Origin of the sequence: Micromonospora hortensis (genome assembly GCF_022230935.1) — a bacterium.
GTDB lineage: Bacteria > Actinomycetota > Actinomycetes > Mycobacteriales > Micromonosporaceae > Micromonospora > Micromonospora hortensis.
The window spans coordinates 1-45001 of record NZ_JAKKFE010000031.1 but is presented as its reverse complement, the minus strand read 5'-3'; the positions used below and the strand labels follow the sequence as shown (position 1 = coordinate 45001).

The window sequence follows — 45001 nt, the reverse complement described above, 5'->3', positions numbered from 1 at the left end:
GCCGCCCGGACGCGCCGGCGAGCCCGTCGGCGTGGCCCGCGCCGCCGCCGCGGTGCCCGCCGGGTCCGGCCCGGTGGACCGGCCGGAAACGGAGCCCTCCGACGGGCCGGCGCTGCGCTCGGCCGGTCAGGACGCGCCGGACGACGACGCCGCACCGGGTGCCCGTTCCGAGGAACGCCGGCAGACCCGTGAACGACGCCGTCTGCGCGCGGCGGTGTTGGTGCTGGTCAGCGTCGTGCTGCTCGGCGCGGTGCCGCTCTTCTTCGGCATCCGGACGCTGAGCCGTGACCCGGTCTTCGACAACCTGGACCAGCTCGGCGTGCCCGCCTGGGCGGCCGCGAAGACTGTCGACGACGTCAGCGGCAGCCGCTGGTGCCTGCTCGACTGCCGGCTGCGCGAGCGCACCGTCACCTCGGAGAAGGCGCCCACGGAGACGGCGCAGGTCTACGAGGACGCGCTGCGCCGCGACGGGTGGCAGCCGTGGAAGGTGAGCCGCTGCCCGGAGCAGCAGACGAAGGGCAGCTACACCTGCTGGCGTCGCGACGAGTTGACCCTCGACCTGTGGGTACGCGACCCGACCTGTGTGCCGCCGCCGGTGGACGGCGAGCCGGCGGTCGTGCCGTCCGGCGACCCGTCGGCCGCTGCGACCGAGTGCACCGGCTCGTTGGTGTCGGTGAAGGTGCGCAATGCGATCGACGACGAGCGGACCAGGCCGCAGCCGACCACCGACCCGTCACTGACCGGTGAGGATCCGTTCCCGACGGTCAGTGCCGATCCGCTGGGCGAGCAGACACCCTCACCGTCCTGAGCCGGTCTCCATCACGGACGGTAGGGTCTGGGGCTGGCGGGCACGCCCGCTACCGGTGACCGCCGACGGCACGGCGGCCGGTACGGGTGGCATGGTTGTGCGTTCCGGGGACGTCGGGTCCTGCGGAACTCTGCTTGAGGAGGACAGGCGTGGGCGACATTGGAGCGATCGCGGCGCTGATCGCGGCATCCGCGTTCGCGGTGCTGGTGCTCATCCTGACGCTGCCCATCCTGCGGCTGCGGCACACGGTTGACGCCACCACCCGCATGATCAACGACCTGAACGATCGGACCGCGCCGCTGCTCGGTGACGTGAACACCACTGTGAAGAACGTCAACACCGCGCTGGAGCAGGTGCAGACCTCGCTCGACGGTGTGAACCTCCAGCTGGCGAAGGTCGACACCATGACCAGCCACGCGCAGAACGTCACCGCCAACGTCGCCAACCTGGCCACCGTCGTCTCCGCCGCGGCCGCAAACCCCCTGGTCAAGGTGGCCGCGTTCGGTTACGGCGTGCGTAAGGCCGCCGCCGGCCGCCGGCACGCCGAGACCGAGCGCGAGGTGCGCGACACCATCAAGCAGCAGCGACGGGCCGCGCGACGCGGCAACAGCTGACCGACCCGGCGCACCAGGAGGTAGCGGGACATGAGGCGCTTGTTCTGGCTCGGCATCGGGGTGGCCGTCGGTGTGATCGTGGTCCGCAAGGCGACCCGGACCGCGCAGGCGTACACGCCGGCGGGCATCGCCAGCTCGCTGACGGAATCCGCTGGCGGGCTCGTCGAGTCGCTGCGTAGTTTCGTGGAGGACGTCCGGGTCGGGATGGCCGAACGCGAGCAGGAGATCCACCACGCGTTCGCCCAGGGCGAGGCGTTCGACGACAAGTTCGCCGACCTGCGGGAAGACCCGCGAATCGGCGATCGAGAAATCTTTCCGGAGGAACACCAGCGATGAAGACGGCGGAGATCAAGCGGCGGTACCTCGCCCACTTCGAGGCGAATGGCCACACCGTGGTGCCGTCCGCTCCGCTGCCCGCCATCAGCGACCCGAACCTGCTGTTCGTCAACGCCGGCATGGTGCAGTTCGTCCCGTACTTCCTGGGTCAGCAGACGCCCGCGTACCAGCGGGCGGTCAGCGTGCAGAAGTGCATCCGTACCCCGGACATCGACGAGGTCGGTAAGACCAGCCGGCACGGCACGTTCTTCCAGATGAACGGCAACTTCTCCTTCGGGGACTACTTCAAGGCCGGCGCGATCCCGCTGGCCTGGGAGCTGTCCACGAAGCCGATCGCCGAGGGTGGTTACGGGCTGGATCCGGAGCGGATCTGGCCGACGGTCTACCTCGACGACGACGAGGCGTACGAGATCTGGCGATCGGTTGGCGTGCCGGCCGAGCGGATCGTGCGCCGGGGCAAGGCGGACAACTTCTGGTCGATGGGCATTCCCGGGCCGTGCGGTCCGTCGTCGGAGCTGTTCTACGACCGGGGCCCGGAGTACGGCCGCGAGGGCGGCCCGGCGGTCGACGAGGACCGGTACATGGAGTACTGGAACCTCGTCTTCATGCAGTTCGAGCGGGGTCCGGGCACCACCAAGGAGGACTACCCGATCCTGGGCGACCTGCCGGCGAAGAACATCGACACCGGCATGGGCCTGGAGCGGATGGCCTCGATCCTGCAGGGTGTCGACAACCTGTACGAGATCGACGAGGTTCGGCCGATCCTGGCCCGGGCGGCCGAGCTGACCGGTAAGCGCTACGGCGCGCACTCCGGGCATGTGGCCAGCGAGTCGCACCCGGACGACGTTCGGCTGCGGGTGATCGCGGATCACGTGCGCACCGCGCTGATGCTGATCGGCGACGGCGTGACCCCGTCCAACGAGGGTCGCGGGTACGTGCTGCGCCGGATCATGCGCCGGGCGATCCGGTCGATCCGGCTGTTGGGCTGGCAGGACCGGGCGCTGCCCGAGCTGCTGCCGGTGGCCCGGGACTGCATGGCGCCGTCGTACCCGGAGCTGGCGACCGACTTCGACCGGATCGCGGATTACGCGTACGCGGAGGAGGAGGCGTTCCTGTCCACTCTGCGGGCCGGCACCACGATCCTGGACACCGCGATCGCGGAGACCCGTACGGCGGGCGGCTCGGCGCTGTCCGGGGCGAAGGCGTTCCAGCTGCACGACACCTACGGTTTCCCGATCGATCTGACCCTGGAGATCGCCGCGGAGCAGGGCCTCACTGTCGACGACGAGGGGTTCCGGCGGCTGATGGCCGACCAGCGGACCCGGGCGAAGGCGGACGCGCAGGCCCGCAAGACGGGGCACGTCGACCTGTCGGCGTACCGGTCGGTGCTCGACGCGGGTGGTCCGGTGACGTTCACCGGGTACAGCGAGGTGTCCCGCGAGTCGACGGTGCGGGCGCTGCTCGGCGTCGACGGCCCGCGTCAGGCGGCGACCGAGGGCGACACCATCGAGCTGGTGCTGGACACCACCCCGTTCTATGCCGAGGGCGGTGGGCAGCAGCCCGACCAGGGCATGATCACTGTTGGTGGCGGGCAGGTCGAGGTCCTCGACGTGCAGCAGCCGGTGCCCGGTCTGATCGTGCACCGCGCCCGGGTCATCCGGGGCGAGGTACGCGCCGGTGAGGCCGGCTTCGCCGAGATCGACACGACCCGGCGTCGGGCGATCTCCCGGTCGCACACCGCCACGCACCTGGTGCACCAGACCATGCGCAACTTCCTTGGTGAGTCGGCCACGCAGGCGGGGTCGCTGAACGCCCCCGGTCGGCTCCGGTTCGACTTCAACACCCCGACCGGGGTGTCGCCGAGCGTTCTGCGCGACGTGGAGCAGCAGGTCAACGAGGTGCTCCTGGCCGACCTGGAGGTGCACGCCTTCATCACCTCGTTGGAGGAGGCGCGGCGCATCGGCGCGATGGCGCTCTTCGGCGAGAAGTACGGCGAGGAGGTGCGGGTCGTCGAGGTGGGTGACTACGCCCGGGAGCTGTGCGGCGGCACGCACGTGGCTCGCTCGGCCCAGCTCGGCCTCGTGAAGATCCTCTCCGAGTCGTCGATCGGCTCCGGTGTCCGCCGGGTCGAGGCGCTGGTCGGCATGGACGCCTTCGGCTTCCTGGCCAAGGAGCACCTGTTGGTCTCCCGGCTGGCCGAGCTGTACCGGGTGCCGAACGATCAGGTCGCCGACCGGGTGGAGCAGACAGTCACCCAGCTTCGCGACGCCGAGAAGGAGCTGGAGAAGCTGCGGGCCCAGCTGGTGCTGGGTGGTGCGGCGGCGCTCGCGGCGCAGGCCAAGGACGTGCGCGGGGTCGCGTACGTGGGCACCGAGGCGCCGGAGGGCGCGGCCGGCAACGACGTGCGCACCCTGGCCCAGGAGATCCGCGGCAAGATCGACCCGGCGCGGCCGGCGGTCGTCGCGGTGGCGGCTCGGTCGAACGGCAAGGCGTCACTGGTGGTGGCGGTCAACGCGGCGGCGCGCAGCCGGGGCCTGGCCGCGTCGGATCTGGTGAAGGCGGCGTTCTCCGGGCGCGGAGGAGGCAGCCCCGATCTGGCCCAGGGCGGCGGTCTGCCCGCGGCCGAGGCGCCGAATCTGCTGCTCACCGTCGAGAAGGCGATCACTGAAGCGTGATAGATCATCACTGTGAGTCAGGGCGGGCCAATTGGTCCGCCCTGGTTCGTACCCGGCCGGTGGTGACCGTCGGTGGCTGAACTGACGCGCGGTGTGCGGATCGGCGTGGATGTCGGTCAGGTGCGGGTGGGTGTCTCCCGCTCGGACCCCGACGGGATCTTGGCAACGCCGCTGGTCACCCTGGCCCGCGATCTCACGGCGGCGCCGGACGCGGTGCCGAGCGACCTCGCCGAGCTGGCCGCGTTGGTGGCCGAGCACGAGGCCGTCGGGGTTGTCGTCGGTCTTCCGGTCAATCTCGCCGGCAAGCATGGTCCTGCGGCCGTCCATGTGAAGGCGTACGCTGACCGACTGGTCGATGTGATAGCGCCTGTCCCGGTAACGCTCACTGACGAGAGGATGTCGACGGTGGTCGCTTCTCGTAGGCTTGCCGAGCGTGGCGTCAGAGGTAAACGTCAACGTGCGGTTGTCGATCAGGCGGCCGCGGTGGAGATCCTGCAGAGCTGGCTGGACGCGCAGCGGAGGCGGACGTAATGATCGACGATCTGGATCTTGGGTTCGACGAGCCGGAGCGGGGGGAGAAGGGTCGGCACCGGCGCGGCTTCCGCAAGGGCAAGGGCAAGGGCGGGTCCGGCGGCGGCCGGGGCAAGACATTCCTGGCTCTGCTGATGGCCCTGCTCCTGTTGGGCGGCATCGGCGGCGGCGCGTTCTACGGCTTCGACCGCATCCAGAACTACTTCGTCACCCCCGACTACGACGGCAGCGGGACCGGTGAGATCACCGTCGAGATCAAGAACGGCGCGCTGCTCGCCGACATGGCCGACGCCCTGGTGGCGGCCGACGTGGTGAAGAGCCAGAAGGCGTTCATCGAGGCGGCCGACGCCAACTCGCGCAGCAAGAACATCCAGCCGGGCACGTACAAGCTGCGCAAGCAGATGAGCGGCGCGAACGCCGTGACAGCGATGCTCGACCTGAAGAACAAGATCGTCAACGGGCTGACCATCCCCGAGGGCCGCACGAGCTTCAACATCTACAAGCTGCTCTCCGAGAAGACCAAGATCCCGGTCAAGGACTTCCAGGCCGCCGCGAAGGACCCGGAGGGGCTCGGCGTCCCGGACTGGTGGTTCAAGCGCGGCGACGGCAAGAAGAGCGTCAAGTCCGTCGAGGGCTTCCTCTTCCCGGACACCTACGAGATCCCGCCGAAGTCCACCGCCGAGAGCATCCTCAAGCTGATGGTGAACCGCTTCCTGTCGGTGACCGGGGAGATGAAGTTCGCCGACCGGGTGCAGGAGGAACGCAAGGTCAGCCCGTACGAGGCGCTGATCGTGGCCTCGCTGGCCCAGGCCGAGGCGGGCAACAAGGACGACCTCGGCAAGGTCGCGCGGGTGGCCTACAACCGCGCGTACGGCGAGTTCGACTGCAACTGCCTGGAGATGGACGTCACTGTCAACTACTACCTGGAGTCGATCGGTAAGCCGACCAAGTCGTCCAAGCAGATGACGGCGGCCGAGCTGGACGACCAGAAGAACCCGTACAACCGCAAGCTGCGGGGCATGATCCCCACCCCGATCAACAACCCGGGTAAGCAGGCCCTGGAAGGGGCGATGGACACGCCGACCGGCAAGTGGCTCTACTTCGTGGCCATCGACGACAAGGGTCACTCCGCCTTCGCTGAAACGTACGAGCAGCACCAGCGCAACGAGGCCAAGGCTCGCGAGGCGGGCATCATCTGATCGGCCGGGTCACGCCGTAAAAGGCTCCCTTCCCATTTCGACCGCAATTATGGTCGCTGTCGGAAAGGGAGCCTTTACGGTTCAGCGTTGACGCGCAATTACCGCGTCATTGTCAGTGACTGGTGCCGGTCCAGGTGCCGGTGCGCGGGTTGAGGAACGTCCACACGCCGTTGCTGTTCTGCTTGCGCAGACCGAACGTGCGGTTGTAGCCGTAGTAGAAGTACCCGGTCTGGGTGCTCGTGTCGAAGCCGGTGTTGCGGTTGACAGCGCCGTACGCCTTACCCCAGGTCTGCGGCCCGACCGACCCGTCGATGCCGACGTTCATCACGTCCTGCCAGGTCCTGGTCTTGGCAGCGGTGTTGGAGCCGAACTCGCCGTCGATGAAGCTCGTGCCGACGTTGCCGCTCAGGTCGTCGGCCCAGACGATGGCCTGCCAGAGCCGCACGATGTTGCCGCTCCGGACGCAGGAGCTGGACTGGCACAGCTGGTGGTTGTCGGACCAGCTGTTAGCTGCGGCGTCCGCCCGCGCGGGTGCGGCGGTCATCAGCGAAAGACTGAAAACCGCAGCAATCGCGATAAGGGCACGGAGAATGCTTTTGTTCAAGGTTTCCCCTTTTTCGATCGGCGCTTCCGTCCCCGGAATGCTTTCACCAACGTCGATGCGGGTCAAGCGATAGCCCGCTCGCCCGGGGTGGCCGCGGAGACGGTTCCTGGTGCCCGGGCCGGGGTGCTGGGTACTGTCGATTCCGACGTGCGCGGGAGGGCGGGGAAGTGATGTCGACAGTGATCGGGCCACCGGCCGCGACCGGCGGTGACCGTGTCGACCCGTAGGGCGGCGGTGCTGGGCAAGCCGATCGCGCACTCCCTCTCCCCGGTGATCCACACCGCCGGTTACGTCGCCGCTGGGCTGACCGGGTGGTCGTACACCCGCATCGAGTGCGCGGCGGCGGAGCTGCCGGATCTGGTCGCCGGCCTGGGCCCGGAGTGGGCCGGGTTGTCGGTGACCATGCCGGGCAAGGAGGCGGCGCTCGCCGTGGCCGACGCCGCGTCGCCGGTCGCCGCCGCCGTCGGCGCGGCCAACACGTTGGTACGCCGTCCGGACGGCTCCTGGTACGCGGACAACACCGACGTCGCCGGCATGGTGCGGGTGCTTACCGACGCCGGTGTGACCGCCGGTGCCGCCGTGACGGTGCTCGGCGCCGGCGGGACGGCCCGCGCCGCGCTCGCCGCCGCCGCGCAGCTCGCCTGCTCGGCGGTGACGGTGGTGGCCCGCCGACCCGAGGCGGTCGACGAGTTGCGCCCGGTGGCCGACGCGGTGGGTGTCGCCCTGACGCCCGCGCCGTGGGCCGACGCGCCCCGGCAGCTCGCCACCGCCGACGTGGTCGTCTCCACGGTGCCGAAGGGGGTCGCCGACCCGTTGGCCGGCGCGGTGGCCTGGCGGTCAGGCGCGGTGTTCTTCGACGCGCTCTACGACCCGTGGCCGACCCCGCTGGCGACGGCCGCCGACGCGGCCGGTTGCCGGATCGTCTCCGGCCTGGACCTGCTGCTGGCCCAGGCCGTCGGGCAGTTCGAGCAGTTCACCGGCGTCACCGCGCCGAGGGCGGCGATGGCCGCCGCGCTGACTGCCGCTCGCGCCGGCTGACGGACCGGTCAGGCGGTCCGGCCGGGGTCACCGATGGTCGCCACCCGTTCCGGAAGCGCTTGCGACGCGCCCGTTGACTCCGCGCGTGCTGCCCGGGCAAGGTGTGTGGCGGGCTTCGGTCGTGTCTGCGGCCAGAGGCCCTGTTTTCCCGGAGGCGGTTCCTTAGCTGATGGTTAAGACGCGCTTACGGAAAACTGTCCTACCTGCCACATGTCCTGGTCATCGATACGCTGCTCACCGTTACGGACGCAGACACAGGGAGTTTCCTTGACCAGGCACGGACTGCACCGCATCACCCGGTTCCGTTCTGGACCCCGGCGCAAGGCGATTGCCATCGGCGTGGTCGGCGGTTCGGTGGTGGCCGGCATCGTGGCGACCATGATGCCGCTGCTGGCCAGCGACGACCTGTCGATCCGGGCGGCGGCCGACACCACCGCCACCGCGGTGTCGCAGGACGGTGACAACGCGGCCAAGTCGACACTGGCCACCTGCGCGACGCGCTGCGACGGCAACCCGCGCGGTGGCCGCGAGGCGGTCATCGAGTTCGCGGTGACCACGGTGCCGTCCACAGCGGTCAACATCCGGGCGACGCTGCGGGTGCACGCCTGGCAGCAGTTCGCCGCCACGGTGACGGCGCACGCCTCGCCGCTGAGCGCCCGTGAGTCGCGGCCGCCGCTGACGTCGACCGGTGCCGCACTGGACAGCGTGACCAGCGTGTCCAAGGGCGTCAACGAGTGGGACGTCTCCAAGCTGGTCACCGGCAACGGCACCTGGACGGTCTCGTTGGCGCAGAGCGGCCTGGAGAGCCGGGTCTACTGGGCGTCGGTCGAGAACCGCAACCCGGACCTTCGACCCAGCCTGCTGATCAGCTACGACCTCGGGGCCCGGCCTTCGCCGGTGACGCCCACCCGGCCGGCGCCGCCGCCGTCTCCGAGCGCGTCGCCGACCACCGCCGCGCCGAAGCCGTCGCCGACCATCGCTCCGACCCGGACGGCGACCCCGAGCGCCAGCGGCACCCTCCCGTCCGGCAAGTGTGGCTCCGTCTCGGACAAGCTCGTCCCGTCCTGTGGCGCCTGGTGGGGCATGTACTCGCCCGCCGGGGCGGCCGGCGGCTGGGACCACGGCAAGGCCGTCACCGACGTGGAGACGCAGGTCGGGCGCAAGTTCGACATCGTGCACCGCTACCACGACTTCTCCAACGCCGGCAGCAACGGTGCCTTCCCCGACGTGTACGAGTCGCAGCAGATGCGCGAAGGCCGGTTGATGTTCTTCGCCTGGGAGTCGCGTGACTTCTCCGCCGGCACCACCCTCAAGTGGTCGGACGTCTACGGCGGCAAGCAGGACGACACCATCGACGCGGTAGCGGGCCGGATCCGCGCCGCCGGCGTGCCGGTCTTCATCGGCTTCGACCACGAGCCGGAGGACGAGCCGGCCAAGGGCAGCGACGCCGACTTCGTCCGGGCCTGGCGCTACGTCCACGAGCGGTTCGCCAACGCCGGCGCGACAAACGCGGTCTGGGTCTGGACGATGATGGGTTGGTCCGGGCACTACTCCCGGTACGCCGGCCTGTACCCCGGTGACCAGTACGTCGACTGGGTGGCCTACGACCCGTACAACTTCCACGTCTGCAACGGCAGCACCGTGTGGAAGAGCCCGAGCACGACGGTCGGTGGCTTCTACCGGTGGCTGGACGACAACGGGATCGGCGCGGGCAAGCCCCGGATGCTCGCCGAGTTCGGCACCAACTTCAACTCCGCCGACCTGGGTGCCAAGCAGCGCTGGTTCCAGGAGTTCCCGGCGGCGCTGAAGGCGCACCCGAAGATCAAGGCGGCGATCTACTTCAACTCGGCCGGTATGACCAGCCGCACGTCGACCTGCGACATGACGATGAACCACGACGCGTCGGCGGTGGCCGGCTTCGCACAGGCCGGACAGGACCCCTACCTGCGGCAACCCACCGGAGGTAAGCGCTGACGTTCGAAACGGGCTGACCGGACGGCGTTCGTCGGGGGGTCGGACATCCGATCCTCCGGCGTTCTGTCGGCTTGCGGATTCATGCACCGCCCAATCGGCGGATTTTGTTAACCAGGCTGGACGAGGCACGCTACCTCGGGTTCTCATCCAATCTGGAGGCGCAGCGTGCCCAAACTCTCGCACTTGTGGCGTTTTGCAGGACGACGTCGTACTCGGGCGGGGATGGTCGCGTTGGCGATCATCGCCGCAGCTCTGGGCGTGCCCACGACCGCGTCGGCCGCAGTGGTACCGGCCCCGGCCACGGCGACCCTGGTGTCGGCGAACCCCGCCGACGCGACCCCGCACGCCCGAGACGGTGAGACCCGTGCCTTCGCGCAGGTGGGCAACACGGTCTTCGTCGGCGGCAGCTTCACCCAGCTTCGGCAGACCGCCAGTTCCGCGTGGGTCACGCAGCGCTACCTCTTCGCGTACGACCGGACTACCGGCACCATGTCGACCACGTTCCTGCCGGTGCTCGACGGCGCGGTCAACACGCTTCTCGCCGGCCCCGGCGGCACGCTGATCGTCGGCGGCACCTTCAAGAACGTCAACGGCGTCTCCCGGAAGAACCTGGTGGCGCTCAACCCGTCGACCGGCGCGATCATCGACAGCTGGGTCGGGCGTTCCGACGGCGGCACGGTCCGTGACCTGGCGCTGCACGGCAACTGGCTGTACGTGGCCGGTGCGTTCAACTGGCTCAACGGCACCGCGCACGCCGGTCTGGGCCGGCTCAACGCGACCACCGGCGCGATCGACCCGAGCTTCAGCATCGACGCCACGGTGGGACGGCACGGCACCACGTCGTACGTCTGGACCATCGACGTCGCGCCGGACGGCGGCACCCTGGTCGTCGGCGGCAACTTCACGCTCGTCAACGACCTGCCGCGCAACCAGATGGCGTTGGTGGACGTCTCCGGGACTCCCACGCTGCTCGACTGGAGCACCGAAAAGTTCGTCGCGCCGTGCGCCTCGCCGACGACCTTCGTGCACTACGTGCAGGACGTGAAGTTCGGTGGCGACGGCAGCTGGTTCGTGGTCGGCACCAACGGCGGCGCCGGCTGGCCGGCCGCGTACTGCGACGCCCTGGTGCGCTTCGAGACCGCCGCGCGGGGCTCTGGCCTGCTCGCCACCTGGGTCGACTACACCGGTAACGACACCATCACCTCGGTGGAGGTGGCGGACAACGTCATCTACCTGGGCGGGCACTTCCGGTGGGTCAACAACCCGAACGCCAGCGACAACGCCGGCCCGGGCGCTGTCGACCGGCTCGGCATCGCCGCCGTCACTCCGGCGACCGGCATGCCGGTGAACTGGAACCCGCGCCGTAGCGGCAGCGCCTCGATGCCGTCGGGCACCAGCAACTGGGGTTCGTCGGTGCCGGTGCTCTGGCGCGGCTCGGACGGCCTCTACTTCGGGCACAACTCCGATGGCATGGGCGAGGAGTACCACGGCCGGCTGGGCATGTTCCCGCTCGCCGGTGGACGCACCTTCACCCCGAAGAACCCGCCGTCGGCCACCACCGGCAACCTCTACCTCGGCACCGCCTCGGGCACCGTGGCGAAGGTGCCGTTCGACGGCACCGCGCTGGGCACCGCGACCAGTGTCAGCCAGCCCGCGTACACGGCGGCCGGCGCGACCTGGCGGGTGGACGACCGGATCTACTGGTCGCACTCGGTGGCCGGCACGCCCACCGGCAGTCGGATCGACATCTCGCTCTTCAACGGCGGCGCGATCGGCTCGCCGTGGGAGGCGTCCGGCTACAACGACTGGTACAACCCGGCGTTGCTGACCGGCGCCTTCTTCCTCGACGGCCGGCTCTACTACACCCGTACCGGGGCGAACGGCCTCTACTACCGCTACTTCGAGATCGACGGCAACTACCTGGGCGCCACCGAGTTCGCCCTGCCGACGACGGGAGTGACCTGGTCGACGGTGCGGGGCATGGCCTGGGTGGGCGGCCGGATCGTCTACGGCGCCACCGACGGCGCGCTGCGGAGTGTGCCGTTCGACCCGACTGCCGCGCCGAGCGCGGCGGTCGACGGCACCACGGCGACGGTCATCAGCAGCGCAACGCCCGAGTTGTCCTGGTCTACCCCATCGACGTTCTTCTCCGTACAGTAAGGGTCAACCGTTCGTAACGGAGCATCGGTAGATTGTTCACGTTGGGCCGGTGGCGGTACCCACCGCCGCCGGCCCGCGACGGTGGGGGAGGATCGTTGCTCGGCGCCGCTGGCATCCGAACGAGACGCGTGGTGCGTCTGGTCTTCGCGGTCAAACGCGGCTGGTATCAGCTCCGTTACCGACAGTTGACGCTCGGTCGGGACGTGGAGATCCGTGGCCGAATCCGGTTGCGGCGCGGTGTGCGGGTGACCATCGGTGACCGCACCCGCCTGAACAAACTCGTCCGCTTCGCCGGCCCCGGCGAGGTGCGCGTCGGCGCGGACTGTCTGCTCAACGCCACCTGGATCGGCACCTGGACGTCGGTCACCGTGGGGGACCGGTGCCTCCTGTCGGACTGCGAGTTGCTCGACAACGACTTCCACAACCTGCCCCCCGAGCAGCGGCACGCACCGCCCGGCCCGCTCACCCGTGCCCCGATCGTTCTCGAGGACAACGTCTGGGTCGGTGCTCACGCCCTGGTCCTGAAGGGCGTGCGGGTCGGTCGGGACAGCGTCGTCGGCGCGGCGACGGTGGTCCGCACCGACGTACCACCCGGCGTCGTGGTCGTCGGTAATCCTCAACAGACGGTGAAGAAGTTCCATGACTGATGCAGCGCCCGCCCCCTGGCCCACGGACGGCCCGTCCTCCGGCACCTCGCGTGCCGTGACACTGACCGACCTGCTGCGGGTGCCGATGCACCGGTTGCGGTTGGTGGCGGCGGTCGCCATGGTCGGTCTGCTCGCCGCGCTCGGCTACGTGCTGCTGGTGCCGGCGGCGCTGTCGGCGAGCGCCGTGGTAGCGGTCCGGCCGGTGGTGACCGACGCCTTCACCCCCAGCGGCGCGGGCGCCGACCGCGCTGTCAACATGAACGTGGAGAGCGGCATCGCCACCGGCACCGAGGTGGTGCAGCGCCTCGCCGACTCGGCCGGCGGCGACCCCCGTGACATCCGTGACGCGCTCGAGGTCGAGGTGCCCACCGGTGGGCAGATCCTGCGCTTCACCTACCAGGCGCGCGAGTCACAGCGGGCCGTGCAGAGCGCCAACATGGCCGCCGAGGCCTACCTGAGCGTGCGCAGGGCCATGTACGAGCAGCAGCGCGCCGAGATGCTGCGCTCCTACGACGCCAGCATCACCAAGGTCGCCGCCCAGCAGACCGCGTTGCAGAAGCGGGCGAACACCGCCAAGGACACCGCCGCCGGTGACGCGCTGGTGGCCGAGCTGGCCGGCATCAACAACCAGCTCACCCAGCTCAACGCCGCCCGTACCGAGATCGCGGCTGTCGACGTCAACCCCGGCTGGGTCACCCAGACCGCCGAGAAGGCGCTGGTCACCTCCGCCGGGCACCGGCCGCTCTACCTGGTCGCCGGCCTGCTCGGTGGCGCGCTGATCGGCATCGTGCTCGCGTACCTCTGGGAGTCGACCGACCGGCGGGTCCGCTCGGTCGCCGACGGCCGGGAGGCCTCCGGCCTTCCACTGCTCGGCACCGTACGCCGGCCGGGGTTCCGGGGTAGCCCCCGGGCCGTCGACGCCGACGTCCGGTACGTGGCGATGGCGGTCGCCGAGCGGGTCCGGCAGCCGGCCCGGGTGGCGCTGGTCACCGCCCGGGAGGACGCCACAGTGCTCACCGCCGGGCTCGCCGTGGCGCTCGCCGTGGACGGCCGGGAGGTCTTCGTCGCCGACGACAGCGGACGGATCGAACGGCTACGGGCCATCGTTCTCGCCGACCGGGGACGGCTGCCCATCGACCCGTCCCGGCCGCTGGTGCCCAAGCCCCGGCCGGCAGGCAGCACACCGGCCACCGCTGCCACCACGGAGAGCACACCCGCCCGTCGGCCCTCCCCGCACCCGCCCGGCGCCCGCCCGTCGACCGACCCCGACGCCACCCTGACGCTGCCGAGGGTGTCGTCCGCCCGCCCGGAGAACAGTCGCGTCGTCACCCCCGACGAGGTTGTCGTGGGTGTGGGCACTGTCCGGTTCGGCACCTGGCGGCAGGGCGCGGACCACGGCCTGGTCCTGTTCAACGCCCCGCCGGCCGAGTCCGACGAGCGTGGCGTGGCAGTGGCCCGGCAGGGCAGCGCGGTGGTGGTCGTGGAGCGCGACCGCACCCGGCAGAGTGACCTGCGACGCCTGGTGGAGCGGCTGCGCGCCGCCGGCGTCACCCCGCTGGGCTTCGTGCTCACCCGAAACGGTCGGGCCTGAGCGTGTCGGTGACCCGCGCCCCGGCGACCGAACCACCACCCGGAGGCGCTCCGCAGGAGGTCGCTCCGGTGCCGCCGTCCGCGCCGCCGCAACTGCCGCTCTGGCCGCTGTCGATGATGTTCGGCCTGGTGCCGCTCTGGTGGCTGTTCGGTGCGTTCTACCTCGGCTGGCCGCTGCTGGGTGCGCTGCTGTTCGCGTTGCTGCTCACCCGGGGGCGCGTGCCACTGCCGCCGGCGGCCGGCATCTGGCTGCTCTTCCTCGCCATCGTGGTGGTCAGCGCCACCCAGTTGTCGTCGCCCGCCTCGCTGCTCACGTTCGCCCTGCGGCTGGCCTTCTACCTGACCGCGCTGGTGGTCGGTGTCTACGTCTACGCGGCCGCCCGGGAACGCGCCAGCCTGGTTGCGGTGCTCACCCCGCTCTGCGCGTTCTGGTTCGGGCTGGTGGCGCTGGGCTGGCTCGGGGTGCTGATGCCCCGGCTGGCCATGACGACCCCGATGGAGGTGCTGCTGCCGGGCGGGGTGGCCGGCACCCCGTTCATCCAGGACATGGTGCACCTCACCACCGCTGAGTACAGCGCCCGCTCGCTCAACCCGATCTATCGGCCGGCCGCGCCGTTCGCGTACACCAACAACTACGGCAGCGCGTACGCGATGACCCTGCCCTGCGTGGTGGCCTTCGCGATGCTGCGCCGGCAGGGGCTGCTGCGCTGGGCGCTGCTGGCGTCGCTGCCGCTGTCGCTGGCGCCGGCGTTCCTCACCCTCAACCGGGCGATGTTCCTCAGCCTCGGCGCCGGGCTGGCGGTGCTCGGGGTGCGGGCCAGCCTGCGCGGCAACGTCCGGGTGGCCGCGTCCATCGTCGGGGTGGTGGTGATCGGCGGGTTGGCCACGCTGTTCATCCCGATCACCGAGCTGATCAGCAGGCGGGTCGACTCCAGCGACACCAACACCGACCGCCTCTCGCTCTACACCGAGGTGATCCGCCGCGTGCAGGAGTCGCCCTGGTTGGGCTACGGCGCTCCGGTGAACGTCGACACCGTGTCGGCGGCCGCGCCGATCGGCACCCAGGGGCAGCTGTGGATGGTGCTGTTCAGCCACGGCGTACCCGCGCTCATCTGTTTCCTGGCGTGGTTCGTCGCCGCGGCGGTGATCTGCGCGCGGGCGACGTCGGCGGCCGGGCAGTGGCTGGCGGTGGTGCCGGTGGTCTGCCTCGTGCAGGTCCCGTTCTACGGCATGGCCAACCAGAATCTCGCTGTCGCGTTCTTCGCTGTCGCCTTCGCGATGGCGCTCACCGAACGCGAACGGCTGACCCGGTTGGCCGGGGCGTCGCCGACGCCCGCGCGGACCGCGCCGGTGCCCGCGTGACCGCCGCGACCCGACCGTCGGCCGGTGCCGACGAGGGCCGGCCCACGTCCACTCCTGCCGAGGATCAGGCCGCGCCGTCGGCCGCCGAGGACAGCGGCTCGGCCGAGACCCGCCGCAGCGCGCGCAGCGGCGTGGCCGGGCTGCTCGGCGCGGCCACCAGCGGTTTGTTCGGGTTCGTGCTGGCGGTCGTGATCACCCGAAGCTACGGTCCGGCCGGCGCTGGCGCGTTCTTCGCCGCGATCGGGGTCGTCACGGTGGCCACCGCGATCTGCACGCTCGGCGCGGAGACCGGTCTGATGTGGGCGTTGCCCCGCCGCCGCGCCGGTGTGCGCGGTGACGCCGCCCGGGTGCTCCCGGTGGCGCTGATCCCGCCGCTGGTGACCGGGCTGTTGGTCGCCGGTGCGGGCGTGCTGGCCGCCGACGCCCTCGCGCCCCGGCTGCTGGGCGGCTCCGGCGCGAGCGGGGACGCCCTGCTCACCGTCACGTTCGCCGCGGTGCCGGTGGTGGTCGCGATGACCCTGCTGCTGGCCACGCTGCGCTGCGTGCGGCCCATCCGGGCGTACGTCGGGGTGCAGTTCCTGCTCCTGCCTGTCGCCCGCCCGGTGCTGGTCGGCGCGGCCGCCCTGGCGGGTGGTGGTCTGCTCGCCGGGATGACCGGCTGGTTGGTGCCGGCGGCGTTGGCGCTGCTGGCCTGTCTCACCCTCGTCGCCGGCCCGCTCGGGCTGGGCCGGGGGGCGACGCTGCGTCCGCAGCGCGCCGACTGGTCCACGTTCTGGCGCTTCGCGCTGCCCCGGGCCGCCTCGGCGGCCATCGACGCCGGCAGCATGTGGGTGGGTGTGCTGCTCACCTCGGTGCTGGCCGGGCCGGCGGACGCCGGTGTGTTCGGCGCCGTCGGCCGGTACGTGCTGGCCGGTCAGTTGGCCATGCAGGGGCTGCGGGTGGCGGTGTCGCCGCAGCTGTCCCGGCTGCTCGGGCGCGGCGAGCGGGCCGCGGCGGCGGCCGTGCACCGACAGTTGACCACCTGGGGGCTGGTGCTGTCCTGGCCGGTGTACCTGCTGCTGGCGGTCTTCGCGCTGGCCTTCCTCCAACTGTTCGGACCGGAGTTCACCGCTGGTGTGCCGGCGATGACTGTGCTGGCGCTGGCGATGCTGGTCAACACCGGGGTGGGCAACGTGCAGAGCCTGCTCCTGATGGGCGGGCGCAGCGGTCTGCACCTGGTCGCCACAGTTGCCGGGTTGACGGTGACCGTCTCGCTGGGTCTCTGGCTGATCCCCCACTATGGCGCGACGGGAGCGGCGGTGGCCTGGGCGGCCGGCATCGCCACCGAGAACCTCACCGCCGCGGGGTTCGCCCGGTCGGTGGTTCGGGAGCCGCTGTTCGACGCCGCGATGGTGCGTGCCGCGGCGGCCACGATCGCCGGCGTGGGCCTGGCCGCCGGGGCCGGCGTGCTGGTGGGCGGTCGCGGCCTGCCCGGCCTCGCGGTGGCGCTTGCGGTGCTGCTGACCGGCTGCGTCGGCATGTTGACGTTGCCCCGGGTGCGCGCCGGCATCCGGGGGACCATGAGGCAGATCCGTGGAGGGGACAGCGCGGCCACGGCCGCCGAGCCCACCCCGGCATCGACGAGAGGTAGGTGAGGTTCGTCGTGGTGTCCATCCGTAACCGGGTCAAGCAGTTGGTTCCGACCCAGGTGACCACCCGGGTGAAGGAGTCGCTCGTCGACTACGGCGTTCGCACCAGCGACCGCCGGCCGCTGCCGGACTTCCTGATCATCGGGACCAAACGGGGTGGCACCACCTCCCTGTGGAACTACCTCATCCAGCACCCGTTGGTGCCCCGGCTCTTTCCCGCGTGGAACACCAAGTCGGCGCACTACTTCGAGGAGCACTGGGGCCGCGGCGAAGCCTGGTACCGGTCGCATTTCCCGACCGATCGGCAGCGCGAGGCCCTGGCCAAGCGGCACGGTGGGCCGGTCCGGGTCGGTGAGGCCGCCCCGCTGTACATGTTCCATCCGCTCGCCGCGCAGCGGGTCGCCACGCTGATGCCGTCGGTGAAGCTCATCGTGCTGCTGCGGGACCCGGTGGAGCGGGCGTACTCGCACTGGAAGGAACGCCGCACGCACGGCATCGAACCACTGGACTTCGCCGCCGCGCTGGCGGCCGAGCCGGAACGCACGGCGGGGGAGCGGGAGCGGTTGATCGCCGAGCCGGAGTCGTTCAGCGAGCCGTACGACTGGTACACGTACCGGGCCCGGGGGCGTTACCTGGAGCACCTGGAGCCGTGGTTGGAGCGCTTCGCCCGGGAGCAGATCCTCTTCCTGCCCAGCGAGGACCTGTACCGCGACTCGCGGGCGACCTACCGACGGACCTTGGACTTCCTCGGTCTGCCGGCGTACGACCTGCCCAACTTCAAGGTCTACAACGATCGGCGCTCGGCACCGCTGGAGCCGAGCGTGCGCGCTGAGCTGACCGACTACTACCGGCCGTACAACGACGCGTTGCGTCACCGGCTCGGGCTGGACCTCGACTGGGCGGACCGGGCCGCGTGACGACCCGGGTGGGCCCGGCCGCCGACCCGCGTTCACGGGTGGACGGCCTGGGTTGGGTGAGCCGCGCGGTCTTCCCGGACGACCGGGTCGGTCTGACAGTGGACGGCGCCCCGCCTGCCGGTCACCGGGCGGTGGCCCGGTACGCGGTGGTGCCGTCGGTCGCCCGGGCCCGGTTCCTGGTGCCGTTGGGCGCGCCCCGGGCCGGGGCGGCGTCCCTGTTGGCGTACAACGCCCTGCGGCCACCGAAGGTGCGCGCGCTGCGGGCGGTGCTCGGTGGGCTGGCCCGGTTCGGTCGGGTGGGGCTCGCGCCCTTTCCGACGCTGACCGTCTCGGTGCCGGCCGGGGTGCCGGCCGCGGAGTTGCTGCTGAGCGAGCGGCTCTCCGCCGACCTGGGTGACACGCCGCTGCTGGCCGCGTTCGGGGTCCGCCCGCCCGACCCGAACGGCAAGCCCACACTGCAACTCTTCAGTGCCGACGGGCGTCCGCGCGGCTACGCGAAGATCGGCTGGAACGACGCGACCCGTGCGCTGGTCAGCGCGGAGGCGGCGGCGCTGCGGGCGTTGCGCGAGGTGGTCGGCGTCGCCGACCACCCGACGCCGCCGCGGCTGCTCACCGAGACGTCGTGGGCCGGCCAGGTGGTCGCGGTGATCGAGCCGTTGCCCCCGGCGGTACGCGGTGTGCCGGTGGACGACCCGCCCCGGATCGCGGCGCTGCTCGCGGTCGCCCGGCGGGGCGGCCCGGCGGGCACACCTCGACCGCTGGTCGACTCGACCTTCCTGCGCCGGCTGGCCGATCAGGCCGGCCGGGCCGCCGCGACCGAGCCGGCCGGTGCGCGGGCGGTCGCCGCGGTTTCGGCGTTGGCCCGCCGGCATGGCGACACCAGCGTCGAGTTCGGTCACTGGCATGGTGACTGGGTGCCGTGGAACCTGGGCTGGCACGCCGGCCGGTTGGTCGCCTGGGACTGGGAGCACAGCGGGCCGGACGTGCCGGTCGGCTTCGACCTGGCGCACGACGCGTTCCAGCGGGCCCTCGTCCTGCGTGGGGAGCCGGCCGACGCCGCAGCCTCGGCAGTGGACGGATATCTGAGCCGGCACGGTGAGCGGCTCGGCCTCGACGCCGCGCAGCGCCGGCTCGTCGCCGACGCGTACCTGGTGGAGATGTGGTTGCGGACGTGGCGGCTGGCCGACGCGGGCGCGGGCTGGAACGGCGCCCTGCATCCCGCACTCTTGGACGTCATCGAGAAAAGACATAGCGGCTGATCTGGAGGAATCGCGGCGACGACGGTGCGCCGCAGAGTGACGACATAATCGCAGGTGGTGATGACGATCGATGGACCTCGGACGTTCGGTGTACCGCACCGCCCGCTGTGGAGATCGTCATCTCGGCCGGTCGCGCTATTCAACGACCGGGGATCGTGTGATCTGCTTCTGCCTGGCGTGAACTGAAATTCCAAGCGAACTTGTGGGGAGTCGCGTGGACACGAACAACGACGACAGCGGGGCGCCGGTGCTGCTGCTGGTCGGCTCCAGCGGCGGCCATCTGGCCCAACTACTGGCCCTGCGGCCCTGGTACGAACAGTGGCGGCGCTGCTGGGTCACCTTCGACACCCCGGAGGCGGTGTCACTGCTGGCCGGCGAGGACCTGGTACCGGCGCACCACCCGACCACCCGCAACGTGCCGAACCTGCTGCGCAACGCGCTGCTGGCCTGGCGGGTGCTGCGGGCGCGGCGGGTAGCCGCCGTGGTCACCACCGGTGCCGGTGTGGCGGTGCCGTTCGTGGTGCTGGCCCGGCTGCGGCGCATCCCAACCGTCTACATCGAGGTGTACGACCGGATCGACACCCCGACGTTGACCGCTCGGCTCTGCCGGCCTTTCCTGTCCGCGATGCTCGTGCAGTGGGACGAGCAGCGCCGGCAGTATCCCGAGGCGACAGTCGTCGGGACGCTGCTGTGACGGGGGAGACGGGCACCGCCCGGCGTCCGCAACCCCGGCCGGACACCGAGGCGGCCCGCCTGCCGCGCCAGCGCGACAGCTCGGCCGTCGCCCAGCTCCGGCTACTGGTCGCGGTGGGCACCGACAAGCACCCTTTCGACAGGCTCGTCGACTGGTTGGCGCAATGGCACGCGCATGCCTCCGGCCCGATCGGGCTGACCATGCAGCACGGGCATACCGCAGCGCCCCAGCTGAGCGGCGCGGTGCCGTTCCTCGGCCACGACGCGTTGCAACAGGCGATGATCGATGCGGACCTGGTGGTCTGCCACGGTGGCCCGGCGACCATCCTGGAGGCCCGCCGGCACGGCCACCTGCCCATCGTGGTGCCCCGCGATCCGGCTCGCGGTGAGCACGTCGACAACCACCAGCTCCTCTTCGCCCGTCGGCTCGGCGCCGCCGGGCTGGTGGCGCTCTGCGAGACCCGGGAGGCCCTGCACGACGCGTTGGCCGCCGGGGTGGCCGACCCGTCCCGGTACGCGGTGGCCGCCGACCCGGAGGCACACGAGGCACGACGGGCGGCGGTGGCCCGGGTCGGGCAGATCGTCGACGACCTGGTGGCCCGTTCGACCCCGCGCCCACCCCGGTGGCGGGCCTGGTCCCGGCCGCGCCCGGGTACGAAGGAGATTCGATGACCCAGCAGCCGACCGTCAGCGTCGTGGTGCCCACCCGGGACCGCCCCGAGCTGCTGCGGGCCGCGGTGCGCGCGATCCTGGCACAGGACTACCCGGCCCTGATCGAGGTCGTCGTGGTGTTCGACCAGTCCGCGCCGGACGAGTCGCTGACCGAGCTGGGGAGCGGCCCGGCCCGCGTGGTGCGGGTGATCCGCAACGCGCGTACCCCCGGGTTGGCCGGTGCGCGCAACAGCGGCACCCTCGCGGCGGAGGGCGAGCTGGTCGCGTTCTGCGACGACGACGACGAGTGGCTGCCCGGCAAGCTGGCCGCCCAGGTCGACGCGCTGGCCGGCGACCCGGCCGCCGAGTTCGTCTGCTGCGGCATCCGGGTCAACTACGACGGGCACACCGTCGACCGGGTGCTCGACAAGGACCGGATCACCCTGGACGACCTGCTTCGCGACCGGATGACGGAGCTGCACCCGTCGACCTTCCTGATCCGCGCCACCGCGTTGCGCAACGGGTTCGGGCTGGTCGACGAGGAGATCCCGGGCAGCTACGCGGAGGACTACGAGTTCCTGCTGCGGGCCGCGCGCAGCGCGCCGCTGATCAACCTGCGGACGCCGTCGGTGCTGGTCCGCTGGCACAAGCGCTCGTACTTCGCGCAGCGTTGGGACACCATCTCGGAGGCGTTGCAGTGGTTGCTGCGGCGCTACCCGGAGTTCGCCAGTCAACCGGCCGGCGAGGCCCGGGTGGCTGGGCAGATCGCGTTCGCCCAGGCCGCCTCCGGCGACCGCCGGGGCGCACTGCGCTGGGCCCGGCGCACCCTGCGGAGCAACCCCCGCGAGCCGCGCGCCTACCTGGCCCTCGCCGTCGCCGGTCGGGTGGTCCGGGCCGACGCGGTGCTGCGCACCCTGCACAAGCGCGGTCGGGGGATCTGAGCCGCCGCCCGCGTGAGCGGGCGGCGGCGTCCGCTGGGCGGGACGCGACGGGGAGCGCGCCGCGGCGGTGGCCCGCCGTGACAGACTGACCGCTGTGTTGCGCTGGCTGACTGCAGGTGAATCGCACGGTCCCGCCCTCGTCGCGATGTTGGAGGGGGTGCCGGCCGGCATCGAGGTGACCACCACCGAGATCGCCGACGAGCTGGCCCGTCGACGGCTGGGCTACGGGCGGGGTGCCCGGATGTCGTTCGAGCGCGACGAGGTCGAGCTGCTCGGCGGCCTGCGGCACGGCGTGACCCTGGGCAGCCCGGTGGCGATCCGGGTCGGCAACTCCGAGTGGCCGAAGTGGCAGACCGTGATGGCCGCCGACCCGGTCGACCCCGACGAGCTGGCCCGGCAGGCCCGCAACGCCCCGCTGACCCGCCCCCGGCCCGGCCACGCGGACCTGGCCGGCATGCAGAAGTACGGCCACACCGACGCTCGGCCGATCCTGGAGCGCGCCAGCGCCCGGGAAACCGCCGCGCGGGTGGCCGTCGGCACTGTCGCCAAGGCGCTGATCCGTCAGGCGCTCGGTATCGAGATCGTCTCGCACGTCGTCGAGCTGGGCCCGGTGGCCGCGAAGCCCGGCCTGCGTCCCACGCCGTCCGACACGGCCCGGATCGACGCCGACCCGCTGCGCTGCCTCGACCCGGAGGCCAGCGCCCTGATGGTCGCCGAGGTCGATGCCGCGAAGAAGGCCGCCGACACCCTCGGGGGTGTGGTCGAGGTGCTGGCGTACGGGGTGCCACCGGGGCTGGGCAGCCACGTGCAGTGGGACCGCAAGCTCGACGCCCGGCTGGCCACCGCGCTGATGTCCATTCAGGCGATCAAGGGCGTGGAGATCGGCGACGGCTGGCAGCAGGCCCGCTCGCGCGGCTCGGAGGCGCACGACGAGATCATCCCGTCGGCCACCGGCGTCCGCCGGGTCACCGACCGGGCCGGCGGCCTGGAGGGTGGCATCACCACCGGTGAGCCGCTGCGGGTCCGCGCCGCCATGAAGCCGATCTCCTCGCTGAACCGGGCGCTGGCCACCGTGGACGTCACCACGGGCGAGCCGGCCACCGCGATCAACCAGCGCTCCGACGTCTGCGCGGTGCCCGCCGCGGCGGTGGTCGCCGAGGCGATGGTGGCGCTGGTGCTGGCCGAGGCGGCCACCGAGAAGTTCGGTGGAGACTCGATCGCCGAGATCCGCCGCAACCTGGCCGGGTACCTCGACGCGTTGGTCATCCGCTGATGGCACCGGTCGTCGTGCTGGTCGGCGCGCCCGGGTGCGGCAAGACCACCGTCGGGCGGGCGCTCGCCGCCACGCTCGGGGTGGAGTTCCGCGACACCGACACCGACATCGAGCAGATGGCCGGGAAGCCGATCCCGGAGATCTTCATCGACGAGGGTGAGGCCCACTTCCGTACCTTGGAACGGGCCGCCGTGGCCGCGGCGCTGGCCGGCGGCACGGGCGTGCTCGCCCTCGGCGGCGGCGCGGTGCTGGCCGAGGAGACCCGGGCGGCCCTGATCGGGCACCGGGTGGTGCACCTCTCGGTCGAGCTGCCCGACGCGGTGCGGCGGGTCGGGCTCGGCGCCGGCCGGCCGCTGCTGGCGATCAACCCACGGGCCACCCTCAAGCACCTGCTGGACCAGCGCAAGCCGCTCTACGCCGAGGTCGCCACCGAGACGGTGGTCACCGATGGCCGGGCCCCAGCGCAGGTCGTCGCCGACGTCGCCGCTCTGCTTCCGCGCTGACGCGGACCTGTCGCGCCGATCTTGCACTTACCGTGCCGACGTAGGGGGCGTTTCCCCCCATCTCGGCAACCGGAACCGCAAGATCGGCGCAGAGGGGGTGGTCCTCAGCTGCGGGCGATCAGGTCGAGGACGTCGGCCAGAGCCTTCGGCTCGCTGAGCATCGGCCAGTGCCCGGTGGGCAGCTCATGCAGCTGGCCGTCGGCCAGGCCGGTGAAGAACGGATGCTCCTGTTGGATCATCTGCCGCACCACGTCGAGCGGGAACGTGCTGGCGACCAGCGCGGTCGGCACCGGGCGCCCACCGGTGCGTCGGACCGGGTCGGTGGCGGCCCGTAGCGGCTGCGGGGTGGCCCGGGTACGCAGCAGCGCGAGCGTCGGCTCGTCCAGGCCGGCCAGGTTGGTCGGGTCGGCGGCCGGATCCCAGGCCGGCGGCGGCAGCAGGTGTCCGGTGCCGATCGCGGCCCGCAGCCGCTGCTGCTCCTCCGGCGGCAGCGTGTCGAACTGCGCCGTGCCGTCCGGCAACGGCCCGCTCTCCACGTAGACGATCCGGGCGATCCGGTCCGGGATGCGGTCCACCGCCTGGGCCGCCGGCATCCCCCCGCCGGAGTGACCGACCAGCAGTACGTCGCGCAGGTCCTCGACCTCGATCAGTCGGACGATGTCGGTGGTGTGCGTGTCCAGGCTGACCTCCGGCCCGGCGAGATGGTCGCGTTCGCCCACCCCGGTCAGCGTCATCGGATAGACCTCGTGCCCCTGCGACCGCAGCGCGACGGTCACGTCCCGCCACGCCCAGGCACCCAGCCAGAATCCCGGCACCAGCACGAATGTCGCCATCTGTGGCTCCTTCTCTCGGCTACCGACAGACCGTACGATCTATTCCGGACAGGATCCGCCCGGTTTTGAGGAGTGGCCCGTGTCACATCCCGCAGGACGGGTGCTGGCCCTGCTCGAACTGCTGCAGACCCGGCACCGGTCGACGGCCGCCGAACTCGCCGGCCGCCTCGGTGTGGACGAGCGGACCGTGCGCCGGTACGCCACCACGCTTGTCGAACTGGGCATCCCCGTCACCGCCGACCGGGGCCGATACGGCGGCTACCGGCTGCACTCCGGCTACAAGCTGCCCCCGCTGATGCTCACCGACGACGAGGCGGTGGCCGTGCTGCTCGGCCTCGTCGTCGCCGAACGGGTCGGGCTCGCCACCGAACAGCCCGCCACCGCCACCGCCCTGGCGAAGATCCGCCGGGTGCTGCCGGCGGCGCTCGCCGACCGGCTCGCCGCCGTCCAGGAGCACCTGGGCTTCACCCTGCGTCGTCCGGAGCCGGAACGCGGACCGGCGTCGGGCACCCTGCTCGCGCTGGCCTCGGCCACCCGGCACCGACAGCGGGTGGCGCTGGACTACCGCTCCTGGCGCGGCGAGCAGTCGCACCGCGAGCTCGACCCGTACGGGCTGGTCTTCCACTCCGGCCGTTGGTATGTCACCGGCCACGACCACCGACGCGGCGAGATCCGCACCTTCCGACTGGACCGGATCGGCACGGTGACGCCCGGCGCGGCGACGTTCACAGTGCCGGACGGCTTCGAGGCGGTGGCCTGGGTGACCCGGTCGCTGGCCGGCGTGCCGTACACGCACGAGGTGGAGGTCGTGCTGGAGACCGACCTGGTCGCCGCCCGCCGCCGCATCCCGCCCAGCGTCGCCGAGTTGACCGCCACCACCGACGGGGTGCTCCTGCGGGCCCGAGCGGAGAGCCTGCCCGGGATGGCGGCGCTCCTCGCCGGACTGGGGTGTCCGTTCACAGTGCGGCATCCGGACGCGCTGCGCGCCGCGGTGGCCGAACACGCCCGCCGGTTGGCGGACTGGGCCGCTCGGCCAGCAGGTGGACAGCCGCCCTCGCCGCGCCGCCCGCTGGACTAGGCTGCCGGCGATGGACGAGGTGACCCGAATTCCGGTCGGCGGCGAGCGGCCGTACGACGTCTTGGTGGGACGTGACCTGCTGGGTGCGCTGCCCGGCCTGCTGCCCGGCGCGACCCGGGTCGCGGTGTTGCACGCGCCTCCGCTCAAGGCCCTCGCGGACGCGCTCGGCGAACGCCTGCGAGCCGACGGCGTCGAGCCACTGGCGATCGAGGTGCCCGACGCCGAGTCGGGAAAGCACATCGAGGTGGCCGCCTCCTGCTGGGACCGGCTCGGAGCGGCCGGCTTCACCCGTACCGACGCGGTGGTCGGGGTGGGCGGCGGCGCGGTGACCGACCTGGCCGGCTTCGTCGCGGCCTGCTGGTTGCGGGGGGTGCGCTGGGTGCCGGTGGCGACCTCGCTGCTGGGCATGGTCGACGCCGCGGTGGGCGGCAAGACGGGCATCAACACGGCCGCCGGCAAGAACCTGGTGGGCGCGTTCCACCCGCCGGTCGGGGTGTTGGCCGACCTGGCCACTCTGGACAGCCTGCCCGCTGTCGACCTGGCGGCCGGGCTGGCCGAGGTCGTCAAGTGCGGTTTCATCGCCGACCCGACGATCCTGCATCTCATCGAGGACGACCCGGAGGCCGCCACCGACCCCCGAGGCCCGGTGAGCCGGGAGCTGATCGAGCGGGCCATCCGGGTCAAGGCCGACGTGGTCGCCGGCGACCTGCGCGAGTCGGGCCTGCGGGAGGTGCTCAACTACGGGCACACCCTGGCCCACGCCATCGAGCAGAACGAGGGCTACCGCTGGCGGCACGGCCACGCCGTCGCCGTCGGTCTGGTGTACGCGGCCACCCTCGCCCGGCTCGCCGGGCGGCTGGACGCGCCGACCGCCGACCGACACCGGGTCACACTGAGCGCGCTGGGCCTGCCGGTGAGCTACCCGGCCGACGCCTGGCCGCAGCTGTTGGCCGCGATGCGGGTGGACAAGAAGACCCGGGGCAGTCGGCTGCGCTTCGTGGTGCTCGACGGGCTGGCCCGCCCGGCGATGTTGGAGGGCCCCGACGACGCGTTGCTGGAGGCCGCCTACCGCGAGGTGGCAACCGCGTGAAGGTCTACGTCCTGAACGGGCCGAACCTGGGCCGGCTGGGCACCCGCGAGCCCGATGTGTACGGCGCGACCAGCTACGCGGACCTGGTGGCGCTCTGCGAGAGCACCGGTCGGGAGCTGGGGCTGGCGGTGACGGTCCGGCAGACCGACGCGGAGCACGAGCTGCTCGGCTGGCTGCACACGGCGGCCGACGAGGGCGCCGCTGTCGTGCTCAACCCGGCCGCCTGGTCGCACTACTCGTACGCGGTGCGGGACGCCTGCGCCATGCTGCGGGGGCCGCTGCTGGAGGTGCACATCTCCAACATCCACACCCGTGAGGAATTCCGGCACCACTCGGTGGTCTCGGCGGTGGCGACCGGGGTGATCTGCGGTCTCGGTATCGACGGCTATCGTCTCGCTCTGCAGCATCTGGCCACCCGCTGAGGGCCCACCGACCGGGCGCTCCGAACGGGGGACCGTCCGATTCGACGCAGCTTGTAGACTTGCCAGGTCTGTCCGCCAATTGATGATCAAGGCAGGAAATGGCCTCCACCAACGACCTCAAAAACGGCCTGGTACTCAACCTGGACGGCGAGCTCTGGGCCGTCGTCGAGTTCCAGCACGTCAAGCCCGGTAAGGGTGGTGCCTTCGTGCGCACCACGCTGAAGAACGTGCTGTCCGGGAAGGTGGTCGACAAGACCTTCAACGCGGGCACCAAGGTCGAAACCGCGACCGTTGACAAGCGCACGATGCAGTACCTGTACGCCGACGGTGAGGACTTCGTCTTCATGGATCTGGAGACCTTCGACCAGATCACCGTGCCCGGTGGCACCGTCGGTGAGGCAGCCAACTACCTGCTGCCCGAGGCGGAGGCGACAGTCGCCCAGCACGAGGGTGTGCCGCTCTACATCGAGCTGCCCACCAGCGTCGTGCTGGAGGTCACCTACACCGAGCCGGGCCTGCAGGGCGACCGTTCGACCGGCGGCACCAAGCCGGCGACAGTGGAGACCGGCGCCACAGTGCCGGTTCCGCTGTTCATCACCACCGGCGAGAAGATCAAGGTCGACACCCGCGACGGCCGTTACCTCGGCCGCGCCTGATGGCTGAGGGTTCCAAGCAGCAGATGCCGGCGCGCCGCAAGGCGCGCAAGCGGGCGCTGGATGTCCTTTACGAGGCCGACCTTCGGGACAAGCCTCCGGTGGAGGTGCTCGCCGGCTACGTGCAGCGCATCGAGCAGCCCCGACCGGAGCATCTCGGCTACGCGGTGGGCCTGGTCGAAGGGGTTGCCGAGCACCTCGACCGGATCGACGAGCTGATCGCCAGCTACGCCGAGGGTTGGACGCTGGAGCGGATGCCGGTCGTCGACCGTAATCTGGCCCGGATCGCCGTCTACGAGTTGCTCTACGTCGACGAGATCGACGACGCGGTGGCGATCAGCGAGGCAGTGGAGCTGGCTCGGCAGATGTCGACTGACGATTCGCCGCGCTTCCTCAACGGGGTGCTCGGCCGGATCGCCGAGTACGCCACCCGCTGAGCGTCCCACCGAACACCGCACATCCGAAAAGGGCCCGTGCCAGTTGGCACGGGCCCTTTCGGTGGAGCGGCAGATCAGGTGGAGCGGCAGATCAGGAGGCGAAGAACGCCCGGGGGTCGGCCACCAGCACGCCGTGCTCGGTGAGCCGCTCGATCAGGCCCGACGGTGAGGCGTCGTACACGATCGCGAGCGCCCGCAGGTCGTCGGCGCGGATGGAGAGCACCCGGCCGTTGTAGTCGCCGCGCTGCTGCTGGATGGCGCGGGCGTAGCGGGCGACGTAGGCCAGGTCCTCGGAGGCCTCGTCGTAGAGCCGCTCCAGGTCCAGGACAATCTTGCTGGTGGGCTCGTGGCGGACGCCACTGCCGTCAGGCAGCAGCTCCGAGACGGGTACGCGGTAGAACTCGGCCAACTCGGCCAGACGGGACACCGTCACGGCCCGGTCGCCACGCTCGTACGAGCCGACCACCACGGCCTTCCACCGCCCGTTCGACTTCTCCTCCACACCCTGCAGGGAAAGACCCTGCTGCTGGCGGATGGAGCGCAGGCGGGCGCCCAGAGACTTGGCGTATTCAGAGGGCATTCGGACACTCCCAGTGCTGCTCGGGGTTCTCCCGTCGATCGCTACGGAGCGTGACGGTACGGGGAATGCGACACGTGGTCAAGTGGTCGTGCCCCTCCCGTTGCGGAGCGTCCGGGGAGTTTTCCCCTTTTCCGGTACCTGACCCGGTGGTCAGCGGCCGCCGTCCATCACCCCGGTGACCACTGGTAACGTGGCGGAAGCCCCGGCCCAGGTCTGCTGAGCGGTCCGGCCGGAGGTGCCCGACATCCTTTAACGACCCGTCCCGTGAGGCGGGGAAGGAGGTCCGCCGTGGCATACCCACCGGCTGCCCGCTCGTCACCACCGCCACAACCCTCGGTGAAGGTGATCCTCGCCAGCGCCGACGTGCAACGCGTGGTCGACCGCATCGCCCACCAGATCCTGGAGAAGACCCAGGGCGCCGCCAACACGGTGCTGCTCGGGATTCCCACCCGGGGCACCCCCCTCGCCCGGCGGCTCGCGGACCGGATCAGCACCTTCGAGGACGTCGCCGTTCCGGTCGGTGTGCTCGACATCACCCTGTACCGCGACGACCTCCGTCGGCACGCCACCCGCGCGGTGGGTCCGACCGAGCTTCCCGCCGACGGGATCGACGGCAAACGGGTCATCCTGGTCGACGACGTGCTCTTCTCCGGTCGCACCGTCCGGGCCGCGCTCGACGCGCTCAACGACGTGGGCCGCCCGGCCTCGGTGCAGCTCGCCGTGCTGGTCGACCGGGGCCACCGGGAGTTGCCGATCCGCGCCGACTACGTCGGGAAGAACATCCCGACCTCGCTCGCCGAGAGCGTCAAGGTGACGCTCGCCGAGATCGACGGGACGGACGAGGTCAAGCTCTACGGGGGAACTGCCTCATGATCAAACACTTGCTCTCCGGCGGGGACCTGGACGCCGACACCGCCACCGAGATCCTGGACACCGCCGCCGAGATGGCCACCGTCGCCGGCCGGGAGATCAAGAAGCTTCCCGCGCTGCGCGGACGGACGGTGGTGAACCTCTTCTACGAGGACTCCACGCGTACCCGGATCTCGTTCGAGGCGGCGGCGAAGCGACTCAGCGCCGACGTGATCAACTTTTCCGCGAAGGGGTCCAGCGTCACCAAGGGTGAGAGCCTGAAGGACACCGCGTTGACCCTGCAGGCCATGGGCGCGGACGCCGTCGTCATCCGACACCCCGCCTCCGGCGCGCCGCACCGCCTGGCCAACTGGGTGGACGGGTCGGTCGTCAACGCCGGCGACGGCACCCACGAGCACCCCACCCAGGCGCTGCTGGACGCGTACACCATGCGGGCCCGGCTGGGCCGGCTCGCCGGCCTGTCGGTCGCCGTGGTCGGGGACGTGCTGCACTCCCGGGTGGCCCGCTCCAACGTGCTGCTGCTGTCCACCCTTGGCGCCAAGGTCACCCTGGTCGGCCCGCCGACCCTCATCCCGGTCGACATCGCGGGCGCCCTCGCGCCCGGCACCGACGTCTCCTACGACCTCGACGCCGTCCTGCCGAACGTGGACGTGGTGATGATGCTGCGGGTGCAGCGGGAGCGGATGAACGACTCCTACTTCCCCTCCGCGCGCGAGTACGCCCGCCGCTACGGCCTGGACGGGCCGCGGATGCGCCGGCTGCCCGAGCACGCGATCGTCATGCACCCCGGCCCGATGAACCGGGGGATGGAGATCACCCCCGAGGTCGCCGACTCACCCCGCTCCACCATCGTCGAACAGGTCACCAACGGGGTTTCCGTGCGGATGGCTGTCCTTTACCTGCTGCTCGGAGGGAACAACCGGTGACCGCGTACCTGATCACCAGCGTGAGTGTCGTCGGCGCCGCGCCGACCGACCTGCTGATCCGCGACGGCGTGATCGCCGAGGTCGGTCCCGGCCTGACCGCGCCGGACGCCACAGTCGTCGACGGCACCGGCCTGGTCGCCCTGCCCGGCCTCGTCGACCTGCACACCCACCTGCGCGAGCCCGGCCGGGAGGACGCCGAGACCGTCGAGTCCGGTTCCCGGGCGGCGGCGCTGGGCGGCTACACGGCGGTCTGCGCGATGGCCAACACCTCCCCGGTGGCGGACACCGCCGGCGTTGTCGAGCAGGTCTGGCGGCTCGGCCGCGAGGCCGGCCTGGTCGACGTGCAGCCGATCGGCGCGGTCACCGTCGGGCTGGCCGGCGAGCGGCTGGCCGAACTGGGCGCGATGGCCGACTCGGCGGCCCGGGTGCGGATCTTCTCCGACGACGGGCACTGCGTCGCCGACCCGAAGTTGATGCGCCGAGCCCTGGAGTACGTCAAGGCGTTCGACGGGATCATCGCCCAGCACGCCGAGGAGCCCCGGCTCACCGAGGGCGCCCAGATGCACGAGGGCGAGGTCTCCACCCGGCTCGGCCTGATCGGCTGGCCGGCGGTCGCCGAGGAGGCGATCATCGCCCGCGACGTGCTGCTCGCCGAGCACGTGGGCAGCCGACTGCACGTCTGCCACGTCTCCACCGCCGGCAGCGTCGAGGTGCTGCGCCAGGCAAAGGCACGTGGGGTACGCGTGACCGCCGAGGTGACCCCGCACCACCTGCTGCTCACCGACGAACGGGCGGAAACCTACGACCCGGTCTACAAGGTGAACCCGCCGCTGCGTACCGCCGCGGACATCGCCGCGCTGCGTGCCGCCCTCGCCGACGGGGTGATCGACGTGATCGCCACCGACCACGCCCCGCACGCGGTGGAGGACAAGGAGTGCGAGTGGGCGTACGCCCGACCGGGGATGCTCGGTCTGGAGACGGCCCTCTCCATCGCGCTGGACGTGCTCGGCCCCGAGTGGGACCTGATCGCCGAGCGGATGTCGCGCACCCCCGCACGGATCGCCGGCCTCACCGGGCACGGCGTCGACCCCGCGCCGGGTGTCCCGGCCAACCTGACCCTGATCGACCCGGCCGTCCGCCGCACCATCGAGCCGACGGAGCTGGCCAGTCGCAGTCGCAACACCCCGTACGCCCGCATGACGCTGCCAGGTCGCATCGTGGCGACCTTCCTGCGCGGCGAGCCGACGGTCCTGGACGGAAAGGCTGTCAAGTAATGGTCAAGCGCAGACCCGCAATCCTGGTGCTGGAGGACGGGCGCACGTTCCCCGGCGAGGCGTACGGCAGCGTCGGAGAGACCTTCGGCGAGGCGGTCTTCAACACCGGCATGACCGGTTACCAGGAGACCCTCACCGACCCGTCGTACCACCGTCAGGTGGTGGTGCAGACCGCGCCGCACATCGGCAACACCGGCGTCAACGGCGAGGACGACGAGTCCGGTCGGATCTGGGTGGCCGGCTACGTCGTGCGCGACCCGGCCCGGATCGGCTCGAACTGGCGGGCCACCGGTGGTCTCGAGGACCGCCTCGCCACCGAGGGTGTGGTGGGAATCAGCGGGGTGGACACCCGGGCGCTGACCCGGCACCTGCGCGAGCGGGGCGCCATGCGGGTGGGTATCTCCAGCATCGACAACGACCCGCAGAGCCTGCTGGCCCGGGTCCGCCAGGCGCCGCAGATGGTCGGCGCGGACCTGTCCTCCGAGGTGAGCACCGCCGAACCGTACGTCGTCGAGGCCCTGGGCGAGCACCGGTTCACAGTGGCCGCGCTGGACCTGGGCATCAAGCGCAACGTGCCGCGTCGGCTGGCCACCCGCGGGGTGACCACCCACGTGCTGCCGGCGTCGTCGAGCATCGACCAGATGCTCGCCACCGGCGCCGACGCGATCTTCCTGTCGCCCGGCCCGGGCGATCCGGCTACCGCCGACGCCCCGGTGGAGCTGGCCCGCGAGGCGCTGCGGCGGCAGGTGCCCCTGTTCGGCATCTGCTTCGGCAGCCAGATCCTCGGTCGGGCGCTCGGCTTCGGCACCTACAAGCTGGGCTACGGCCACCGGGGGATCAACCAGCCGGTGCTCGACCGGGTCACCGGCAAGGTCGAGGTGACCAGCCACAACCATGGCTTCGCCGTGCAGGTCCCCGGCTCGGGCAACGGCGCTGTCGTCCCCGACCAGGTGATCGACACCGACTTCGGGGGCGTACGGGTGTCGCACGTCTGCCTCAATGACAACGTGGTCGAGGGGCTGCGGGCGGTGGACCTGCCCGCGTTCACCGTCCAGTACCACCCGGAGGCGGCGGCCGGTCCGCACGACGCGGACTACCTCTTCGACCGATTCGCCGACTTGATCGAAGGCCGGACCCACAGCAAGGGGCGCAGCAATGCCTAAGCGGACCGATCTCAAGCACATCCTCGTGATCGGCTCCGGGCCGATCGTCATCGGGCAGGCCTGCGAGTTCGACTACTCCGGCACCCAGGCGTGCCGGGTGCTGCGCAGCGAGGGGATCCGGGTCAGCCTGGTCAACTCCAACCCGGCGACGATCATGACGGACCCGGAGTTCGCCGACGCGACCTACGTCGAGCCGATCACCCCGGAGTTCGTGGAGCTGGTCATCGCCAAGGAGCGCCCGGACGCGATCCTGGCGACCCTCGGCGGGCAGACCGCGCTGAACACTGCCGTCGCCCTGCACGAGGCCGGCGTGCTGGAGAAGTACGGCGTGGAGCTGATCGGCGCGAACATCGACGCCATCAACCGCGGCGAGGACCGGCAGCTGTTCAAGGAGATCGTGGCGAAGGCCGGCGTACGCCTCGGTGTCGACGACCCGACCGGGCTGGTGCCCCGCTCGCGGGTCTGCCACTCGATGGACGAGGTCGAGGCGACAGTCGCCGAGCTGGGCCTGCCGGTGGTGATCCGGCCGTCGTTCACGATGGGTGGCCTGGGTTCCGGCATGGCGCACACCCCCGAGGACCTGGCCCGTATCGCCGGCGACGGCCTGTCGGCCAGCCCGGTGCACGAGGTGCTCATCGAGGAGAGCGTGCTCGGCTGGAAGGAGTACGAGCTCGAGCTGATGCGCGACCGGCACGACAACGTGGTGGTGGTCTGCTCGATCGAGAACATCGACCCGATGGGTGTGCACACCGGCGACAGCGTCACTGTGGCCCCGGCCATGACGCTCACCGACCGGGAGTACCAGCGCCTGCGTGACCTGGGCATCGCCGTGCTGCGCGAGGTCGGGGTGGACACCGGCGGCTGCAACATCCAGTTCGCGGTCAACCCGGTCGACGGCCGGATCGTCGTGATCGAGATGAACCCCCGGGTGTCGCGGTCCTCGGCGCTGGCCTCCAAGGCGACCGGCTTCCCGATCGCGAAGATCGCCGCGAAGCTGGCCATCGGCTACACCCTCGACGAGATCCCCAACGACATCACGCTGAAGACCCCGGCGGCGTTCGAGCCGACCCTCGACTACGTGGTGGTGAAGATCCCCCGGTTCGCGTTCGAGAAGTTCCCCGGCGCGGACCCGGAGCTGACCACCACTATGAAGTCGGTGGGTGAGGCGATGAGCCTCGGGCGCAACTTCACCGAGGCGCTGAACAAGGCGATGCGCTCGATGGAAACGAAGTCGGCCGGTTTCTGGAGTGTGCCGGACCCGGCGGGCGTCACCCTGGCCGACACTCTCGCGGCGCTGCGGATCCCGCACGACGGTCGGCTGTACACGGTGGAGCGGGCGCTGCGGCTCGGGGCGTCGATCGCCGAGGTGGCCGAGGCGTCCGGCGGGATCGACCCGTGGTTCCTGGACCAGATCGCCGCGCTGATCGAGCTACGCGCCGAGATCGTCGACGCGCCGGTGCTCGACGCCGACCTGCTGCGTCGTGCCAAGCGGGCCGGTCTGTCCGACCGACAGCTCGCCGCGCTGCGTCCGGAGTTGGCCGCCGAGGACGGCGTACGGACCCTGCGCCACCGCCTGGACGTGCGCCCGGTCTACAAGACAGTGGACACCTGCGCGGCCGAGTTCGAGGCGACCACGCCGTACCACTACTCGACGTACGACCTGGAGACCGAGGTCGTGCCGTCGGACCGGCCGAAGGTGCTGATCCTGGGCTCCGGCCCGAACCGGATCGGGCAGGGCATCGAGTTCGACTACTCCTGCGTGCACGCCGTGCAGGCGTTGCGGTCGGCCGGTTACGAGACCGTGATGGTCAACTGCAACCCGGAGACGGTCTCCACCGACTACGACACCGCCGACCGGCTCTACTTCGAGCCGTTGACCTTCGAGGACGTCCTGGAGGTCTGGCACGCCGAGGACTCGTCCGGTCGGGCGGCCGGCGGTCCGGGTGTGGTCGGGGTGGTCGTCCAGCTCGGCGGGCAGACCCCGCTGGGTCTGGCGCAGCGGCTGAAGAACGCCGGTGTGCCGATCGTCGGCACCTCCCCGGAGTCGATCCACCTGGCCGAGGAGCGCGGCGCGTTCGGCGCGGTGCTGGCCCGTGCTGGACTGCGCGCGCCGGCGCACGGCATGGCCACCTCGTACGACGAGGCCAAGACGATCGCCGACGAGATCGGCTACCCGGTGCTGGTCCGGCCGTCGTACGTGCTGGGCGGGCGGGGCATGGAGATCGTCTACGACGACCCGACGCTGCGCGACTACATCGGCCGGGCCACCGACATCTCCGGCGACCACCCGGTGCTGGTGGACCGGTTCCTCGACGACGCCATCGAGATCGACGTGGACGCGCTGTGCGACGCCGACGGCGAGGTCTACATCGGCGGCGTGATGGAGCACATCGAGGAGGCGGGCATCCACTCCGGCGACTCGTCCTGCGCGCTCCCGCCGATCACCCTGGCGGGCTCGCACCTGGTCGAGGTCCGCCGCTACACCGAGGCCATCGCGCGTGGCGTCGGGGTCCGTGGCCTGCTCAACGTGCAGTACGCCCTCAAGGACGACGTGCTCTACGTGCTGGAGGCCAACCCGCGCGCGTCGCGGACCGTTCCGTTCGTCTCCAAGGCCACGGCGGTGCCGCTGGCCAAGGCGGCGGCCCGGATCGCGCTTGGAGCGAGCATCGCCGAGCTGCGCGCCGAGGGCCTGCTGCCGGCGACGGGGGACGGGGGCACGATGCCCGCCGACGCGCCGGTCGCGGTCAAGGAGGCGGTGCTGCCGTTCAAGCGTTTCCGGACCCGCGCGGGCAAGGGGATCGACTCGCTGCTCGGGCCGGAGATGAAGTCGACCGGCGAGGTGATGGGCATCGACACCAACTTCGGGCACGCCTTCGCCAAGAGCCAGTCGGCCGCGTACGGGTCGCTGCCGACCGCCGGGAAGATCTTCGTCTCGGTGGCCAACCGGGACAAGCGCGGCATGATCTTCCCGATCAAGCGGCTGGCCGATCTGGGCTTCGAGATCGTCGCCACCGCCGGCACGGCCGAGGTGCTGCGCCGCCACGGCATCGCCTGTGAACAGATCCGTAAGCACTACCAGGCCGGTGCGGGCGACGACGCGGTGTCGCTGATCGGCGGCGGCCACGTGGCGCTGGTGATCAACACGCCGCAGGGCTCGGGTGCCAGCGCCCGCTCCGACGGCTACGAGATCCGCAGCGCCGCGGTCACCGCGGACATCCCCTGCATCACCACGGTCCCCGGCGCCGCCGCGGCGGTGATGGGCATCGAGGCGCGGATCCGCGGCGACATGCAGGTACGCCCTCTGCAGGACCTGCACGCCATCCTGCGGGCGGCCCAGTGACAGTGTTCGAGCAGGCGGTACGGCCGTTGTTGTTCCGGCTCGGGGGCGGGGACGCCGAGGCGGCGCACGAGTGGACGCTGCGGCGGTTGGCGGCCCTGTCGCGGCGGCCGGCCGCGCTCGCCGCGCTGCGGGCCCGCTACGCGGTCGACGCGCCGCGCACCGTGTTCGGGGTGCGGTTTCCCAACCCGGTCGGGTTGGCCGCCGGTATGGACAAGGACGGCGCGGCGCTGCCGGCCTGGCCGGCGCTCGGCTTCGGTTTCGTGGAGGTCGGCACCGTCACCGCGCACGCCCAGCCGGGCAACCCCCGGCCGCGGCTGTTCCGGCTGCCGGCCAGCGAGGCGGTGGTCAACCGGATGGGCTTCAACAACGCCGGGGCCGCCGCGCTGGCCGCCCGGTTGGCGGCGCTGCCGCGCCCGCTCGGGGTGCCGCTGGGCATCTCGCTGGGCAAGTCCAAGGTGACCCCGCTGGACGAGGCGGTCGAGGACTACCTCGCCTCGTACCGGGCGTTGCGCGGGCACGGCGACTACTTCGCGGTGAACGTGTCCTCACCGAACACCCCGGGTCTGCGGTCGTTGCAGGACCGTGCCCACCTGGACGCGCTGCTCGGCGCGCTGGTGGGGGAGAAGCCGGTGCTGGTCAAGATCGCACCGGACCTGACCGAGGCGGCGATCGCCGAGCTGCTGGAGGTCTGCCTGGCCCGGGGCGCCGCCGGGGTGATCGCCACCAACACCACCCTGTCCCGGGACGGCCTCGCGGGCGTCGACGTCGAGCGCGGCGGGCAGGCAGGTGGCCTCTCCGGTCGGCCGCTCACCGGGCGGGCCCGCGACGTGGTCGCCTTCGTCCACTCCGAGACCGGCGGGCGGCTGCCGATCGTCGGCGTCGGCGGGGTACTGGATCCGGACGACGCGGCGCGGATGTTCGATGCCGGCGCCGCCCTGGTGCAGCTCTACACCGGCTTCATCTACCGGGGACCGGCCCTGGTCCGCGCCGCCGCCCGCGCGGCGGCCGCAACGGCGGCACCGGACCCCGTCGCCGGCCGGTGACCGCCCTCGGCCCGGTGCCGGCCCGGCGCGACCTGGTGCCGAGCCCGCTCCGCGTCGAGGAGCACACGCCCGTTGTTGCCCCTTTGCTCTGCACCCGCGGGTGCACCACCCGGTGCGCGACACCCGGCCACCGGGTGTCGCGTCCGCGGGTGCAGAGCAAAGGCAGCGGAGGAGAGGTTCGACCCGGCCGCAGGACGTCCGCCGTCCGGACCGCTTGAGGCGCAGAGGAGTACGCGTGACACCCGAGGAGATCCTGGCCGCTGACCGGGCGCACGTCTGGCACCCGTACGCCGCGCTGCCGCCGGCCAACTCGCCGTACGTGGTGCGGGGCGCCGAGGGGGTACGGCTCACCCTGGCCGACGGGCGGGAGTTGGTGGACGGGATGTCGTCCTGGTGGGCGGCGATCCACGGGTACCGGCACCCGGTGCTGGACGCGGCGGTGACCGACCAGCTCGGCCGGATGAGCCACGTGATGTTCGGCGGGCTCACCCACGAGCCGGCGGTGCGGCTGGCCCGGACCCTTGTCGAGCTGACCCCGGATGGCCTGGAGCACGTGTTCCTGGCCGACTCCGGCTCGGTCAGCGTCGAGGTGGCGGTGAAGATGTGCCTGCAGTACCAGCGGGCCGTCGGGCGCCCCCAGCGGCGCCGGTTGGCGACCTGGCGGGGTGGCTACCACGGCGACACGTTCCACCCGATGAGCGTCTGCGACCCGGAGGGCGGGATGCACCACCTGTGGGGCGACGTGCTGCCCCGGCAGGTGTTCGCCCCGGTGCCGCCGGGCGGCTTCACCGATCCGCCCGACGACGCGTACGTGGCGGCGTTGGTGGAGACCGTCGAGCGGCACGCCGACGAGTTGGCCGCCGTGATCGTCGAGCCCGTCGTCCAGGGCGCCGGCGGGATGCGCTTCCACCACCCGGGTTACCTGCGGGTGCTGCGCGAGGTGACCCGCGCGCACGGAATTCTGCTGATCTTCGACGAGATCGCCACCGGGTTCGGCCGTACCGGCGAGATGTTCGCCGCCGAGCACGCCGGGGTGACGCCGGACGTGCTCTGTGTGGGCAAGGCGTTGACCGGCGGGTACCTGACCCTCGCGGCGACAGTGTGCACCGCGGAGGTCGCCCGGGGCATCTCGGCGACCGGCGTGCTGGCGCACGGGCCCACGTTCATGGGCAACCCGTTGGCCTGCGCGGTGGCGAACGCCTCCATCGGGCTGCTGCGGTCCGGAGACTGGGCCGGCCAGGTCGCCAGGGTCGGCGCGGGCCTGCGCGCCGGTCTGGAGCCCCTGCGCGGCACGCCGGGCGTGGCCGACGTACGGGTCCTCGGCGCGATCGGTGTGGTCCAGCTCGATCACGAGGTCGACCTCGGCGCCGCGACCGCTGCCGCTGTCGCCCAGGGGGTGTGGCTGCGTCCGTTCCGCGACCTGATCTACACGATGCCGCCGTACGTCACCGACGACGTCGACCTGGCCCGGATCGCGGCCGGGGTGGCGGCGGCGGTGTCGGCGGGCTGAGTCGGCCCGGCCACCGGGTCGACGGGTTACCCGGGCGGGTCGGCCGCCCGGACGAGAAGAGGGGAACACTCCGATGGAGAGCTTCGGTACCCGGCTGCACCGGGCGATTACCGAGCGGGGCCCACTCTGCGTGGGCATCGACCCGCATCCCGGTCTGCTGGCTCAGTGGGGCCTCCCGGACGACGTTCAGGGGCTCGACCGGTTCAGCCGGACCGTGGTGGAGGCCCTCGGTGACCGGGTTGCGGTAGTCAAGCCTCAGTCGGCCTTTTTCGAGCGGTTCGGGTCCCGAGGTGTGGCGATTCTTGAGTCAACTATCCGACAGTTACGAGATGCTGGCTCGCTCGTTCTGCTCGACGTCAAGCGCGGCGACATCGGCTCGACGGTGAGCGCGTACGCCGCCGCGTACCTTGATCCATCCAGCCCTGTGTATGTCGACGCGGTGACCGCGAGCCCTTACCTCGGGGTCGGTTCGCTGGCGCCGATGTTCGAGCTGGCCGCCGAGCACGGCGGCGGGGTGTTCGTGCTGGCCCTCACCTCCAACCCCGAGGGTGCGGCCGTCCAGCGGGCCGTCACGGCCGACGGCCGCACCGTGGCGCAAACCGTGATCGACGAGATTTCCCAGCTCAACAGGGGTGCGTCACCGCTCGGGAGCTTCGGTCTGGTGGTCGGCGCGACCATCGGTGACACCGGTCACGACCTCTCCGGTGTGGGCGGCCCACTGCTCGCTCCGGGGCTCGGCGCGCAGGGTGCCGGCGCCGCCGATCTGCGTACCGTCTTCGGTTCCAGCCTCGCCTCGGTGCTCCCGTCGTACTCCCGGGAAGTGCTCTCGGCAGGCCCTGATGTGGCCGCGCTGCGGGCCGCCGCGGACCGCGTGTTGGTCGACTGCCGGGCCGTCCTGCCTGCCCGGTGACTGACTGACGGGTCGGTCACTCTACGGTGATCATGCGGCCCCCACGTTGCCGAAAGCTCCGTTGGCCGCTAGTTTTCCCCGCGCTGGGAACCATGGACCCCTTGGTTCACAGCGACACCACGTTTCACAGATGCGGCGGTGCGCCCCGCCCGCCGCGATAGGGACCTGAGGAGAACTGGTGCCGCTCCCGTCACTGACCCCCGAACAACGCGCTGCCGCGCTCGAGAAGGCCGCGGAGATCCGCAAGGCCCGTGCTCAGCTGAAGGAGCAGCTCAAGCAGGGCAAGACCACCCTCGGTGCCGTCCTCGAGCGGGCCGAGAGCGACGACGTCGTTGGCAAGCTCAAGGTGTCGGCCGTCCTGCAGGCCATGCCGGGCATCGGCAAGATCCGGGCTACCCAGATCATGGAGAAGCTCAAGATCGCCGACAGCCGTCGCCTGCGTGGCCTCGGCGAGCAGCAGCGCAAGGCACTGCTTGGAGAGTTCGCCGCCAACTAAACCTGGCAGCGTGTAGAAACAAGCAGTGAGCACGGATGACGAGGCGCGCCCGGCGACTCGGCTCACTGTCCTGGCTGGACCTTCGGGTTCCGGCAGGGAGAGTGTCGTCGAGCTCGTCCGGGCGCGTTCTCCGTCCGTGTGGATCCCGGTCGCGGCGACCACCAGGCCGCGCCGGGAGTCGGAGATCGACGGGGTGGACCGCGTCTTCCTCGCCCCCGCCGAGTTCGATCGACGGATCGTCGACGGCGAGCTGCTGGAGTGGTCCCGGATCGGATCGCACCGCCGGGGCACCCCGTACCCGCCGCTGCGCGCCCGGCTCGACGCCGGGCAGCCGGTGCTGCTCCCGCTCGATCTGCGCGGCGTCCCACTGGTCCGGGCGCGCCTGCCCGATGCCCGGCTGGTGTTGCTGAGCCCACCCGGGTACGCGCCCGACGCCACGGTGGCAGCCACCGTCGAGCACGCGCTGGCCCACGACCACACCGAACGGGTGGTCGAGGAGCTGGTAGGCTTACTCGGTTCTTCTTATCCGGATCCGACCTGGTCGCGCCTGCGTGGCTGACGGTCGGCCGCCGTTGAGACTCAGCACCGCGTCCGCGCGGCTCGAAAGACGCAGAGGTTAATTCGTGGGATCCATCGCCAACCCCGAAGGCATCACCAACCCGCCGATCGACGAGCTCCTCGAGAAGACGACGTCGAAGTACGCGCTGGTCATCTTCGCCGCCAAGCGCGCGCGCCAGGTCAACGCCTACTACAGCCAGCTCGGTGAGGGTCTGCTGGAGTACGTCGGCCCGCTCGTCGAGACCACCCCGCAGGAGAAGCCCCTCTCCATCGCCATGCGCGAGATCAACTCGGGCCTGCTCACCGCCGAGCCGACCGACCAGCCGTAAGCCCCCGCTGGCCGATGTCCGCCTCGATCGTCCTCGGGGTCGGTGGCGGCATCGCCGCCTACAAGGCGTGCGAGCTGCTGCGACTCTTCACCGAATCGGGTCACCGGGTTCGGGTCGTGCCAACCGCGTCGGCGCTCCGCTTCGTTGGAGCGCCGACCTGGGCCGCGCTCTCCGGTCAACCGGTCGCCGACGACGTCTGGACCGACGTCCACGAGGTGCCGCACGTCCGCCTCGGTAAGCAGGCCGACCTGGTGGTGGTCGCGCCGACCACCACCGACCTGCTCGCCAAGGCCGCCCACGGCCTCGCCGACGACCTGCTGACCAACACACTGCTGACCGCCCGCTGCCCGGTCCTGCTGGCCCCGGCCATGCACACCGAGATGTGGGAGCACCCGGCCACCGTGGCCAACGTCGCCACGTTGCGCTCCCGGGGGGTCCGGGTCATCGAGCCCGCCGTCGGCCGGCTCACCGGCGCCGACACCGGCAAGGGTCGGCTGCCCGACCCGGCGGAGATCTTCGCCGTCGCCGGTCGGCTCCTGGCCCGCGGCGACTCCGCCCCCGCCGACCTGGCCGGTCGCCGGGTGGTCGTCACGGCCGGCGGCACCCGCGAGCCCCTCGACCCGGTGCGTTTCCTGGGCAACCGCTCGTCGGGCAAGCAGGGGTACGCGTTCGCCCGCGCGGCGGTCGCGCGGGGTGCCCGGGTCACGGTGATCTCGGCAAACGTCGGCCTCGCCGACCCGGCCGGGGTCGACCTGATCCGGGTGGGCACCACCGCCGAGTTGCGGGAGGCGACAGTCAAGGCCGCCGTCGAGGCCGACGCGGTGGTGATGGCGGCGGCTCCGGCCGATTTCCGGCCCGCGACGTACGCGACTGGCAAAATCAAGAAGTCGGACGACGGTGTCGCACCCACCATCGAGCTCGTCACGAACCCGGACATCGCGGCGGAGCTCGGCCAGCGCAAGAGACCAGGGCAGGTGCTGGTGGTGTTCGCCGCCGAGACCGGCGATGCCGAGGCCAACGGCCGGGCGAAACTCGCCCGGAAGCGGGCCGACCTGATCGTGGTCAACGAGGTCGGTCCAAACCTGGTCTTCGGTGCCGACACCAACACGGTGACGGTCATCGGCGCGGACGGCTCGGTCAGTCGGCTGCCCGAGCAGGCCAAGGAAGCCGTGGCCGACGCCGTGTGGGATCTCGTCGTGGCGCGGCTGCCTGGCCGCTCCTGACGGGTGGAACAGGGCGCGACCGATCCCGACACCGGCCGCAGTGGTGATTAGACTGCCGCGGAACGACCTCATACGCTTAGGAGTGCCGTGACACGCCGTCTCTTCACGTCCGAATCGGTCACGGAAGGCCACCCGGACAAGATCGCTGACCAGATCAGCGATGGCATCCTCGACGCGCTGCTGACCGAGGATCCCCACAGCCGTGTGGCAGTGGAGACCATGATCACCACCGGTCAGGTGCACATCGCCGGCGAGGTGACCACCAAGGCGTACGCCGACATCCCGACGATCGTCCGCCGGACCATCCTCGACATCGGTTACGACTCGTCGAAGAAGGGCTTCGACGGCGCCTCCTGCGGGGTCAGCGTCTCCATCGGCGCGCAGTCCGAGGACATCGCGCAGGGTGTGGACAACGCCTTCGAGCTGCGCACCGGGGCGTCGGAGAGCGCGCTGGACGCGCAGGGCGCCGGCGACCAGGGCATGATGTTCGGCTTCGCCTGCTCGGAGACGCCCGAGCTGATGCCGCTGCCGATCGCGCTCGCGCACCGGTTGGCCCGTCGCCTCTCGGCGGTGCGCAAGGACGGCACGATCCCGTACCTGCGGCCGGACGGCAAGACCCAGGTCACCATCGAGTACGAGGGGCTGCGCCCGGTCCGGCTGAACACCGTTGTGGTGTCCAGCCAGCACGCCGCCGACATCTCGTTGGACTCGCTGCTCACTCCGGACGTGCGCGACCACGTGATCGCCCCGGAGCTGGAGAGCCTTGGCCTGGACACCGACGGCTACCGGCTGCTGGTCAACCCGACCGGCCGGTTCGAGATCGGCGGCCCGATGGGCGACGCCGGGCTGACCGGCCGCAAGATCATTGTCGACACCTACGGCGGGTACGCCCGCCACGGTGGCGGCGCGTTCTCCGGCAAGGACCCGTCGAAGGTGGACCGCTCGGCCGCGTACGCGATGCGCTGGGTTGCCAAGAACGTGGTCGCCGCCGGCCTGGCCGAGCGGTGCGAGGCGCAGGTCGCCTACGCCATCGGCAAGGCGCACCCGGTGAGCCTGTTCATCGAGACGTTCGGCACCGAGACCGTGCCCGTCTCCTCGATCGAGAAGGCCGTCACCGAGGTGTTCGACCTGCGTCCGGCCGCGATCATCCGGGACCTCAATCTGCTCCGCCCGATCTACCAGCAGACCGCCGCGTACGGCCACTTCGGCCGGGAGCTGCCGGACCTGACCTGGGAGAGCACCGACCGGGCCGCCGACCTCAAGTCGGCCGCGGGAGCCTGACCGCCACCAAGCGCAGCGACCGGCGACCCGCGGACGGGTCGCCGGTCGCGCGCGTCTGCGTGGACGTTCCACTGGCCCACCTGGACCGGCCGTTCGACTACCTGGTGCCGGCCGAGCTGGACGAGGTGGCGGTGCCCGGTACCCGGGTGAAGGTGCGCTTCGCCGGGCAACTCGTCGACGGGTGGTTGCTGTCGCGCGCCGACGACTCCGGGCACACCGGCCGCCTCGCGTACCTGGAGAAGGTGGTCTCCCCGGAGCCGGTGCTGGCCCCCGAGGTCGCCCGGCTCGCCCGGGCGGTCGCCGACCGGTACGCGGGCAGCCTCGCCGACGTGCTCCGGCTCGCCGTGCCACCGCGGCACGCGCGGGTGGAGAAGGAGCCCCACGACGAGCCGCCCGCCCCGGCGGCCCCCACCGGGGCGGTCGATCCGCGCGGGTGGCGCGACTACCCGACCGGTCCGGCGCTGCTGCGGGCGCTCGCCGACGGCCGGGCGCCCCGCGCGGTCTGGTCGGCGCTGCCCGGTGAGGACTGGGCGGCCCGTTACGCCGACGCGGTGGCGGCCACCGTCGCCAGTGGTCGCGGCGCGGTGGTCGTGGTGCCCGACGCGCGTGACCTCGACCGCCTCGACGCGGCGCTCACCGGCGTGCTCGGCCCGGGGCGGCACGTCAGCCTCTCCGCCGCGCTCGGCCCGGCCCGGCGGTACCGGGCGTTCCTCGCCGCTCGCCGTGACCAGGTGCCGGTGGTGATCGGCACCCGGGCGGCCATGTTCGCCCCGGTGGCCCGGCTCGGCCTCGTCGCCGTCTGGGACGACGGTGACGACCTGCACTCCGAGCCCCGGGCGCCCTACCCGCACGCCCGCGACGTGCTGCTCACCCGCGCCCACCTCGCCGAGGCCGGCGCGCTGGTCGGCGGGTACGCCCGCACGGCCGAGGCGCAGCTGCTGGTGGAGACGGGCTGGGCCCCGGAGGTGGTCGCCGACCGGGCCACGGTGCGGGCGCGGATCCCGGCCATCGCGCCGACCGGGGACGACCCGCAACTGGCCCGCGACCCCGGGGCCGCCACCGCCCGGCTGCCCAGCCTGGCCTGGACGGCTGCCCGCGACGCGCTCCGCCAGGACCTGCCGGTGCTGGTGCAGGTGCCCCGTCGCGGTTACCTCCCGTCGATCTCCTGCGCCGAGTGCCGCACGCCGGCCCGCTGCGCGCACTGCGCCGGCCCGCTCGCGCTGCCCTCGGCCGGGGGCACCCCGGCCTGCCGGTGGTGCGCCCGGGTGGCTGCCGCGTACGCCTGCCCGGAGTGCGGTGGGCGGCGGCTGCGGGCCGCGGTGACCGGCGCCCGGCGGACCGCCGAGGAGCTGGGCCGGGCGTTCCCCGACGTGCCGGTGCGCACCTCGGGGCGCGAGGAGGTGCTGACCGACGTGCCCGGCGGCGCGGCCCTGGTGGTGGCCACCCCGGGCGCCGAGCCGGTCGCCGAGGGCGGTTACGGCGCGGTGCTGCTGCTCGACTCGTGGGCCCTGCTGACCCGGGCCGACCTGCGCGCCGGCGAGGAGGCGCTGCGCCGCTGGCTGGCGGCGGCGGCGCTGGCCCG

At 71.7% G+C, this 45001-nt stretch carries 42 protein-coding genes; 39 read left to right on the top strand and 3 right to left on the bottom strand.

What is annotated here, in order from left to right:
* Positions 1 to 112: 112 nt before the first annotated feature.
* From NIE111_RS22305 to mltG, 6 genes are all read left to right on the top strand, one after another.
* Positions 113 to 808 carry a hypothetical protein gene (locus NIE111_RS22305; protein WP_238686232.1) on the top strand — a complete coding sequence of 232 codons (696 nt, stop codon included), beginning with the start codon at positions 113 to 115 and terminating at the stop codon, positions 806 to 808.
* A gap of 149 nt (positions 809 to 957) precedes the next feature.
* Entirely contained in the window at positions 958 to 1422 is a 465-nt protein-coding gene (locus NIE111_RS22300) for a DUF948 domain-containing protein (RefSeq protein ID WP_112677951.1), read from the top strand.
* 30 nt (positions 1423 to 1452) lie between these two features.
* Positions 1453 to 1758 carry a hypothetical protein gene (locus NIE111_RS22295; RefSeq protein WP_091401860.1) on the top strand — a complete coding sequence of 102 codons (306 nt, stop codon included), beginning with the start codon at positions 1453 to 1455 and terminating at the stop codon, positions 1756 to 1758.
* On the top strand, positions 1755 to 4433 hold the full coding sequence (gene alaS, locus NIE111_RS22290) for an alanine--tRNA ligase (RefSeq protein ID WP_238686228.1): 2679 nt from the start codon (positions 1755 to 1757) through the stop codon (positions 4431 to 4433). Before NIE111_RS22295 ends, alaS begins: the two co-directional genes overlap by 4 nt.
* Positions 4434 to 4505: 72 nt before the next feature.
* Positions 4506 to 4964, top strand: a complete 459-nt coding sequence (gene ruvX, locus NIE111_RS22285; protein WP_112677948.1) for a Holliday junction resolvase RuvX — start codon at positions 4506 to 4508, stop codon at positions 4962 to 4964.
* A complete protein-coding gene (gene mltG / locus NIE111_RS22280) occupies positions 4964 to 6163 on the top strand; it encodes an endolytic transglycosylase MltG (protein ID WP_238686227.1) in 1200 nt (399 codons plus the stop codon). The genes ruvX and mltG overlap by 1 nt, the downstream gene beginning before the upstream one ends.
* Positions 6164 to 6275: 112 nt before the next feature.
* Here mltG and NIE111_RS22275 read toward each other — a convergent pair whose 3' ends face one another.
* Positions 6276 to 6707, bottom strand: coding sequence for a peptidoglycan-binding domain-containing protein (locus tag NIE111_RS22275; RefSeq protein WP_238686226.1), 432 nt, complete (start codon positions 6705 to 6707; stop codon positions 6276 to 6278).
* 267 nt (positions 6708 to 6974) lie between these two features.
* Here NIE111_RS22275 and NIE111_RS22270 point away from each other — a divergent pair, with 267 nt between their 5' ends.
* From NIE111_RS22270 to NIE111_RS22205, 14 genes are all read left to right on the top strand, one after another.
* Complete coding sequence (locus NIE111_RS22270) at positions 6975 to 7805, top strand: shikimate dehydrogenase (RefSeq protein ID WP_266303006.1); 831 nt, start codon at positions 6975 to 6977, stop codon at positions 7803 to 7805.
* Positions 7806 to 8072: 267 nt separating this feature from the next.
* Positions 8073 to 9779 (top strand): glycosyl hydrolase, encoded by a 1707-nt coding sequence (locus NIE111_RS22265; RefSeq protein WP_238686225.1) that lies wholly within the window; start codon positions 8073 to 8075, stop codon positions 9777 to 9779.
* A 222-nt stretch (positions 9780 to 10001) separates the two neighbouring features.
* Positions 10002 to 11939, top strand: coding sequence for a hypothetical protein (locus NIE111_RS22260; protein WP_238686224.1), 1938 nt, complete (start codon positions 10002 to 10004; stop codon positions 11937 to 11939).
* A 128-nt stretch (positions 11940 to 12067) separates the two neighbouring features.
* The gene (locus tag NIE111_RS22255) at positions 12068 to 12586 is read left to right on the top strand and encodes an acyltransferase (protein WP_238686223.1); all 519 of its coding nucleotides are present in this window, start codon (positions 12068 to 12070) and stop codon (positions 12584 to 12586) included.
* Positions 12579 to 14177: a lipopolysaccharide biosynthesis protein gene (locus tag NIE111_RS22250; RefSeq protein ID WP_238686222.1), complete on the top strand. Its 1599-nt coding sequence runs from the start codon at positions 12579 to 12581 to the stop codon at positions 14175 to 14177. Before NIE111_RS22255 ends, NIE111_RS22250 begins: the two co-directional genes overlap by 8 nt.
* A 68-nt stretch (positions 14178 to 14245) precedes the next feature.
* A complete protein-coding gene (locus tag NIE111_RS22245; protein WP_238686230.1) occupies positions 14246 to 15538 on the top strand; it encodes an O-antigen ligase family protein in 1293 nt (430 codons plus the stop codon).
* Positions 15535 to 17172: a lipopolysaccharide biosynthesis protein gene (locus NIE111_RS22240; protein WP_238686221.1), complete on the top strand. Its 1638-nt coding sequence runs from the start codon at positions 15535 to 15537 to the stop codon at positions 17170 to 17172. Before NIE111_RS22245 ends, NIE111_RS22240 begins: the two co-directional genes overlap by 4 nt.
* A complete protein-coding gene (locus tag NIE111_RS22235; protein WP_372488388.1) occupies positions 17169 to 18083 on the top strand; it encodes a sulfotransferase domain-containing protein in 915 nt (304 codons plus the stop codon). Before NIE111_RS22240 ends, NIE111_RS22235 begins: the two co-directional genes overlap by 4 nt.
* A complete protein-coding gene (locus NIE111_RS22230) occupies positions 18080 to 19342 on the top strand; it encodes a hypothetical protein (protein WP_238686220.1) in 1263 nt (420 codons plus the stop codon). Before NIE111_RS22235 ends, NIE111_RS22230 begins: the two co-directional genes overlap by 4 nt.
* Before the next feature lie 214 nt (positions 19343 to 19556).
* Positions 19557 to 20036 (top strand): glycosyltransferase family 28 protein, encoded by a 480-nt coding sequence (locus tag NIE111_RS22225; RefSeq protein WP_124821238.1) that lies wholly within the window; start codon positions 19557 to 19559, stop codon positions 20034 to 20036.
* A complete protein-coding gene (locus tag NIE111_RS22220; protein ID WP_238686219.1) occupies positions 20033 to 20707 on the top strand; it encodes a glycosyltransferase in 675 nt (224 codons plus the stop codon). The genes NIE111_RS22225 and NIE111_RS22220 overlap by 4 nt, the downstream gene beginning before the upstream one ends.
* Positions 20704 to 21627, top strand: coding sequence for a glycosyltransferase family 2 protein (locus NIE111_RS22215; RefSeq protein ID WP_238686218.1), 924 nt, complete (start codon positions 20704 to 20706; stop codon positions 21625 to 21627). The genes NIE111_RS22220 and NIE111_RS22215 overlap by 4 nt, the downstream gene beginning before the upstream one ends.
* A gap of 94 nt (positions 21628 to 21721) precedes the next feature.
* A complete protein-coding gene (aroC, locus tag NIE111_RS22210; protein WP_091401884.1) occupies positions 21722 to 22900 on the top strand; it encodes a chorismate synthase in 1179 nt (392 codons plus the stop codon).
* Positions 22900 to 23403, top strand: a complete 504-nt coding sequence (locus NIE111_RS22205; protein ID WP_238686217.1) for a shikimate kinase — start codon at positions 22900 to 22902, stop codon at positions 23401 to 23403. Before aroC ends, NIE111_RS22205 begins: the two co-directional genes overlap by 1 nt.
* 104 nt (positions 23404 to 23507) lie before the next feature.
* Here the strand turns inward: NIE111_RS22205 and NIE111_RS22200 are convergent, their stop codons facing one another.
* Positions 23508 to 24236 carry an alpha/beta fold hydrolase gene (locus NIE111_RS22200; protein WP_238686216.1) on the bottom strand — a complete coding sequence of 243 codons (729 nt, stop codon included), beginning with the start codon at positions 24234 to 24236 and terminating at the stop codon, positions 23508 to 23510.
* Between the two features lie 79 nt (positions 24237 to 24315).
* Between NIE111_RS22200 and NIE111_RS22195 the strand changes: the two genes are divergently transcribed.
* From NIE111_RS22195 to nusB, 5 genes are all read left to right on the top strand, one after another.
* Positions 24316 to 25314: a helix-turn-helix transcriptional regulator gene (locus tag NIE111_RS22195; protein ID WP_238686215.1), complete on the top strand. Its 999-nt coding sequence runs from the start codon at positions 24316 to 24318 to the stop codon at positions 25312 to 25314.
* Positions 25315 to 25324: 10 nt separating this feature from the next.
* On the top strand, positions 25325 to 26404 hold the full coding sequence (gene aroB, locus NIE111_RS22190; RefSeq protein WP_238686214.1) for a 3-dehydroquinate synthase: 1080 nt from the start codon (positions 25325 to 25327) through the stop codon (positions 26402 to 26404).
* Complete coding sequence (gene aroQ, locus NIE111_RS22185) at positions 26401 to 26826, top strand: type II 3-dehydroquinate dehydratase (RefSeq protein ID WP_238686213.1); 426 nt, start codon at positions 26401 to 26403, stop codon at positions 26824 to 26826. The genes aroB and aroQ overlap by 4 nt, the downstream gene beginning before the upstream one ends.
* A gap of 98 nt (positions 26827 to 26924) precedes the next feature.
* The gene (efp, locus tag NIE111_RS22180) at positions 26925 to 27482 is read left to right on the top strand and encodes an elongation factor P (RefSeq protein ID WP_007458344.1); all 558 of its coding nucleotides are present in this window, start codon (positions 26925 to 26927) and stop codon (positions 27480 to 27482) included.
* A gap of 23 nt (positions 27483 to 27505) precedes the next feature.
* Positions 27506 to 27916, top strand: coding sequence for a transcription antitermination factor NusB (nusB, locus tag NIE111_RS22175; RefSeq protein WP_208641306.1), 411 nt, complete (start codon positions 27506 to 27508; stop codon positions 27914 to 27916).
* Positions 27917 to 28007: 91 nt separating this feature from the next.
* Here nusB and bldD read toward each other — a convergent pair whose 3' ends face one another.
* On the bottom strand, positions 28008 to 28496 hold the full coding sequence (bldD, locus tag NIE111_RS22170; protein ID WP_007458348.1) for a transcriptional regulator BldD: 489 nt from the start codon (positions 28494 to 28496) through the stop codon (positions 28008 to 28010).
* Between the two features lie 288 nt (positions 28497 to 28784).
* Between bldD and pyrR the strand changes: the two genes are divergently transcribed.
* From pyrR to NIE111_RS22100, 14 genes are all read left to right on the top strand, one after another.
* A complete protein-coding gene (gene pyrR / locus NIE111_RS22165; RefSeq protein WP_238686212.1) occupies positions 28785 to 29369 on the top strand; it encodes a bifunctional pyr operon transcriptional regulator/uracil phosphoribosyltransferase PyrR in 585 nt (194 codons plus the stop codon).
* Entirely contained in the window at positions 29366 to 30292 is a 927-nt protein-coding gene (locus tag NIE111_RS22160; RefSeq protein WP_238686211.1) for an aspartate carbamoyltransferase catalytic subunit, read from the top strand. The genes pyrR and NIE111_RS22160 overlap by 4 nt, the downstream gene beginning before the upstream one ends.
* On the top strand, positions 30289 to 31566 hold the full coding sequence (locus NIE111_RS22155; RefSeq protein ID WP_238686210.1) for a dihydroorotase: 1278 nt from the start codon (positions 30289 to 30291) through the stop codon (positions 31564 to 31566). Before NIE111_RS22160 ends, NIE111_RS22155 begins: the two co-directional genes overlap by 4 nt.
* Positions 31566 to 32729, top strand: a complete 1164-nt coding sequence (carA, locus tag NIE111_RS22150; RefSeq protein WP_238686209.1) for a glutamine-hydrolyzing carbamoyl-phosphate synthase small subunit — start codon at positions 31566 to 31568, stop codon at positions 32727 to 32729. The genes NIE111_RS22155 and carA overlap by 1 nt, the downstream gene beginning before the upstream one ends.
* Positions 32722 to 36069, top strand: a complete 3348-nt coding sequence (gene carB / locus NIE111_RS22145; protein WP_238686208.1) for a carbamoyl-phosphate synthase large subunit — start codon at positions 32722 to 32724, stop codon at positions 36067 to 36069. Before carA ends, carB begins: the two co-directional genes overlap by 8 nt.
* Positions 36066 to 37112 carry a quinone-dependent dihydroorotate dehydrogenase gene (locus tag NIE111_RS22140; protein ID WP_238686207.1) on the top strand — a complete coding sequence of 349 codons (1047 nt, stop codon included), beginning with the start codon at positions 36066 to 36068 and terminating at the stop codon, positions 37110 to 37112. Before carB ends, NIE111_RS22140 begins: the two co-directional genes overlap by 4 nt.
* A 235-nt stretch (positions 37113 to 37347) precedes the next feature.
* A complete protein-coding gene (locus NIE111_RS22135) occupies positions 37348 to 38622 on the top strand; it encodes an adenosylmethionine--8-amino-7-oxononanoate transaminase (RefSeq protein WP_238686206.1) in 1275 nt (424 codons plus the stop codon).
* Between the two features lie 73 nt (positions 38623 to 38695).
* On the top strand, positions 38696 to 39532 hold the full coding sequence (gene pyrF / locus NIE111_RS22130) for an orotidine-5'-phosphate decarboxylase (RefSeq protein ID WP_091401910.1): 837 nt from the start codon (positions 38696 to 38698) through the stop codon (positions 39530 to 39532).
* 178 nt (positions 39533 to 39710) lie between these two features.
* Entirely contained in the window at positions 39711 to 40028 is a 318-nt protein-coding gene (mihF, locus tag NIE111_RS22125; protein ID WP_030335662.1) for an integration host factor, actinobacterial type, read from the top strand.
* Positions 40029 to 40053: 25 nt separating this feature from the next.
* Complete coding sequence (locus NIE111_RS22120) at positions 40054 to 40587, top strand: nucleoside/nucleotide kinase family protein (protein WP_238686205.1); 534 nt, start codon at positions 40054 to 40056, stop codon at positions 40585 to 40587.
* 64 nt (positions 40588 to 40651) lie between these two features.
* Positions 40652 to 40915: a DNA-directed RNA polymerase subunit omega gene (gene rpoZ / locus NIE111_RS22115; protein WP_030335666.1), complete on the top strand. Its 264-nt coding sequence runs from the start codon at positions 40652 to 40654 to the stop codon at positions 40913 to 40915.
* Between the two features lie 14 nt (positions 40916 to 40929).
* On the top strand, positions 40930 to 42138 hold the full coding sequence (coaBC, locus tag NIE111_RS22110) for a bifunctional phosphopantothenoylcysteine decarboxylase/phosphopantothenate--cysteine ligase CoaBC (RefSeq protein WP_238686204.1): 1209 nt from the start codon (positions 40930 to 40932) through the stop codon (positions 42136 to 42138).
* Between the two features lie 87 nt (positions 42139 to 42225).
* Complete coding sequence (metK, locus tag NIE111_RS22105) at positions 42226 to 43419, top strand: methionine adenosyltransferase (protein ID WP_091401916.1); 1194 nt, start codon at positions 42226 to 42228, stop codon at positions 43417 to 43419.
* Between the two features lie 59 nt (positions 43420 to 43478).
* The coding region (locus NIE111_RS22100) for a primosomal protein N' (protein WP_238686203.1) at positions 43479 to 45001 on the top strand (1523 nt) is incomplete at its 3' end.

What these genes read in the sequence shown, in the direction of transcription:
- NIE111_RS22295 (WP_091401860.1), top strand. Translation starts at nt 1,453, where the DNA reads ATGAGGCGCTTGTTCTGGCTCGGCATCGGGGTGGCCGTCGGTGTGATC.
- alaS (WP_238686228.1), top strand. Translation starts at nt 1,755, where the DNA reads ATGAAGACGGCGGAGATCAAGCGGCGGTACCTCGCCCACTTCGAGGCG.
- mltG (WP_238686227.1), top strand. Translation starts at nt 4,964, where the DNA reads ATGATCGACGATCTGGATCTTGGGTTCGACGAGCCGGAGCGGGGGGAG.
- NIE111_RS22275 (WP_238686226.1), bottom strand. Translation starts at nt 6,707, where the DNA reads ATGACCGCCGCACCCGCGCGGGCGGACGCCGCAGCTAACAGCTGGTCC.
- NIE111_RS22260 (WP_238686224.1), top strand. Translation starts at nt 10,002, where the DNA reads ATGGTCGCGTTGGCGATCATCGCCGCAGCTCTGGGCGTGCCCACGACC.
- NIE111_RS22250 (WP_238686222.1), top strand. Translation starts at nt 12,579, where the DNA reads ATGACTGATGCAGCGCCCGCCCCCTGGCCCACGGACGGCCCGTCCTCC.
- NIE111_RS22215 (WP_238686218.1), top strand. Translation starts at nt 20,704, where the DNA reads ATGACCCAGCAGCCGACCGTCAGCGTCGTGGTGCCCACCCGGGACCGC.
- NIE111_RS22205 (WP_238686217.1), top strand. Translation starts at nt 22,900, where the DNA reads ATGGCACCGGTCGTCGTGCTGGTCGGCGCGCCCGGGTGCGGCAAGACC.
- NIE111_RS22200 (WP_238686216.1), bottom strand. Translation starts at nt 24,236, where the DNA reads ATGGCGACATTCGTGCTGGTGCCGGGATTCTGGCTGGGTGCCTGGGCG.
- aroB (WP_238686214.1), top strand. Translation starts at nt 25,325, where the DNA reads ATGGACGAGGTGACCCGAATTCCGGTCGGCGGCGAGCGGCCGTACGAC.
- efp (WP_007458344.1), top strand. Translation starts at nt 26,925, where the DNA reads ATGGCCTCCACCAACGACCTCAAAAACGGCCTGGTACTCAACCTGGAC.
- nusB (WP_208641306.1), top strand. Translation starts at nt 27,506, where the DNA reads ATGCCGGCGCGCCGCAAGGCGCGCAAGCGGGCGCTGGATGTCCTTTAC.
- bldD (WP_007458348.1), bottom strand. Translation starts at nt 28,496, where the DNA reads ATGCCCTCTGAATACGCCAAGTCTCTGGGCGCCCGCCTGCGCTCCATC.
- NIE111_RS22160 (WP_238686211.1), top strand. Translation starts at nt 29,366, where the DNA reads ATGATCAAACACTTGCTCTCCGGCGGGGACCTGGACGCCGACACCGCC.
- carA (WP_238686209.1), top strand. Translation starts at nt 31,566, where the DNA reads ATGGTCAAGCGCAGACCCGCAATCCTGGTGCTGGAGGACGGGCGCACG.
- carB (WP_238686208.1), top strand. Translation starts at nt 32,722, where the DNA reads ATGCCTAAGCGGACCGATCTCAAGCACATCCTCGTGATCGGCTCCGGG.
- pyrF (WP_091401910.1), top strand. Translation starts at nt 38,696, where the DNA reads ATGGAGAGCTTCGGTACCCGGCTGCACCGGGCGATTACCGAGCGGGGC.
- coaBC (WP_238686204.1), top strand. Translation starts at nt 40,930, where the DNA reads ATGTCCGCCTCGATCGTCCTCGGGGTCGGTGGCGGCATCGCCGCCTAC.